We start from the raw sequence: 57,671 nt of genomic DNA on the forward strand, positions 1-57,671 counted from the left end.
AAAGCAGAATGGTACGGTAAAAAATTCATACAAATAGACCGATTTTACCCATCAAGCCAAAAATGCAGCAACTGCGAATACCAATACACAGACCTAACATTAGAAATGCGCAACTGGATTTGCCAAAATGCAAAACAACACACCACAGAGACATAAACGCCGAAAATAACATCCTAAACGAAGGAAAAAGAATAATCAAAAAATAATGAACCCGTAAGTCAACGGGGGATAGCTTGACCAACCTTATAAACATCAAGTTTTATAACTGCCCAAGAATAAAATTACAAAAATGGTAAAAACATTAAGTAATAGACTATACTGCAGATTCCATGAAAAACTGGTTAAAATGGATGATGGGTGCGATGAATGGAGAGAATAATCCAATTAACTCCATCCTGTTGAAAAAAAATATTCCGGTTTCAGCACCACCCCTATGGCGCCCAACTAAAATTGAATGCAAACTCCTATCCTATTCAACATCAAAACCCTTTTCCATCATGCTGTTTTTAAGAATCTCCATAGCTTTTATCGTATCAGGCCCTGAAACCCTCTTAATCATCCGGTTGTTTTCATTGAACCTTCCGACAAAATAATCCTGCTGCTTTTTGCTGACAAGGTCAAGCCGAGTGTAGTTTGTAAGGCATTCGAGAAGCGCAAAGACCCCCCGGTTTAAAGCCTTTGCACATGGATGGTTCTTGACGATTTCCACAACATCGCTGCTTATGATGTAAGCCTCACCATTTGATGTTACATGGTCTTTGATTGGATCCATTTTTCTAATGTCTGTGACATCACAAATGATATATGCCTCTGCATTTTTCAAAATTGCAATGTCCTCATCATCTGTAAACTCTTCAACGTCCAGGTTTCCGATTGTTGAATTTACAAAGTTTATAGGGTCAAAGGTAATGTTTACAACGTATTTACCTGTTTCCATAATGTTTTTCAGGGTTTGGGTGCCGACAAACAGCCTGCATCCGAGTTTGTCCTTGCCTTTGCATACTATTCCTATTGGAGCTGCATTTTTTACGCCGTCCTTGCTCATGGTAGTGTAAATCCCTTCATATTTCTGTCCTTCTTCAATTCCAATATCTGTCAAATCCATAGCCATTTTATCATCCATATCAATTTACATCTTCAATATTACTATCTGTTCCCAACATAATTAAAAATTATTGTGAAAAATTCAATGCCTTGAAAAACTGATATTGTATCTATCGAGCGACAGCTTAAAATCAAAAACATTCCAATCCCAAATTTTATATAATTTTAACTTGAAAATTATTATCAAAGGTGATAATTATGCCAGAAACAGATTATTTGAAAATACCTCAAAACAGAGTGGGGGCTTTAATCGGAAGCAATGGTAACGTCAAGAAATCCATTGAAAAAGCGACTGGAACCATCCTCGACATTGACAGTGACGAAGGCACAGTTTACATTACACCTAGAGACGACATGGAAGACCCATTAGGAGTCTGGAATGCCAATCACATCGTGAAGGCAGTTGCACGAGGATTCAATCCGGAAGTTGCGCTCAAGCTCGTCAGCGACGACATTTACCTTGAAGTGATAAGCTTGCCATTATACATCGGCAAGTCCAAGAAGGCCCTTGCAAGACATAAAGGTAGAATTATCGGAAAAGACGGTAAAACACGTGAAATAATCATGGAAATGGCTGAAGTCGACATGGCAATCTACGGCAAGACCGTTTCACTCATCGGAGAGATGGACAACATCATGGTTGCCAAGGAAGCCATTGAAATGATACTCAACGGATCAAGGCACAAATCCGTTTACGGATTTTTAGAACACAAGAAGGAAGACTTGAAAATGAGAGAGTTCAAGGACCTTGTTGGAATTGAAGACGATAAAATCGAGTTCAAGGACGGCATTGAGTTTGATGAAAATGATTTTTAGGAGTTGAACACTCCTAAACCTATTTTTTGAATTATACCGATATCCAAATTTTTTCATAGCCACATCAATATTTCATGGCCATACAACTTTTTATCCATTAATTAAATGAAACATTAAACAGTCAAAAAATAGATATCAAAGAAATATTACACAGTTAAATCGATTTTAATGGAACTTAACTGTAAAAATAATATTAATACTTAAAAAGTTTTATATACTTTAACCAACTTATATGTATAGTGTAGTTAAAATACCATATTTTTTACATGTTTTTTAATTTTTATTTTACCATATATTTAAGCGAGCTAGATAGGGTAGGGTATGAATATTACTAATCAAATGCTCTCTCACTTCATTTAAATATGGCAAGTATGATAAATTAAAACATATCAATTTCACAAGGAGGAAAAATTTTGGCTGAACAGCAACAGTTAGGATTGGACTGGGAAGAGGACTTTCAAAGGCTGACCCCATCCCAATTCTTTAGAAAAAACAAGCAGATGTTAGGATTCACCGGTAAAATCCGTTCCCTAACCATTGTATTCCACGAACTGATTACAAACAGTTTCGACGCAGCGGAAGAAGCGGGAATATTGCCGGACATCGACATCGAATTGAAACGTGTCGACAAGGTACATTACATCCTAAGACACAAGGACAACGGTCCGGGAATCCCTGAAGACTACGTCATGCAAGTGTATTGTATGATGTTTGCAGGATCCAAATTCAGGAACATCCAATCCAGAGGACAACAGGGTCTGGGTTGTAGTGGATGCGTTCTCCTATCCCAAATGACCACAGGTAAGCCTGCCCGCGTAATCTCATGCTACAAGGACGGGGATGAAATAAAAGGAGTCAAAATGAAGTTCCAGATGGATGTTGAAAACAACCGTGGAATCCTGATGGAAAGGGAAGACTACCCTGCAGAAAGCACCGGAGTGTGCATTGAACTTCAATTCAAGGAAGTATCCTACTCCCTTGCAGAACAAGGAGCATTCGAATACATCAGAAGAACAATGATCGGAAACCCTCATGCAAAAATCACATTCAGAGACCCATCCGGCCATAAGTACATCTTCAAAAGAGCCGCAGACGTAGTGCCAGTGCAGCCTAAAGAAGTGCTCCCTCACCCTAAAGGAGTGAGCGCAGACGACCTGATGACCATGGCGAAAAACACTGACAGCAGAAGATACAAAAGCATGCTGACCTCTTCCATGTCAAGAATGTCTGCAAAAAGGGTTGATGAAATCGCGGAAATCACTGGAATCGACATGAACAAACGTCCGAAAGCAATGACATTCCAGGAAGCCGAAGCAATCGTCCACTGCTTTAAAAAGATGAAATTCATGGCCCCACCAACAGACGGACTCATACCAATCGGATCAGAGCAAATCGAAAAGGGTATGAAACAAATCCTCAAGCCGGAATTTGTAACCACAATCACAAGAAAACCGGTCACTTACGCAGGCGGTGTGTCATTCATCATCGAAGCAGGACTCGCATACGGTGGAGATGCTGGAAGAGTGGTTAATGAGAAAAGAAAATCTGAAATCATGAGATTCGCTAACAGAGTACCACTAACATTCGATGCAGGAAGCTGTGCAATCACAGAAGCACTTAAAAGTATCGATTGGAAACGTTACGGATTAAAAGACATGGACAACACTCCATTGACCCTGTTCGTGAACATCATTTCCACCCAGGTACCATACCTCTCAACAGGTAAGCAGAGCGTATCCCCTGAACCTGAAATCGTACATGAAATCAGACAGGCAACCATGAAATTAGCTCGCCAATTGCAAAAACACTTAAGGGCAAAAAGAGCAGCAAAAGAAAAAGAAAAACGTTCCAAAGTATTCGAGGAATATGTTCCAGTCATCATTGAAGAAGCCGCAAAGCTCGGTGAAACAGGAGTTCCAGAATACCATGAAGTGCTGGCGAAAGTAACCAAAAGGGCTCTTGCAGAATTGCTTGGTGAAAAGGTTGAAGAAGAAGAGGAAGAAGAAGAACTTGACGCACTCATCATGGAAGAAGTTGACGAGTACGGTCATGCAGTTGAAGAAGGCCAATCCGCATTAGACAACTTTGAAGAAGATGATGTGGAAGACGGTTTTGAAGATTAGGTGATTTGAATGGCTGATGATGTTAAAGATAGCAGACCTCATAAAGAGCAAAGAAAAGAATACACCTTCAATAAGTTAAAAGGTTTAGGTCAAGAAATCATTGAAGAAATTGAGAAAAACAAAGTTCCTAGTGTTAGAGTCCCATCCAGAGGTACAGGAAACATTGTTTACGATGAAGCAAAAAGATACTATGTGCTTGGTGACAGATTTGGTAGAAGATCATTAGGTAACGTGAAACAAATCAGGAAACTGGGACAAATGGTTTATGTTGCTAACTTCTGTAAGGATCTTGTTGCACGTGAAAAAACCGCAACCATCAGGGAAATGTACTATGTTTCCGAAGGTTGGGGAATCAGTTTCAAGTCACAGCAGGAATCAAACATTGTTGGAGAAGACCTTGAAGTAACCCTCGGAACCACTCGTGAAGACTTAGGTTTAATGCCTGAGGAAGACGGTGCATCAGTTTACGGAAACATTACCCTTTTGGATGAAGTGGAAGTCAACGCTGCAAAAATGGGAAAATCCGGTTACACCATATCACCTACAATCGACCAGGTGGAATTCCTTGACCATAAAGTGGACAAGGTACTGGCAGTGGAAACCATGGGAATGTTCCACAGGCTTGTGCAGGAAAACGCTCATGAAAGATTCAACTGCTTGATTGTCGGGCTTAAGGGACAGGCCGCACGTGCTACTAGAAGGTTCATCAAAAGGGTTAACACTGAACTCAAATTGCCAGTATATATCTGTAACGACGGAGACCCTTGGGGATTCCACATTGCACAGGTAATCATTTCCGGAAGTGCAAAATTGGCTCACGTTAACCATGACCTTGCAACTCCTGACGCCAAATTCATAGGAGTGACCGCATCAGACATTATCAATTACGATTTGCCAACCGATAAATTGAAAGATGTGGATGTCATGAGGCTTAAAGAGCTTTCCAAAGACCCAAGGTATAAAACAGACTTCTGGCAAACTGAAATTAAGAAGATGCTTAAAATCGGTAAAAAAGCAGAACAGCAATCTTTCTCCAAATATGGTCTTGAATACGTAGTAGACGAATACTTCCCGGCCAAATTTGAAGAAATGGAAAATCAAGCATAAGCTTGATATTTTCCTCCTTATTTTTTTATTTTTAATCAATTAATCAAAACGACTCATTTTTTAAAGTTAATCATTTTTTTACAATGAACATATTTAATGATTCATGACCCGTGGCAACATTTATATACTACAACATAGTATATACCCTAGTAGGTATAGGTAGTGTTATTTATGAAAGAATGTATGGATAGCGAAAACTTACACAGGAGAATCAAAAAAATCATCGGACAGTTGAATGCCATTGATCGCATGATTGATGAGGATATCCCTTGCGAGCAGATACTGATGCAGGTCAATGCGTCAAAATCAGCATTACATAAGGTTGGACACATCATTGTCGAAGGCCATCTTGAACATTGCGTCAAACAGGCCATTGAAGAGAATGATGCTGACGAAGCCATAGGAGACATTTCATCAATTTTGGAATATTACTCAAGACTTTAATTTTTTTTAAAATAACATTATACCCTATGGGGTATACCTATACTTTTGGGGCTGTTTAAAATGAAATTCACAAGAGACGAAAAAAGAGACATAATCCTAATAATAATTTCTGCAATAAGTTTAATCATAAGTTTCACATTATCTCTCGACTACATTGCAGCAATTGCAGTCATACTATGTGGAATACCAATATTCAAGGAATGCATAGAGGGATTAGTCACAGAATTCGACATCAAGGCAGATTTGCTGGTGACAATAGCAATCATAGCATCAATAATAATCGGCGAGGTATTCGCCGCAGGAGAAATCGCAACAATCATGGCAATCGGAGGATTCCTTGAAGAATACACCGTGTCAAAAACACAGGGAAGAATCAAGGAACTAGTAAAAATGTCACCGCAATTCGCCACCAGAATCAAAAACGGAATAGACGAGAAAATACCAGTAGAAGAAGTGAAAATCGGAGATATACTGAAAGTGCTTCCAGGCGAAAGCATACCAACAGACGGAAAAATAATTGCAGGAGAAACCTCAATCGACCAATCCACACTAACAGGAGAATCCCTACCGGTCGACAAGCAAACAAACGATGAAGTGTACAGTGGAACAATAAACCTTTACGGCTCATTCACCATGCAGACAACCAAAATCAGCCAGGAAAGTTCCCTTCAAAAGCTAATCAGACTGGTGGAATCATCATCTCCTGAAAACGCAAAGATAGTCCGGACCGCAGACAAATGGGCTACACTTATAGTGGTGATTGCATTCACCGCCGCCGTGCTCACATACCTATTCACATTCGAGATAATCAGGTCAGTCACAATACTGGTGGTGTTCTGCCCATGCGCATTGGTGCTTGCAACACCAACAGCAATAATGGCAGCAATAGGAAACCTAACCAAATACGGAATACTCGTCAAGGATGGGGAGTCAATCGAAGAGCTGGCGAAGGTGGATGAACTGGTGTTTGACAAAACCGGAACATTAACCTATGGAAAACCAGAAGTCATCGAAGTAATTTCAGACAATCCTGAAGAGATGATGCATCTACTCGCATCCTTGGAGTCCAAATCAGAGCATCCCTTAGCAAAGGCAATAGTCAGGCATTACAATAATGATGACCTGTCAGAAGTTGAGAGTTTCAATATGGAAATCGGAAAGGGAGTGACCGGATACGTTGACGGAGAAAGGATAATCGCCGGAAACAGGAAACTCCTCGAATCGGAAAACATAAAAATCGATGATGAAAAACCGCAGAACGGTGAAATCGAGATATTCCTCGCAAGGGACCGTGAAATCCTCGGAAAGGTGCTTCTTGCCGACACCCTGCGCGAAAACTCAAAGCAGACAATCCATAAATTGAAACGCTTAAGAGTAAAAACAACCCTTCTTACCGGAGACAATGAGAAAACCGCAAATCTAATAGCAAGAGAAGTCAAGGTCAGAAATGTCAAGGCGAACTGTCTTCCCGAAGACAAGACAGACTACATCAAAGATGAGCAGATTCTTGGCCATAAGGTTGCAATGATTGGTGACGGCATCAATGATGCCCCTTCACTCAGAAAGGCGAATGTCGGAATTGCAATGGGTGAAATCGGAAGCGACATAAGTGTCGAAGCCGCAAACATAGCACTGGTCAATGACAATATCGAGGACATCCCCCATCTGATAGGAATCTCCAGAAAAACAATAAGAACAATCAGCATCAGCATAGGATTTGCACTTGGCTTAAACATCATTGCAATGGCATTGGCCGTTCTGGGATTATTGAACCCTATTGAAGGGGCATTGATACATAATATCGGGTCAGTGATTGTCATAATCTACTCATACACCCTTACCGGATACAGATTATCATCAAGGGACTATCGAAAATCCAAAAAATTAGGCATGACTAAAAGTTTAAATAAACCGACAACATAAATATTACTATCGACATTAAGGTGATTTATTATGGCTGAAAAAGAAATTAAAGTAGTGGGCATGCACTGCCCATCATGTGTAAATGCTGTAGAATTATGTTTAAAAGACGTTGACGGAATTGATGATGCAAAAGCAGACCTTGATTCTGGAATAACAAAAATAACAATGTCTGCAGATGTAAGTGATGCTGACATCAACGAAGCCGTTGAAGAAGCAGGATTTAAAGTAGAATGAATTCTACTTTCAACTTATTTTTTTATAGAATTTTTTCAATATATCAACTATTTTTGCATTATTTTTACCCACAAGCAGATTATGCTTCAAACCGTCAAGAACAACCAACTGCGAGTTTTCAATTTTTTCATGAAGCCTTTCGGCACAATACAAGGGGAATATCTCATCATGCCTTCCCGCCAAAACCAAAGTAGGAGCCTTTATTTCGGATAAAGCATCATCCACATCAAAAGCCAAACCGGCATCAGCGGCCTTAATGTAAGCTTCGACATTGGCATTGATTGAAGCAAACTCCTTAATGGCCTGAAGCTCCTCCCTATTGTTCTCAATGACATCAGGATACAATACCTTTGGAATCATGTAGTCATAGAAATCTCCAAAGCCTCTTGAGAGATGACGCTTAAACTCGCTGAAAACCTGATTGACATGATCATCGCATCTTGAACAGGTGGACATCAGCACGAGCGAAGACACCATATCCGGATACTTGATTGCAAAGTCAAGTGCAACAGACCCTCCCAGTGAAAAACCGATTAAATTAACCTTTGCGATGTCCAATTCGTCCAATAGGCTTTTCAAATCATGACTATAAACATCAACCGTTATCTCGTCACTGCCCAATGGGGATTCGCCATGGCCCCTCAAATCAACGCGTAAAATCCGATAATCCTTTTTAAGGAAACTTGCCAGAACTTCCCAGTAGAGCAGATTGTCGGAAAGCCCATGAATGAAAAGCAATGTTTCACCTTCACCTTCAATAACATAATTTAATTTTAACTCATTCATACTCACATAGTATATTTAAATAACTATAAATAAATTATCAATTAGTGATACAATGAAACTCAAAAGCATTATAATTCTAATTGCAATTGGAACAATGCTGCTTTTAAATGCAGGATTTGCAGCGGAAAACATTACGTTAAAGGAGCATGATTTCGACTCCCATTTCAAGATGAGCATTCCCGAAAACCTCACACTGGAAAACATTAGCGGAAGAGTAATCGGCAACACCACATTATCAGTCAACTACCTGAACGAGGATGCTAAAATCAGCATCATCTACGCCGAGTCAAACGGCACCAAAGCCAAATTGGTTGAAAGCTACGAGAAAATGTGCGCCAACGACACAACCGCCAACCTGACCACAATCAACAATACCACAGTCGTGCATTTCAGTGATAATCGGACAATCGGAGAGGTGAACTACCATGACCTGGCCATTGCAGGGGATGATGAGAAATACCTGCTGATACAGTGCGACAACGAGACCCTAATGAACATGATGGTAAAATCGATTAAATTCAGCTAAACACTTTCAAATCTGAAAATATCAAATTATATATAATTTGAAAAACAGAATTAAGTTCATATAATATTCAATTATTATAATGAAAAAGGGATTAAAATGAAAACTGTTGCAATTAATGGTTATGGAACCATCGGTAAAAGAGTGGCTGATGCAGTAGCTGCTCAAGATGACATGAAAGTAATTGGTGTAAGTAAAACTAGACCAAACTATGAGGCAAGAACCGCTGTTGAAGAAAAAGGCTACCCCTTATACATTGGAATTCCAGAAAGAGAACAATTATTCAAGGATGCGGGAATCGAAATAGCAGGTACCGTTGAAGACATGATACAGGAAGCAGATGTTGTTGTTGACTGTACCCCTGGAAGCATCGGACCACAAAACCTTGAAATGTACAAGAAAGCAGGAGTTAAAGCAATCTATCAAGGTGGAGAAGACCATGAACTAACTGGCCTATCATTCAACGCTATTTCAAACTATGACGATTCATATGGTGCAGACTACACTCGTGTAGTGTCCTGTAACACTACCGGATTAACCCGTACCTTATCCACCATCGATCCGATAGCAGACATCAAGAAAGTGCGTGCAGTAATGGTGAGAAGAGGATCAGACCCATCTGAAGTCAAGAAAGGACCAATCAACGCTATTGTTCCAAATCCTCCAAAAGTACCCTCCCACCACGGACCTGACGTTAAAACCGTAATGAAAGGAATCGACGTCACCACCATGGCATTGCTCGTGCCGACCACACTGATGCACCAGCACAACATCATGGTTGAAATCAACAATGACGTTGAAACTGAGGAAATCGTTGAAGCACTTGAAAAACGTTCAAGAGTCATTGTAGTGTCTGCTGAAGAAGGATTAGGTTCAACCGCAGAGCTAATGGAATACGCTAAGGAGCTCGGCAGAAACAGAAACGACCTGTATGAGATTCCAGTCTGGAGAGAATCCATTAACGTTGTAGGCAACGAACTGTTCTACATGCAGGCAGTGCATCAGGAATCCGATGTTATTCCGGAAAACATTGATGCTATTCGTGCACTTCTTGAAATGGAAAGTGACAACGAAAAATCAATCGCTAAAACCAATAAAGCTATGGGAATATTATAAATTCCCTCTTTTTTTACTATTTTTCACTGATTTTAATGAAGCATAAAGTACTTTTTGGACCAGCGGGAAGTCCAGTCAAATATAAGGGAGCAGCATACAAGGCACCAAAATACATCCAAGAGGAAGGATTAGACTCATATGAATACCAATCCCCCTACGGCGTGAGGATTGGCGAGAAGGCTGCAACCACACTTAAAAAGGAATCCGAAAAGCATGACATCAGAGTTTCCATGCACGCACCATACTATATCAACCTGTGCGCAAAGGAGGAATCAAAGCTTGAAAAGAGCATAGGTCACCTCATAGCAGCCGCACGTGCAGGGGAATGGATGGGAGCGTATCGTTTGGTATTTCACCCTGGAGCATATCTGAACCGCAAGCCTGAAAAGGCAATGGAAATCTCCAAGAATACAGTCAACAGACTATTCGAGGAGCTTGAAGCTGAAGGCATTGAAGAGTTCACCTTTGCACCTGAAACAACAGGTAAGAGAACACAATTGGGTAATGTCGGTGAGGTCGTTGAGTTGTGCGCCACATTCGATCACTTTGAGCCTACAATAGATTTCGCCCATGTCCATGCCCGTGGAAGAGGATTTTTAAACAAGAAGGAAGATTACAATTGCATATTTTCAACCATTGAGGAGCATCTGGACATTGACATCCTGCACTGTCATTTCACAACCATAGAGTACGGCCGTGGCGGGGAGGTCAAGCATCATACCCTGGCCGAAAGCGATGAGTACGGACCGAATATTGAAGATTTGCTTAGTGTCCTGATTGATAATGGCTGGAATGCAAACATAATTTGTGAAACCCCATTGCGCGATGAGGATTCACTTAGAATGAAAAAAATATACGAGGAAATGATTTAATAGTCCTTTACGGAATCTATTAAATTATCCAATTCACTGAAAAGGTTATTTATATCAGCATCATCATCCTTGTTGGAGCTTAACTGGATGACCAGCTCGTTTATCAAATCCTCCATCTTATCGATGAAGGTGTTTAATGTCTTGATTTTGATTTCAAGTTCCCTTCTGACAACCTCATTATTGCCATCATCCAATTCAATCATCTTGCGCGCTACAGCCAACTGATTGTCAAAAAGACCATTGGACCGATTGATTGCGTCAGTGAATTTCTGATAGGACATGTGTGAGGGGTCGAAGAGTTTTTCAAGCAGTTCACGAGCCCTACTCTGCTTAACATTGTATTCCTGAGCGATTTTTTCAACTTCCGCTTCGTATTGTGATGGTTTTGGGATTGTTTGCTCTTCAAAGTCATGTGAAACCTGTTTTCCGCATTGTGTGCAGAAGTGCTGGTTTGGAACTAGTTTCGCCCCGCAGTAAATACAAAAATGATTACGATTATCAGTTACCATATACAATTATTTAAACCTTCATGATTAAATAAGTTAATCTTTTCCCCTAAGCTTGAGGACAACTATCTCGGAATCAGTCCCCCATCTCATCGGAGTGTCCATAGAACCGACACCGGTTGTCACATGAATATAGTTTCCCCTATTGTCCTTGAACAAACCCTTATTGTACTTAAACAATAAGTCTGAGATGAATGTCACCGGATGGAACTGTCCACCATGAGTATGGCCTGACAGTTGCAGATTAAAGCCCATCCTTGAGAACTCCTTGAAATAATAGGGCACATGATAGTTCAGAATATTCACCTTATCGCCCATCACCATAGACTCATCTATTTTTGGAATGTCCTTGTCATCAAGGCTGTAGGATGCTCCGTAGATGTTCAGGCAATCAAACTCGAGAGAGTCATTGTCAAGAACTATGACTCCTGCATTCTCGCAGGCACATACAACATTATTGATTCCTATATAGTAATCATGATTTCCCGGAGTGAATATTATCGGCATTTCAACATCCTTGAATGCCATGAAATCATCAGCTTCAACCATGGCAGAGCCGTCCGCCAAGTCTCCGGAGATTATTGCAATATCACAAGTGTCTTTCAGCCCGTTTAACCTGGATGCTATTTGGCTTATGATTTGCCTGTGGCGCACTGAACCGAAATGCACATCTGACAATTGTGCAATGTTGATGTCATGTTCAAGATTATCCAGAACAATTTTCCTTTCATTGACAACCAGTTTATGGGCCTTCCAATAGTTGTACAGGCCCAATGCCGGCACGATGGCCAACAGTATCAGATTAATTTCGAATGAGAGCTTTGCGAATGAACCGAGGAGGTAAATTATAAGGATATCTATCAAGAACATCACTGATGCCCACATCCACACGCCATCGACTGTTGAGAGGAACCTTGTAACCTTTCGGGACTTTCGCTCTTCAAAAAGGGTGGGCATGAATCGAATCAAACCTATAATAACTGTTAAAATTAAAATATAGCTATCATCCACACCACCCAACAGCAAAAAGACATATTTAAGCAGGAAAAAACTCATACAACATATAGAATGGAGTGCTGAACAGCACCCTTCTTGTTCTGAAGCTCATGCTTGAAATATATATTCCATCAAATATTTAAATAATTAAAACTAATGTTGAAATGTAACGGAAAAAAATATTTTGGAGGTGATTATTTTTGAAAAGCGACAATAAGAAAATTGAACAGAAGACCACCAATCCCAAACAGGCCAAAGTGGAAAGCGAAAATCAGGAATATGCCGAATTGGTAGTTGTAAAACCGGTAGGTTACCCATTCGATTTCAACATGATGGATGAGGATATTGAAATCAAGAACACAAGACTGTTCGAGGAATATGCCCGTGACCAGTGGTCCGGATTGGTTGTGCGTGAAAATTCTCACTTGTTTGACCAGAAAATAATCCCTGATTACGGTTTTGAGGTTGTAATTGCAAAACCCAACAATTCAATGATATCAGAGAACACTAAAATCAAGATTATCACTGACGACATCAAGAACACCTTTGAAAATAAAATAAAGACTGACATTCATCTCAATGACATTGTCGGTCAGAAAAATGCCAAAAGCAAGGTCAAGGTCATTACAAAATACCTAGAGGATCCTGAAAGATTCGGACCTTGGGCTCCGAAAAACATCCTCTTTTACGGGCTTCCAGGCACAGGCAAAACAATGCTTGTCAAGGCACTGGCCAACGAGCTTGAAGTGCCATTGTATCTAATCAAGGCAACATCACTGATTGGCGAACATGTCGGCGATGCCTCATCCAAAATACATGACCTGTTCAAGAGGGCATCTGAAAATGCACCATCAATAATATTCATCGACGAGATTGATGCAATAGCGCTCCACAGGTCATTCCAGTCACTGAGGGGAGACGTCTCAGAGATTGTAAATGCACTGCTGACCGAAATGGATGGGATAACTGAAAACAAGTCCGTGATAACAATCGGTGCAACCAACAATGCAGGCAGTCTCGATTATGCCGTGAGAAGTCGTTTCGAAGAGGAGATTGAATTCAAGCTGCCTGACGACAATGAGAGGTTGGAAATCATTGAAAACAATCTGAAAACCATGCCCCTGGAATATGATTTGGATTTGGAAAAAATAGTCAGACTCACCAAGGGACTATCCGGCAGGGACCTGAAGGAAAAGATTTTGAAAACCGCACTGCACAATGCAATATCCAATGACAGTGAAACAATCACCATGGCCAATATTGATTATGCTTTAAAATCAAGTAAAATTAAAAATTTAGATGTTAAGGGAATGTTTGAATAAATTATTCTACTTAACATTAAATATATATTCAGCTGCTTCGATAATATCCTTATTTTCTTCTTTTGCAGCTTTCTTAAGATTTTTTGAAATATCGTAAAAGATCTTGTTGACAATGGAATTTGTCAAATTATCCAAAACTTTAGCACTGCCATCTATATCAGACAACTTCACGCTTGCTTTTTGAGTTTCACGTTCTCTTATATCTTCCATAGATGCTCTTAAATTACCAAGAATATTGTCAACTTCCATTATTTTGAACGATTCTTTGAGTAAAATGAACTCATCATTGATGATGTTTTCAGCTTCACCGAACTCCTTAATACGAAGCTTAGTGTTTTCATCAGCAATCTCCCTCAAATCATCAATGTTGAATAGCTTAACCCCCAAATCATCAACATCATCGGAAATGTCACGAGGATTGGCAATGTCAACCATCATGACATTCTCATAATCCATGTCAATGCCTAAAAGACGTTCCTTATTGATAATCGGGTGAGGGGCACTGGTGGCGCTGATGACCAAATCGGCAGTCGCCAGGTACTTCTCCAGCTCATTGAAAAGAATTGCTTCACCGCCCAGATCCTCAGCCAATTGGACTGCAACATAATATGTCCTGTTGGCAACGAAAATGGCATTCAAGTCCTTTTCCGCAAGGGCCTTGGCAACCAGCTTGCCCATCTTGCCTGCACCTATCACAAGAACGGACTTGTCATCAAGACTGCCCATGTGCTTTTCGGCCAGGTCAATGGCCGCCGAACCGATGGAAACGGAACCCTTATTGATGTTGGTCTTGTTCCTAACCACCTGGCCGACATGAATGGCCTTTGTAAAGATGGCATCTAGAGACCTTCCGCAATGACGATTCTTGGAGGCCTTGTGCTTGGCATCCTTCACCTGGCCCAGAATCTGGTCTTCGCCAACAATCATTGACTCCAAGCCTGAGGTCATCCTAAGAAGATGCATGATGGCTGATTGACCATAATCGATGATTATGCTTTGATTCTCATGGGACAACAGCTCATCATCCTCTGAAATGTAGTCATTGTTAATGTAGTACTCCTTCCTGTTGCAGGTGGAAATCTCAATATACTCACCGATGGAGTATTTCTCCTGCAGTTCCAGGAACAGTTCATCCATATCCTTTGCAATGTTTTCCATTGACTGGATATCCGCTATCTTATGGTCAACTCTTAAGTTAAGTATCAATTTAATCCCCTTATCAAATCATCAATGTATCTTTTAGCCTCATCAACTTCGTTCAGCCTAATGTAATCGTTAATACGCTCATTCTCAAAAATTTCATAAAGGCAATCCCTGCGCTCCTTCTGGTCGGGAATGATTTCCTTCAGCTGCACCCTCGCATAATCCTGAAGCTCGATTTCCAGAATGTCCTCGTCAGTGATTATTGACTGGATCTTCTTTCTCAATTGCCTTGCCATCAACGGACTCTTTCCATTGGTAAAAATAGATATTTCAACATCCCCAATGCTGAAGCTTGTGGGGACAATGACATTGCCCTCATAGGGATAGTCCGCACGGTTTATTAGCTTATCCCCAGCAATACGTGAAACATGATCGGACAGCTCCTCATCGCCACTGGCCACAACAGCAAGGTCGCACCATTCCACCAAATCATCGACATCGTCGGTGGAATATAATTCAGCACCCTTTTCAAACAATTCCTCGGACAATCCATTGCCCGCCAGCCTAACATTGGCGCCATGGTCGAGGAATCTGTTGGCCCTTCTGGTTGCGACTTCGCCAGTGCCTAAAATAAAAACATTCAAATCGGATGTTTTCAGATATAGAGAAGTCCAATCCATTTTAATCAGAAGTTTCTAATGATTTGGCATGCAACACTTTAACGGCAGCCCTCAAATCATTATTGCATTCGGTCAAAACATTCATTGCCTCAAGCTTTGATATATTGAATGTTTCAGCCAATGCTTCCGCCCTTTCATCAGGGTCAGGCTTGTTAACGCCGACCAATCTTTCGGACAGTTCCTTTTTCAAGTCCAAATACTCGTCATGGCTCATGCCCATGTTCCTTAATGTCATGTCTCTTAACGGGCATGGCTTGGACGGTTTACAACACCATACAAGTGAACCGAAGCAGGTTCCCGCTCCTTCGCCTAATCTGGTTTCCTTTGCAAATTGAGTTTTGATTTCAATGTATTCTCTAGGAGTTAAATTAACTTCCTGTAATGCGTTTAAAACTGGGCATGGTTTTACTGGAGGACAGCAAAAAGCAAGTCCTCTTACATCTCCCCCTCTACAAATATGAGACGGTGCATCTTCCCAAGTCATGATAAGCCTCCAAAATAATTTTCAATTCTATAATTAAGTAAATATAAAATAATAATATAATTTATTTTAACTTTGAATATATAATCTTTTTTATGGAACACAATTTTAATCAAAAACCGATAAGGTTTAAAAAGATTACCCGCCTATCTTAAAACATGGTTAAGGAAAAAATTCTAGTCGAGGACATACCCATCACGCTATACCGAAAAAACATCAAAAACGTTTATCTTCGCATAACCCCACCCGAAGGGGAAGTCAAGCTGTCAGTGCCCCACATAATGTCCAACAATGACATCATCAACTTCATAAAAACAAACAAGGACTGGATTTTACTGAAGCAGAAAGAGATTCTCGAAAACAACATCAAAGCCCCATTGAAATACAGAAACGGCGAAACACACACAATATGGGGAAAGGAATACACCCTGCAGCTAATCAAGAACAATGTCAAAAGGGTTTTGGTCGACGAGGAAAAATCAATCATCTACCTCCCGGTCCCCAAAAGAAGCACCATCGAGAAAAGGAAAAGCATTCTTGACGAGCATTACCGCCAGGAGCTTAAAAATGCAATACCTCCAGTATTGGAGAAGTGCACAGGAATAGTCGGCAGAACCCCAAAAAGCGTTAGCGTTCGAAAGATGAAGAACTGGGGAAACTGCAAGCAGGACGGCAGAATAACGTTAAACCTGAACCTGGCAAAAAAAGACCCAATCTGCTTGGAGTACGTGATGATACATGAGCTATGTCACCTGATAGAGTTCAATCACGGAAAAAAATTTAAAAAATTGATGGACACTTACTGTCCAAACTGGAAAGAAATAAAAAAAAGATTGAATGAATAAAGAAGATCTATCTTTTATCCTTAAGCATGTCTTCTTTTTCATCTGGAGTCAATTGTTCAACAATATCCTCTGGAGTGCCTATGTCAAGGAGTTTTCCTCCCCTCATTAAAGCTGCCCTGTCACATACATCCAATACGAAATCCATATCGTGGGAAATGATAATGAATGTTTGCTCCAATTCAGTACGTGCCTTAAGGATGGAGTCGGTTACGATAACTCTTGTTACAGGATCCATTGTACCTGTTGGCTCGTCTAGAACGATGAGCTTAGGTTCCTTGATTAAAACCTGTGCAAGAGCAACCCTGTGCCTTTCCCCTACACTCAATTGGTCAGGATACTTGTCCAAAATGTTGACAGCAACATCGCCTGTGAAACCTACAGTGGTCAATGCGTCGATAGCCTTGATTTTACCGAACTCAGCAGGGAGGTTTAAACTGATAGCATCAGTCAAGTTACCCAGGATTGTCCTGTGAGGATATAGGGAGTATTCCTGGTGCAATAATCCGATGTAAGGCATGATACGTCCACGGTTGAGAGGCCCTACCTTAGTCATGTCGATCCATTCGTCACCGAGCTTGATTTCAATGTCTCCGCTACTTGGATCAGTCAATCCCATAAGCATTCTAGTGGTTGTTGTCTTACCAGAACCGCTTAAACCGACAATACCGAATATTTCTTCCTTGTTAATGGTTAAGCTGATTCCGTCAACCGCCTTAACCACACCACGTTCGATTGAATAGTAATGCTTTTTAACGTCTTCCAAGACAACTTCAGGTTCTCCGAATTCAGGAATTTCCGGTTTTTTAGGAACAGGAACGGTTTCCATGAATTTATCAACAACAACTTGTGGTTCACCTTCTTCCTTGATTTGACCGTTTTCCAACCATATCACATTGTCTGCAAGTTCTGTCATTACTTCCGGCCAGTGAGAAGTGATTAACATGGTGATTCCTTCATCTTTCACACCTTCCTTCAAGGTATTGTGAAGTTTTACAGCAGTTTGAGGGTCTAATGTACCGGTCGGTTCATCTGCTAAAAACATCATTGGGCCTTTAGCCAATTGCCTTGCGAGAACTACCCTTTGCTTTTCTCCCCCACTCAAGTCACGAGCGATATGGGTAATCCTATGGTTCATCTGAACCATTTCCAACAATTCCAAAGCGAAGTACAATCCTTCTTCATAATCCTTATCGTCAGGCATTGCCCTCATTACGTTTTCAATCACTGTTTCTTCATCATATAATGCGAAGTTACGTTGAAGCATAATGGAAATTCTTCTTTTGATACTTGCAAATAATTTCCTTTCAGCATTGAAGAAATCCACTTCCTTAGCTTCGTATGTTCCGCCACAGTGACATTTTTCACCTACATGTGATGGGGATTCAACAGCCAAACAGTCCGGACAAACGGCCAGATTCATTATGATACTGCCTTCATCCGGCGCATAATCCTTTGTTCCCCTAAGCATGTTGATTAAAACTGATTTTCCACTTCCACTACGTCCTAATATACCTAATGTCTCTCCTTCACTAATATTCAAATTAATATCTTTAAGAACATCAACACCGTCGAAAGTTTTTGTAATATTCTTAAGTGTTATAAAATCCATGAAATCACCTATTAAAATAATTTTTATTTTAAACTATTAATAAGATTTACTAATAACAATTGTTTTAAAAAATTAAAAATTAGAAATATCAAAATCCAAATTCCCTGAAATAACTGAACGGGCTATTGAAAAACCATCAACTCCGGTTTCAATCATCTTTTCAAGATTTGACCGTGAGTTCACTGAGTTATTTCCAATAACCTTAATATTAACATTATTGCATATTTCAGTCAAAAGTTCCCAATCTGCATCAGCGCCCTTTTTCATTGCATCAATGTGCAAATAATCCGCACCTGCATCTTCAATCAATGATGCAGTTTTCAGAGTGTCAATCCCCTCTACATTTGCACGAATCTTCACTGAAACCTCGCTTTCAACATTGTCAACAACTTGAGAAATGAAATCAGATAAATCATCACGATTCAACATTTCCTGACCGCAGCCAATAGCTAAAATCTCTTCTTGGCGACAATGACAATTAATTTCTACAATATCCAAATTTGGAATATTCCCCACTTCAACAATCGGCTGTGGAGTTGTTGCACGCACATTGGCGGAAACTTTTACATCATCATGAAGATTCTTAATTGAGTTAACCTCATCTTCAATATGGGTGAAAATCTCATTTACGGGGAAATCAAATTCCTTTCTTCCCCTTTCAATGATTTTCCGGCTTGCATCGATTGTAGGCTGGTCCAGACTGTACCCACCTAAAGTAGCTACATTAAAACCATATGGAATAACTTTATTCAGGAAACTGGCATCGGTTATTCCGGCCATCGGTGCAACTACCTTATACATAGTATTTTATCCTCAGTATTCTTTTTCAATTACCCATGTCCACATTTCATTGTTGTGTGCACGGATTTCCTCAAGGCCAATATCTGCCATATAAGCTGCATCTTCAGCGTTTTTGCCTCTGCCGATACCTGCTTTAAGTTTAATGCCTATTTCCTCATCGATTTCAACCATGATTTCCTCGATTTCCTTTTCGCTTAGGCCATTGCATGGTGACATGAAATTGTCTCCCCCGATGAAGAACAGCAATGCTCCCTTCTTGATCAGTTTGGTCATCAGATAATGTTGAGCCTTATTGACCATGAAACTGGTGTCGAATGCTGATTCAATGTCAGTTAATGTTTCAGTCACACTGTTAATGTCAATGTGAGCTGCCTGAACATAACTGTCCTCTTCTGAAACCAAACTGTCGATAGCTAAAATTTCTTTCCTCTCGCCGGATTGTGCACTTCCTGCCTTTTGAAGAGCAATGGTAGCTAATCTTTGTGCTTCATGAGGAGTTTCAGCCGCTCCCACACCCATACTTACGGTTATAGGATACCTGTTTCTGATTGACCTTTGAATTCTTAAATGGTCTTCCTCATTCAAACCATTGGAAATGGCAAGCAGATTATCAAATCTGGTGAAGAAAACTAATCCTTTTTTATTTCCAAAATGATTATTCAAATCAGCAAATAAGCTTGCTTGAAGCATTTGTAAGTCAGATTCGGTTCTAGGTCTTGGAGTAACTGTCCAAGGACCGTAATTGTCAATTTGTATTAATGTCATTTGTATCATATGATATTCGCCTCTTTCCATTAAGGAATACAATCTATAATTATCTGTGCTAAATTTTTCTTAGCATCTAAACTATTCATTATTGTATTTGTAATTGTTACCTTATTAACTATTTGCTTTAATTGCGAATTTAAACTTGAATCTTTATCATCAATTACTATATTATCTAAAAAATCTTTGTACAATTGTGCAACACCAACTGATGAAACTTCAACATTCAATGCCTCCATGAACTTGCTGGCAGGACCGGAAACAGCATTGGAACCGATGATTGGAGAAACTGCAACAACATAAGTGTCTTTAAGCGCTTCACGAACTCCTTCAAGGGAGAGTATCGGTGAAATTGAAGTGATAGGATTGGATGGGCCAATGATGACTGCACGGGAATTCCGGATTGTTTCAATTATCCCCTCTGTCGGGCTCACTTTTGAAAACTTGACATCAAGCACCTTAGGTTGGGACTGATGCTTGATTAGAAAGTCATGAAACTCCAACTCCCCAATGTCAGTGACTATCTTAATGTCTGAATACTCCTCGCTCATAGGAATGACCTTGGATTCAATCCCCATATTCTTGGCCTGGATTTCACATGCCCTTTTAAGTCCATGCCTCTCCATCAGCTGAGTCTTTTGAATCTTTGTGGCACGGTCAATGTCTCCAATCCTGAGCAGTTCCGGACATCCTATTTCCTCAAGGCGCTCATGGGTGATGAATGTGTCATCCTTAACCCCATACCACAACTCATCATTGATCATGTCAGCCATAGTGTACAATACAGTGTCAATGTCAGCGGAGACGTAAACGCCGGAGAAGTAATCATTTTCCAATGATTTTGGAGTACCCGTTCCTCCAGATAATACTGTAATCATATGAATCACTCATTTTCTAAATACATCAGCAGTCTTCGGCATCAAGACTGACTTGATGTTAGAGTCAACATTCCTTAAAGTGTCGAAGCTGTCGAATCCCCTTACAACAACAACCGGAAGGCCCTCATCAGCCTGGCCCATGATAAGAGACGCAGCAGCTGACAATTCATCGCATGTTGCAATTTCAGTTGTTTCCAATTCACGGCCGTACAAGTCCTTCTCCCCGACACGCCTCCATATAGGGGAGATTCCGGAACATCCTATGGCAGTTCCTATTGCGCCGAACCTGAATGCTCTTCCCTGAGTGTCTGTGATTATGACTGCAATCTCCTCATCAAATTCACCTTCCAAGAATTCGCGAATTTCAGCAGCGGATTTATCCGCATCCCTTGGCATAGGTGTTGCAAGACCGTCACCAACATTGGACTCGTCAATTCCTGCATTGGCACAGACAAAACCATGCTTGGTTTCGGTGATTATGAAATTAGGCCCCACGCGAACGACCTCATTCGATTCGTCCAGTATCGCCTGAACCAGCTTAGGGTCCTTTCCGGACTTTTCAGCCAATTCAATTGCCTGATCGGAAGGTGTCAATTCCTCAAGTTCAATGAAATTCTCCTCGCTTTTGGAGATTAAAGTCTCAGCAATTAGTATGATGTCTCCATGATGAAGACCACAACCCTGCTTCTCAATAGCTTCCTTGATAATCAGTGAAATATCACTATTACCGTCAATAATTGGAATATCCTCTAAACCAAATAATTCAATACTCATAATAATCATCTGAAAAAATACTAAAAAAAAGAAAAATTATGGATTATAGACATCTATGGTCCATTCTCCATCAAAAACAGCAGCACAAGAAGTCACTGGTTTTTCATAATTTGCAAAAACACCCTCATCGAAAATATATTTTGCTGCCTCGGTGGATGTTTTAGCCTCGAAATCAACCTTGTCATGCACTTGGCTTCCATAAGTTGAAATGAATACCGCGTCGCCGAAAGGCACCTGCTCAACCAGCAGTTTCTTATCGTTGGCGATGCCGACATAACAGCCGTATTCCTCTTTCTTATTAGTTGATGTTACCACAGCCGCAATCCTTGGAGTGTTGTAATCGTCTTTCTCATAATCCATGGTCAGCAATGAATAGGCAATTGCGTCCTTGATATTCATTCCCAATGCGATTTTATCTGCAATAACGTCAGTATGAGAACCGTTGGATACAATAGCCATATCCCTTACGATACGGATACTGTTATATGTAATATAAGTGTTCTCATAAATATCCTTTTCAAAACCTTCCTTAGGCACTACAGCTGCACGGTTATCGAATTTCAAACATCTCCTATTTGGAAATGACCTACTTGATACCCTGTAAGCCACGAAAGGTTTACCATCACAATTCATCCCAGTCGATAAAATTCTCCCTGTATACATCATCATCCCTCAATATTCTAAACTTCTGGACGTTGGACAGCTTGATCTACAGAAATTCCTGGAGGTGTTTGAATTACAATTTCACCAGGCTTGATAGTAACTTGTCCTTCATCAATAACTCTTGCTTGAACGCCCACGGCACTGCCGGCTATCGAGTCTGACCTGTCCTGACCGTTGACGGTAACCTTATGCAGGTTGGCAACAGGCATGACATAATATTCCTGGTCCCCGGAAACATCAGTGACATTCGGTTTTCCGCTGCCCTGGTCAACATCTTCCGCAGTGTCCGCTTGGACATCAGTAGCTGAAAAGTTACTTGTCACAACTAAAAAGATCATTATAGTGAATAGGATATCAATGAAAGGAACCAGATTGATACTTGGTTTTTGGTCTAAAAACTTCTTCTTATGTTTTTTGACATCAATCGCCATCTAATCACCTATTGTTTCAGTTTGCTTTCAGTAATTTCAGCATTAACATTACATTTCTCTAAAATAATATTCGCTATACTCTTATCCAACATGCTCGGCTTGAACGAAACCTTGATGTTGGCGTACGGATCGGAAATCAGCCTTGTGTTGACGACTCCCTCAGCCTCCTGGAGCGCTTCAAGGGCGCACTCCACATTGGAGTCGACCCTGACCTTAACCACTGCATAACCCCAGTTGGTCATTTTTGTGGCAAGCTCAATCTTGTCCATTTCAGCCTCGATGAGTCCTTGAATATAAGTGTACAATGGCAATAATACGATAGCGACCAAAAGACCCATGATTGTTGTGGTCAATGCAACATAGATACCTTCAGCCATTGCGGCGGTATCCGGATGAACACCTAATGACTTGAAAGTCATCCAGATACCGATAACTGTACCGATCAAACCTAAGAACGGAGCAAGTTCGGTGAGTGTCTTGATGGTGCTTAATCCTTTAGTCATCTTTGCCATCTCAACAATGAAAATCTGCTCCATACTTTCCTCAACCTCGGTCTTGTTCTTATAACCAATCTTTAAGGTTTCTGAAATAATTCTAGAAATAGGATTTTTAAAACCGTTGATTTGTTTTAAAGCCTCAACAGCACCGCCCCTTTCCATAGAAGCGGTGACAATACCGAATATTTCGGTTGTGTCAACTCTACTAATTTTTCTAAGATATGCTATTTTTCTCAATGCGATAATGAGCCCATAAATACCAACGAAAAGAATTATGTAAGTGATAATTCCCCCCTGAGTAAAAATATCCATTATCCCATTAAAAATAGGCGTAATATACTCAATAATCATTTTTATCCTCTTAAAGTATTATCTTGAAAATCATTTATAAGTATACTTATATTAATTCATATACTTAAAATTAATCAAAAAAAAGTTGCGGATTACTTCATTTTAGCCACGGTATTCCATGACCTTCTCACAAAGTCCGGCATTTCATCATAGGTATAGTTGGTTAGGAATTTCTTGGTGGTCGGGTCTGAAGGATAACCTGAGCCTATTCCTCCCTGCTTGATGAATTCCTTATTGATTTCAGCAATATGGGCATCCCTTTCAGCCTTAGCGATAATGGATGCGGCGCTTACCTGAATGTAATTGTCATCGGCCTTGTGCTCTGCAATAATGTCGAATCCTGTGTCATTGTGCAGATTGTTCTGGAACCTTTCGGCCTTAACATCCACGGCATCGACAATTGCCTTTTCAGGTTTTAATCTTAAAATAAGTTCCTCCATGGCATTTTTTTCTATTTCATTGAGATTAATGCCATCCGCCCTCATCTCATCAATCTCGCGAGCGGAAATAACTATCATATCATATTCAAACATTTTCCTTAACTTGCGTGACAGTATTGTGCGGCGATGGGGAGCTAATCTTTTGGAATCCTTAACGCCCATTCTTTCAAGAACCTTCTCCATCTTTTCGGGAACAATTACTCCAGCAACAACCAGCGGTCCCAAAACAGAACCTCTGCCCGCTTCATCAACGCCTAAAATATCCATAGCAATCAAAAGAAAAATAAAAAAAGAAGTGAAATAAAATGAATTTATTTCATAGCTCTTAAACGAACTTCAGGTTCTAACGCTAAAGGTTCAGCAGCAACGATTGCGGTACCTTTTGCAACAACGGTCATAGGGTCTTCTGAAATTGTGATTGGTATACCAATCTCATCGAAAATCCTTTCTTTTAATCCACGGAGTCTGGAACTTCCTCCAACAGCAACTGCATTATTGTAAACTCCCATCATCAATTCAGGAGATAATCTTTCAAGAATCACATTCAAGCCGTCAACAATTTGCTGCATGTATGGCTCCACCGCATCTGCAACGAGCATTGAATCGATGACCACTTTCTTTGGCCTGTTGGTTTCTAGAGATTTACCGATTATTTCAACACTTAAGTTTTCAAGCTGTTCGGAACAGTGAACCATTCCGACTTCGATTTTAGCAGATTCCGCATCATGAATACCAATAGCTACATCGTATTTTTCTGCAACGATTTCCACAATCTTATTATCAATGTCGTCTCCACCACATCTAACGGTTTCAATATCATTAATACCTCCAAGGGAAATGATCACAATATCAGTTGAACCAGCACCGATATCCACAACCATAGTACCATTAGGTTCTGCAATAGGCAATCCTGCACCGATTGCAGCGGCTAATCCTTCACTGATCACTAAAATGTTTTGTGCACCGGCTTTCCTTCCTATCTCTTCAGCAGCATTCTTTTCCACTTCAGATGCATCACCAGGAATACCGATAACGATTCTTCCTACGGTTTCACCTTCATTTATGCCTATCTGCATGGCCTTTATCAATAATGCCTGTGCTTGCACAACATTTTCAATAACACCCTTCTTCAAAGGCCTTACTGCAAGAATATCTTCAGGAGTCCTTCCCAACATCTTTTTAGCTTCTTCCCCAACAGCCAATACTTCTGAAGGGTCATCTTTCTTAACTGCAACAACTGATGGAATTTGATATAAATCGAATTTGTCACCAGACGGCTTTGCAATTACAGTGTTTAAAGTTCCTAAATCAATTCCTAAACTATTACTAATAACTTTAGTGTCTTCAGTTACTGGTACTTCCTCATCCTTTCCAAAAATATTCATGATTAATCCTCCGTTACAATATCTCTAAAATCTATAACGAATATCCTATTAGATGTAGCTATACTTTGGACTTTTCCAACGTCCTCATCTTTTTCAACCGAAATTAAAATTGCAGATAATACTATTTCATTTGCATTATAAAATGGTTTTAAAGCAGACTTTATGAAATTAGGCAATTTCATCTCATTATTTATATCAATATCTATGAACCCGGTGGTTTGAGATTCCTTGATGATTGCAAAAGACACTTTCGATTTCTCCAATACGGATACGGTATTCCTGATTACATCATCAGGAGCAACGAGCACCATTAGGTTAGGTTCCTTTGACAAGTAATCCCTTGCAACTTGGATATATGCTCCACCCTGTTTTTGAGCAGCGTTTTTAAAGTCATTTAGAATCAAAGCGTTACCATAAAGCATGATAAAATCGAACTTTTTATCTAATTTTCCTTCTTTAAGAATTACATGCTCCCTGAACAGTATTTTAACCTTATGATTTGATGCAATAGCCTTATATGCCATGGCATCCACCAAATCAACATTTCCTGCAACAATACACCAATCCTTCTGTATTTTATGAGAACCGTCAGAGGTTATTCTTGCAGCTTGCCTGAGAACACGTATATTATCTTCTATCATTGAACTACTCACAATATATTAATATAAGTTAATTACCCCGATAAACAACCATTATTATTCGAAAACATTGGATTTAAAACATTTACTAGAATAATTTTACGGCAGTCTATTAAAGTCTAACAATTAATATTTATTAAAAATATTATTATATATATTTTATCTTTTAAAGGAGTTTTTTTAAAAAAATTGAAAAAACACCACATTATAACCTTATTAAAGTAAATTACGCTTATTGAACCATAAAAATACATTAAAATCCTTTTAAAAAATTAAAAAACATTAAAATTATATTTACTAGAATACAAAATTACATGTACAACACAATAGATAAATTAAATTGATGAATTGCAACGGAAAGCAAGATAAGATTAATAAAGAATGAAAGAAAAAGTAATACTGGAGTTAAAAATATGAGTCACATAAACACCAATATCAGGAGTTTCATAGCAATATCAGACATCATATCACTATTGAATATGAGTTCAGGGTTCTTAGCAATAATCAGTTCAATAAACCATAACTTTGAACTGTCCGCAATCCTGATGATAATTGCAATCATATTTGACTCAATAGATGGTTGGGTAGCACGAAAAACAAACAGGCAAGACAGTTTAGGCTTCGGGAAAAATATTGATTCATTATCGGATATAGTTTCATTCGGAGTTGCACCGGCAGCGTTCATCTGCACCTGCATTAACACCACCCCAAGCATTCTGCAAGCAATAGCAATTCTTGCCGGCCTAATGATAGTCATCTGCGGAGTCTTAAGACTGGCCCGCTACAACGTCATAGCCGGAAAGATTGACACCAAGGATTTCATAGGATTCCCAATTCCAGGAATTTCATTCATACTGGCAACATATTATCTGAGCGGATTGTTCAACCCATACGTCACATTGGCGCTGAGCGCCATCGTTTCGCTGCTTATGGTCAGCAACATCAGATATCCGAAATTCGACAACATGCCACTGATCGGAATATCCGCAGTGCTGATTGTCCTGTTGATACTGCCAGTCAACATTGCAATATACAATGTGAACATTCCGGCAATTATCCTTTTGATTTTCTGTTTGTACTACCTGATAATTAATTTAATTAAAAGATAAGACACACCGTACTCCTAATAATTAAATTAACCATCATTTCACACCAAAAAAATATAGGAGTAATCTAAAATGAACGACATACCACGTGATCCATTACACCCTAGAGGATTTGAGGAAGCCCATGAACTGAAAAACCAGATAGCTCAGGAATTCCCCAAACCAAACAAGAAAGAAGATGAGGATGACCTGTCCCCATTGAAAAAACTAAACCATAAATTAGGAGTGTACCTGTCTCCGAAAACAACCCGCATAAGCGATGATGAGCAAAAAAGGAAAATCGGAGTCATCATAACCACAATAATCATATTGACCCTGGTTATTTCCGCATACTACTTCATAATTTATGAGCCTGCACAGGAGCAGCTGTCAATAGCAAAAACAACCAAACTCAACGAACTGCACGACATGTACTCCGGAGGCCTGGCCTCATCCCCCAACGCATTGATGCTGGAAAACAAAATCAACGATGCCAGAAGCCCTGAGGAAATCAATGCGATAAACATACTGATGCCCGCCACAAAGGACTGGCAATCATTCCACAAGAAATCGATCAACGCGAATCAGGACAAGTACAATCGGACAATGGCCGTTTATGAAAATGAAAGCAAAAACACCATAATGCCAACCTCAGAGGCCCTGAAGATTGTCAATGAAAACGATGCAACAGCACTTTCGAAAATCAAGTTTGAAACCCCAGACACAGTATCAGTGCCAATACTCGTTTCAAGGCTGCAGGCCGGTGCCGGACTGGTGAGGGTAGGAAGCATAGTGGACATCTACACCAACAACAATTCAACAGACGGCAACACAACCTCAAACAGCACAAATCCCGAGATAAGCGGATGCACCGTCCTGTCAATCATGAGATATGAGGAGAACGGAGAAATCGATTCCGAGTACTCAAAATCCAAAATGACAGTCAAGGGGAACGCAACCAACCCCCGTGAAAACACTAAGGCATTCTCCTCTGACGTTTTGGAGATGATCAAGGGAGCGATCGTTGAGGGATATGATGAAAATGAGACTTATGAAATGCTTAAAAGCTATGGGGTGAAACTGTCCAACTACGAAAGGCAAATCAACCTGGGGGATTTGGATGCACAATACATGCTTTTAATCGAAGCCCCGCAGGACAAGGTCAACTACATCCTGAACAATATGGACAATATCGTACTGACCATTCCAACATCAGAGGCTCCGGACTGGATGGTATCGCAAATCAGCTCAACATATCAAAATTGAAGAAATAATTATTATAGTAGATATGACAAAACTGATACTATGAACAAGCCTAGCATATCAACCCTAGTCGTGATAATTTGCCTATTGATAATCGGATTATATGCAATGGGAGAGGTCAACTACTTCTCGACAAAAAGCGTCGTTGAGAAAAACATTGAATCTCCCAAAATCATCATCCCATCAATAGGGGTTGATGAGAAAATCAATAATGAATCATTGAATTATGGTGTTTTAAGTGACCCTGGAGAAAACATTCCAACAAAGGAAGCCTTACTTCTTTTCGGTCACAGAACCCTTCAGGGCTCGCCGTTCTTAAGGCTGAATGAACTGTCCCATGGAGATTCGTTTCTGGTTGAATGGCCCGGAATTGGGGAGTTGAACTACACTGTCGTCAACACCACCATAGTGCCGGCGGCATATGAAATACCAGCAAGCAATGCCGATGAAGTCTATCTAATAACCTGCGACCCGATTGGATCAACCGAAAACAGGTTAATAGTGCAGGGAGACTTGAATGAAATAGCTTCCCTCAATGAAGAAATCATCAATAGAAATCCACAGGAATCACATGCACTGATCATCACTGCAATATTCCTGATAATAGGATTGGCGTTCAGCTATTTCTATCCAAAGGAAAACAGAATATACATTCTGGCAACAGTGCTGATAATCTCTGCAGTATTGTTCTATTGCTGCATCAACCCGATTCCATCAGAACTGATATATGACAAGATAATATTTTTAAATGGAGGAATGTGAATGGATGTTGACAAGGAATACTTTTCAAACATAACACAGCGTGAAAGAGCAATATTTGAAGGTGCAATAAGCATGGGAGCACTTTTCCACCAATTCGTGGGAACACCCGTAAATAAGCATACAAAGGAAAGTCTTGAAAAGGCAATGGAAGAATCATTGAGCCTGCAGCCTGCAATCGAAAAGGTTGAAGTTGAAATCAGATTCGACAAGCTTGAAAAGTCAATGACCGAATTCGACTACACTTCACTTACAGGAGACATGCTGGACGTTAGAATCCATACAAGAGTGAGTGACGTTCTGGCAATAATCAGAATCGAATTCATTGAAGAGTTAAACTACCCTCTAATGTATGTTGAGGACATTGAGGATTAAAATATATCCTCCAAATCTTTCAGCAACTCTTCCAAATGATTTCTTTTAATGTGGTTCATAAGGACTATCCTTATGGCAACGGGGCATTTGGCAACGGAAACCTTCCATCCCCTTTCTTCTAATTTTTGCGCCAAATCATTGGCATCCATTTGAGGATGGTTAAATGCCACTATGTTCAATTCAGGCTCGCAGACAATCTCATAACCCAGTTTCTTCAGATTACCTGATAGGAATCTTGTATTCGCCATCATGCTTTGAGCGAGCTTGACATAACCTTCTTTTCCAAAATATTTCATGACGGCATAAGTTGCGGCTGATGAGGCGCCAAGGCGAGTTCCAACAATTGTTGATTGTGTCTTAACCGTCAGGTATGGTGAATCCACAGCCATGACGTCAAGGTACTCCTCTTTTCTGAAAATGATTCCACCTGCTGGTATCGGGGCAAGCCCCATCTTATGAGGGTCAACTGTTATGGAGCAAACGCCCTCAAGTGAAAAGTCAAAAACGGGCAAGTCATATCCGGCCTGCCTTAGAAATGGAATTGAAAAACCCCCGAATGCAGCGTCGACATGGAAATAAATATTGTTTTCATGGGCAATCTTGGAGATTTCCCCAATCGGGTCGATCAGTCCCAATTCAGTGGTTCCTGCAATCGCCACAATTGCAACTGTTTTATCCGTGATTGCCTCTCTAACAGAGTCGACATCTATTTTGTAGTTCTCATCCAGTTTGGCTTCAACTATCCTTAAGTTAAGCATGTCGGCTGCTTTTTTAAATGAAAAATGAGCTGAATCTGGAATTATTATTTCACCGTCAACTATTCCCTTGTATTTCCTTGCATGATTCCTTGCGGCTCGGATTGCCATGAGATTGGCTTCTGTTCCGCCAGTGACAATATTACCATAAGCATTATCCAGAGACAATAATTCACCAATGGACTTAATGACCATGTTTTCTATTTGCTTGGTTCCCTTGAAAAGACCCGGATCGCCTAAATTGGTGTCCAGGAACTTGCAGAAAACCTCTTTTGCAAAGGGATGCGCTTCAGTGCACATGGAGCCTAAAATCCTACCGTCACTATAATCATGGTCAAGGGCATGAAGCTCCTCAAGCTCATTTAAAATATCCTGCTTATCCATTGGTTTATCATCCATAAAATAACCTGTCCAATATTAAAAATTAATAAAAATAAAAAAAAGAAAGAATAAAATTATTCTAAACGTTTACGAGCAGCGTCGAGAATAATTTTTTGCTCAGCACGAGCAACAGTTTTTCTAACATCAGCGATAGCATCAGTGTTTGATGACACACTGGTGATTCCGAACTCTACAAGCTTTTCAACAATGTGAGGCACACTGCCTGCTTGACCGCAGATACTGCATGTAACTCCTGCTTCAGCACATTTCCTGATTGTTCTTTCAATCAGTTTCATTACTGCAGGGTGTTCTTCTGAGTAGTGTTTTGCCACAAACTCATTGTTCCTGTCCACTGCAAGAGTGTATTGGGTCAAGTCATTGGTTCCTAAACTTACGAAGTCCAAACCGATTTTAATGTACTCATCAATCATGATTGCGGCCGCTGGAATTTCAACCATCATACCGAAGTCAACGTCCTTGTGAGGTTCAAAACCGATTGAAGAGCATAATGCTTTTGCTTGTTTGAGTTCTTCAGGGTTTTGTGACAATGGGATCATGATTCCAATGTTTGTGTATCCTTTTTCGTGTAATTTTTTAATTGCCTTGAATTCACATTTAAGGATTTCCGGTTGATCGAGCTCTCTTCTGATTCCTCTCCAACCGAGCATTGGGTTGTGTTCCCTAGGTTCGTTTTCCCCACCTTCGAGTGTGATGAATTCATCAGTTGGCGCATCCAGGGTCCTGTACCATACAGGTTTTGGATAGAATGCGTCTGCCACAATCTGCACGTTGTCTGCGATTGTGTCGATCAGTTCATCTTCTCTTCCGTCAGCGATGAATTTGCCTGGGTGAATACCGGATGTCAACATCAGGTGTTCTGTTCTTAAAAGTCCAACACCGTCTGCACCGGTTGCAGCTGCTCTTTCTGCTGCTTCAGGCATACTTACGTTAGCTTTAACTTCAGTTACTGTGATAATTGGAGCTGCTTCAACGGTTCCGGCCACTGCCACTGCTTCTTCTTTGGTTTCAGAAATTCCATCGAACACTAAACCTTTTTTACCGTCCAGTGTGACTCCTGAGTTTTCCTCCAATGTGGAGGTAGCGTCACCTGTACCGACAACACATGGAATTCCAAGTTCACGGGAAATGATTGAAGCGTGACATGTCACTCCACCCTCATCGGTTACGATACCGCTTGCTCTTCTCATAGCAGGCACCATATCAGGTGTGGTCATTGTTGTAACCATGATGTCTCCGTCTTTGATCTTGTCAAGCTCATCGATGTCGAGGATGATTTTGACTTTACCTGCTGCCATTCCTGGACTTGCACCGAGACCTCTTACTAAAACATCACCAAGGTCTGCTGCTTCATCGTCATCGTCAGCCTGTGCTCCGCCCAATGTTGTGATTGGCCTTGCTTGGAGCAAGAAGAGCATGTCCTTTTCAAATGCCCATTCAGTGTCCATAGGTTCGCCGTAGTGAGCTTGGACCCTTTTACCCATTTCGGTAAGTTCAATGAGTTCATCATCAGACAGTACCCTTTCTTTCCTCTTATCTTCAGGAACTTCCACCTTGACACTGGTACCGCTTTCATCGTTGGTGTACATGACCTTCTTGTCACTGATTGTCACGTTGATGATTTCATTGTTCTTCTTGTCAACCTGATAGTTGTCAGGGGTCACGTCACCGGACACTACTGATTCGCCGAGTCCCCATGACCCTTCGATTAATGCGATTTCCTCACCTGTTGATGGGTTTACGGTGAACATTACACCTGCCTTGTCTGCAATTGCCATTTTCTGAACAACCACTGCAATGTAGACTTTAGAGTGTTCGAAGTTGTTTTCTTCACGGTAAAAGATTGCTCTTGCTTCGAAGAGTGATGCCCAACATTTCCTGATGTATTCGATTACTTCATCGTCGCCGGATACGTGAAGGAAAGTGTCTTGCTGGCCTGCGAATGATGCTTCAGGCAAGTCTTCTGCAGTAGCTGATGACCTGATTGCAACATCAGTGTCGTCTTCCTTAACCCTTTGGCAAAGCTCATTATAGTATTCTCTAATGAACATGGTTAAATCATTTGGAATAGGAGAGTCAATGATTATCTTTTTGATTTCTTCAGCAGCAGCTTGAAGAGCCTTGGTGTCGTTAATGTCGATTTCATCAAGGATGCTCATGACCTTATCGTTAATTCCTGCCTCTTCCATGAAGTATTCGTAAGCTTGTGCAGTTACTACAAAACCTGGTGGTACTGGAATGCCCGCTTGAGTCAATTCACCCAAATTTGCACCTTTTCCACCTGCAATCCCAATATCGGACTTGCTTAATTCCTCAAATTTTTTTACATACATGAAATATAACCTCTTGGCTTTGAAAATATATTACATTGACATACAAAAATTAAGTCAATATTATATTTTAATTTATTTTTTAAAGTTTAAATATTTAATGAAAAAATAGTTTTTGGAAAAAAATCAGGAATTAATTAAATTTGAAATATAAAAAAAATAGGCAGGATGGGACATGAAATTTTTTAATTTTTTATAGAATTTTTTTATTTTAAAATTTTTTGTGATGATTTTATTTTTTTCAGTTGTTTTTATTGTTTATTTCGTTGTATATTCTTTTTAAGTTGTGTCCTATTGTGTATAGTTTGAATTCTGTGTTTACTTGTTTTAATCCTGTTGTTGTGAATTCTGTTAGGTGCATGTTTTGTTTTATGTGTGCGAATGGTAGTTCTGCTGTTTTTGAGCGTATTTTGTAGATTTTTTGTGCTTCTGTGGTTTCCATTTTTCTTTGCATTTTTATTTTGGAAATGTTTCCGTAGTCGCTGATTGTTCTATATCTTTGTGTTTTGCTGCAGTATTCTTGTACTGGGCAGTTTTTGCATTCTTTGGTCCAGTGTGTGATTCTTGTTTTGTTTTTGTATTGGTATTCGCTTTTTTTGTATAGTGGTTGGCCAAGTGGACATATGTATGTCATCATTTCGTAATTGTAGTTGAAATTGTCTTTGGAAAATGGTTTTTCGGATAGATTTCTGTTTTTTTCTTTTCTTGAGAGTTTTCGTGATGCTATGTAGCCATCAAGACCGTGTTTGTCAAGATAGTCTGTGTTTTCATCTGTTGAATATCCGTTATCTGCACTTACTTGGTAATTAACGGGCATTTCATCATAAATTCCGGCTAAATTGGATTGTACTTGTTCCATTAATGGAACAAGCTCATAATGGTCTGTTGGATTGTTTGTTATGTATGATGCGACGATTATTCCTTTGTGTGAGTCTACAGCGATTTGTCCATTGTAATCGTACTCCCATTTACCTTTTTTATTGACCATTAACCTTGAATCTGGGTCATTTATGCTAATTACGTCTTTTTCGGTTTCATTGAGTTTTTCTTCGATTGTTTCGATCTTTTTGTAAATTTTTTCAGGATTTTCTTCAGCTTGTTTTAAGAGGTTTTTGCTGGAAGCTCTCAATTTATCTTGGTCAATATCATTTTCTGAGGAATTATTTATTTTTTCTACTGTTTTTTGGAATTTTTCTTTATTTGTCAATGATTCTGGAACACTGTTTCCAGATTCTTCTCCTAATTCCGAATCTTCTTCTTGATCTAATTTGATACTTTCTTCCAAGTGTTCTTTCATTATTTTTAATTGTTGTTCATTTGTTATATTTTTCATTGATGTTTTTGCTTTTATTTTTGTTCCATCTAAACTTAAATGATGGATTTTTATTAGATCTTCTTCTTTTGCAATCTTTAATGTTGTTTTGAAGGCTTCATCGATTAAATCAGGATAATCCAATTTGAATCTTAAAATTGTCCTATAAACTGGCTTTTGCATGCCTGCCAAGTACATATAAGCAATGTCAGTTCTTGTTCTACGTTCTATTTCACGTGAAGATAATCCTCCATCAAAAACACTCATTAAAACTAGTCTAAGCAACATTTCACGAGGATAAGCAGGTTCACCAGGCTTATCACGAAACTCCTTGTTCGCTTCAGAACAATCGATTTGATCGACCACATTTTTAATAAAATAACATGGATGGTCTCCAGGAATCAAATTCCTCAAGTCCATAGGTACCAACATGGTCTGATTAATAGTATCATCTTTTAAAACCATAAATAAAACAACCATAAAGATTAATCTCTATAATAAAAGATTGTACTTCATAGTATATAAAATTAAAGGAAAAATAAGCGAAAAAAAATTTAAAAATTAATGAGAATCATGTCCCATCCTGATAGGTTAAAAAAAAGAGTGAAAAAAGATTATTAAATAGAAATCTATTTAATTAACTCTTCGCCTTTGTCGACTACGATTTTACATGGAACCGGTAATTTCATACCTGCTCTTTTGAGTGCGACTTTAGCTTCTTCAAAGTTTTTAGCGTTACAGTCAATGGTGATTATCCTTTGACCTTTTTTAACGATAGCTTCAACGGAAATTGGTTTACCGAAAGCGTTTCTCATACCGCTTTGAACCCTATCCGCACCTGCACCGGTTGCCATTGGGTTTTCCCTTACGATTTGGTGAGGGTATACTCTTAATTTCAAGTGGTATCCCATTCTTCCTGCAGCCCTTTGCATCAACCTGTTAGAAGCGATCCTTGCAGCTTCTAAGGAGTTGTGTCTGATTTGAGCTGGTTTTTTAACAGCTAAACTGAGTTGAACTGGGAATTCATCTTTCAAGTTACCCATGTCGTATTGCACGATTCTTGAATTTGGGGTTTTTCTAATATAATCTCTTCTAGTATAAGCACGAACCATTATTATTCCTCCGAAACAAACATAAAATGTTTTTAATTAGATAATAGCTAAAAATAGTGAATTTTCCAATATAGCTATATAAAAATTATATCGTAATATAATAGAATACTTAAATATATTGATTAAGTTATTAATAAAGGTTACCATATTTTTGATATTTCACTGCAAAATTATATTATGATAATGGAACATAATATACCTTATGAAAATCACAGGAGAGATCACTTTCACATATGAAAGTGAAGATGATGCGAAAGTAGTTTACGATTCCCTGGAAGTGGACAATGAAAACTACCTTAAATCACAATTGGACAACAATAAAATCAATTATAACATCAACAGTGAAAAACTGGGAAGTTTTCTTGCAACAGTGGATGATTTGATTGCATCAGAAATAGTTGTTGAAAAAATTCTTGACAAAACTAAACGATGAAAAGTTTTATATAAATAAAAAGAACATATATAACATTAATATATATTAATTCGTTATGAGAGTGTAATTTATGGAATGTTATTATCATCCTGAAAGAGAAAGTACAGACACATGTGCGATATGTGGAAAATCAATATGTAAAGAATGCGGCTTAGAAATTGCCGGAAAAGTATACTGTAAGGAATGTTTAGAAAAAATTGTAGGACTTGGAATTGAAAACAAGGCTCCTGAACAACCAAAACAAGCTGTTGCTCCAGAACCTGTCAGAACCGAACCTGCAAGACTCAACAAACAGGAACCTGCAGAAAGCATTTACCAACCACAGGAAGAAGCTGCACCGGTCGCGCAGGAAATCAAACAGATCAGTGATGATTCCCCATATAATATTAAGGACAATATTGAATATTCAGGAGGACTCGAATCATCCTACATCAGTGAAAACGAGCCTGCACCACAAGTGCAAGTCAAAGAAGAACCACGTCCTCAGCCACAGGCAGCTCCAAACGAATATGAATTATATCCTGAACAGCAAATTGCACAAAAACCTGTAAGCAATGCACAGGAATTCATCTACCCAGACCATTCCTATGAACCTGAACCAACCAGTGCAAGAATGGAACTGGAAGACAAGTATGAAAAATACCTTGATGACCTCTACTTCGATGACAAGGATGTTCCTTTAAACGAACAGTTAGCTAAGGATGAAGAAGAATTCGGCTCACTGACCAGACGCCCTTACCAGCCAAGGTCAGAAGAGGCAATCCTTAAAGACAAGACCCCTAAAAGGCCTGAAACTCCTGAGGAAATGGAAGCAAGAATCAGGGCTGAAATCTTAGCTGAAAAAGAAGGAAAAGGAAAAGCAAAAGACAAAGATTCCGAAAACATCCATAACCTGAATTATCAGGAAGAAAAAGAGCCAATGAATGTAGTGGACATTCTCTTAACAATCCTATTGATTATAGTGATTTTAGTTGTAATATACTACATCATATACGTATTAGTATTGCATGCAACCTATCCAACATTCATGGATGCGATTTATGCAATGTCAAACCCTCAAAACGTAATTAATAACGTATTAACTCCACAACCACAAGTATAAGTTTAATAATGAATATTTTCATTATTTACTTTTTCTTTAAATTTTTCAAGACCGTCACTGTCCTTATAACCCAGCACCCTGATTGTTGAAGGGTACCTGTCAATATATTCAGACACTGTTTTTTTAGGAATGGGGTTTTCCAGAATGCTCAATACCCTTTGACGGAAATGTGATGAGAATCCATGAAGTATTGACCCCTCCAATGTTTCCAGGTCATCATATGGTCCGTTTTCAATTATGTTTTCGGCCAGCTTCTCATTGAAGAGGTTCAGGCAGGCCAATTCCTTAAGGGAATAATTGTTTGCAGTGTTCAGGATTCTTTCCTCATCCCTGATTCCATATATTATCCCATCGTTTTTAATTTCCCTTTTTAAAACCTCAATCGTTTTTGGAGGCATCATCCCTGTGACCTCGTCGAAATTGTCCTTCTGGATGCTTTCCCGGATGAGGGTTCCGCTCACCCCCTCGATTCTTTCAACGAATATGAACTTGCCGGCATAGTCAAAGCCAATCTTGCTCAATGAATTCGAAAATGAGGTTATCACGTAATTGTCCTCCTCAAGCTTCCCCTTGAGAAGTGTTTCATGGGCGGTCTTGTCAACGACCTTGTATGGCTTTGAGGCTATGTGATGGCCCTGGTTAATCCGATCCAATATCTCACCGATTCCTTCGACAGGCTTGTATCCCCTTGGAATGTAGTCTGTGTTGAGGGCCTGGAACATCCTGCACAGGCACAGGGAGTACTGGCCTGATCCCATTATCCCCATTGGAGGGCCTTCAACCACAATGTCGGCACCGACAGAAACTGCGATTTCGGCTCGAACTTCCCTTGGCAGTATATATGGTATGCCCCTTCCGCTTCGCTCAAAGAGTCCTGGCACCACAGCCACGAACAATGAGTCGGGAAACATGTCCTTGGCAGTTTTCATGCAATGAAAATGGCCATTGTGCAAAGGATTGTACTCAGTGAAATCGGCCACCAGGAGATTATCAGATGATGAAGATGAAACTTCGCGGTCACTATTCAAATCATCATAAAACAAATCCATATCTCTTTTAAGAATATCGGAAACTTTAAACATGATTAAGAATATGTTTTCAAGTTAAAAAAAACTTATGATTTAAAAATATGAAACAACAAATAATCAATCAAGTACAAATAGGAGATTAATCATGGATTTAGTTTTGAAAAACTGCAAGCTGATAGGTGAAATCGGAGACTACCACATTAAGGTTGATGACGGGAAAATAGCTGACATTTCAAAAAGCCCACTCAAGGCCGATGAGGTCATTGACATCAAAGGCAATTACGTGCTTCCAGGCTTCATCGACCCCCACATCCATTTCAGGGATCCGGGACTGACCCAAAAGGAAGACTTCAGGACAGGCAGCGAAGCGGCCGCCAACGGCGGTTTCACAACAGTAATCGACATGCCCAACACCCTTCCGAAAACAAACACCTACAATGCGCTGAAAGAGAAAATCGAAATCGCAAGGAAAAAGTCCATCGTCAACTTTGAGCTTCAGGTGGGACATAACGAACTTGATGAAATGGAGAGGATGATGGAGCTGAACCCGATTTCAGTCAAGGTGTTCATGGATTTGGAAAGCGATGAAAGTTTGGAGAAAATATTCCATGACCTATCCGTTTTAAAGAAAACCACCAACTATAACGGACTTGTTGCAACACATTGTGAGAAAAAATCAATCGTTGAAGCTGAAACCACCAGGTTAAAGGAAAAGGATGAAAATCCCGCAATTGACTATACCTATGCCAGACCAAGCGAGTCTGAAGATGAATCCGTAAGCCAAGCCATAGAGCTTGCAAGGGCCAATGACTTGCGATTGCATATCTGCCATTTAAGCTCAAGGAAATCATTAAGTATGGTGAAAAGTGCAAGTAAAAGCATGCCTGTAAGCTGGGAATTTACACCACACCATTTGCTTCTCGACAATTCAGCATACAATATATATGACACATTCATAAAAACAAATCCTCCGCTAAGACCAAAAGATGAAAGTGTAACAGTGAGCGACCTGGATGAAACATCAATCATCGGAACCGACCATGCTCCCCACACGCTTGAGGATAAAACCAAGGACACATGGGCCTCCTCACCAGGAATACCAAACCTAGAAACCGTGGTGCCATTACTTTTAACCGAAGTAAACAATGGAAACATCGATTTGAGGATAATACCGAAGATCCTAAGCCAAAACGCAGCAAGAGTATACGGACTTGAAAACAAGGGAGAAATAGCAATAGGCAAGGATGCAGACTTCACAGTCATAGACATGAAGAGAACCGGAAAATTCAACATTGAAGAATTCAAGACAAAAGCAGAATACTCCCCATTCGACGGTTGGGAATATCAGGGAACACCCGTAATGACAATAGTCAACGGAAAAGTAGTAATGAATAAAATATAACTAGTTTTTAAAAAAAATAAGAAATAAATAGGTGTGTGTTTCCACCTATTTATAGCATAAAGCGTCTTCAGGACATGCTTCCATACATTGACCACATAAAGTACAGAATCCTGCAATTGGTAATTTAGGATTTTCTGACTTGTGGAGCATATCGTATGGACATGCTTCGATACAGTCACCACATTCGTCACATTTAGATGGGTTGAATTCGATTCTGTCTCTAGTTACGGTTTCACCGTCGATTTCTAATTCAATAGAACCAACGTTTAAAGCGTCATTAGAACATACTGAAGCACAAGCTCCACATCTAATACAACTAGTGAATGATGGATCTCCACCAACTTCTTCTAAAGCAGGGCATAGCATACCGGTTTTGGTAACTACACGGATAGCTTCAGTAGGACATTTGTTAGCACATGCACCGATGAAATCACATTTTTCAACGTCTCTGCCGATACCTTCAGCATCAACAGGTGAACCTTCACCCCATTCGACATTAATGTCTAATGCGTCAACAGGACAAAGTTTTACACATAATCCACATGCAGCACAAACGCTAGGAATTGCAACGGTTAAGCTTGCACTGTTAGCAGCAATGAAGTCTCCAGGACATGCTTCTACACAAGTGTTACAACCGATACATTTAGCTGAATCGAAAGTGAATGATTCAATTTCTTTAGTACGTTTGACAGGTACTTTTTCAGAAATGTAAATTGCATTCCAAGGACAAGTTTGTGAACATAATCCACATCTAATACAGTCATCGTTGACGGTAATAGGGCTTCCAACTTCTTCAAGAGTGATTGCGTTTACAGGACAAGGATCTACACAGGTTCCACATCCAACACAGTCTTTGATGTATACAGGGCCTTTTCCTTTGAGGTCGAGCTCATATTCTTTAGGTTCGCATACACCAGGAATTCCAATTACGTCTACTGGGCAAATGTCAACACATTTTTGACACATTACACAGAAACCTTCAACTTCTTTTAATTTAGCACCAGTGACTTCGATAGTTTCTTGTGGGCAAACTTCAGCACATTTACCGCAGGAGTCACATAAGATTGAGTTGAATACTAATCTTGCTTGTTCAATACCTTCAGCAATTTCGTACATTTCAACTTTTAATGCTCCGTTAGGACAAGCATCTGCACATTTTGGTTCTCCGCCACAAGTGTCACAGTGAATGATAGTGCTAGGTGTTACATCAATAGCTGAGGTTGGGCATGCACCTTCACATGCACCACATTTGATACAGCCATCTTCGTTAAATACAATCATCTATAAAAACCCCCTTAAACTTAGAATTTTTTAATGAGGTTTCCTTCACTGTCTACAATATCTACTTCAGCTAATCTCATTTGGCTATCCATTGTGTGGGTAGCACAAGATAAACATGGGTCGTAAGCTCTGATAACCATTTCCATTAAGTTGAAAATGCTGTCATCTACTTCTACACCAGGTTTGATGTAATCTTTAGCTACTTGGTGAATACCCATTTCCATAGCTGGGTTGTTTTGGATAGTAGCAACAACAATGTTTGCGTAGTTACATAATCCGTTATCATCGGATTCGTAATGGTGGATTAAAGTACCACGAGGTGCTTCAACAATACCTACACCTTTACCTTCGGTTCTTTCTAATTCATCAGGGAATTTTTGACCGGATAAATCTTCTTCTAATGCTGCAGCAGCACATTCAGCGGATGCTAATAATTCAATGAGTCTAGCATAGTTGAATAATAATGGTGCTTGAGCATATCCGAAAGCGTCACGGAAAGCTTTGAGTGCTTCTTGTGCGAGAGGTGCTTCTTTAGGCATTTGGTCACAGACATTGATCCTGGATAATGGTGCTACTCTGTAGATACCTTCTGGGTATCCCATTTCTTTAATGTATGGGAATTTTAACCAGGAGTAAGGTTTTACGTGTTCAGCAACATAGTCAGTGTATTCTTCGTTTCTGTATTCGAACATGTCACTGCCGTCTTTGTCTCTGAATCTGATGTTACCGTTATATACATCCCAGGTTCCGTCAGGTTTTACAGTACCACAGTGTCTGGTGTCACCGAAGTTTCCTAATGAAGAGATTAAGTCAATGTTTTCTTCAAATACTGGAATAGCTAAGTCTAAAGTAGCTTGTGCTAATTCAACGTTTTGTTTAGCTCTTTCGAGTAAATCTTTTTGAGTGTCAGCGTCTAATTCGGTTGAGATACCACCAGGAGTGGATGAGGTAGGGTGAATAGGACGACCGCCTATTTTTCTAACCATTTCTAAACCGTTTCTTCTGATGTTAATAGCTTGAAGTGCGACTTCAGGCATGTCTTTAATAATTTGGAAAACGTTTCTGGTTTTTCTGGTTCCGTTAGGAATGATTAAGTCTGGTGCAGCTAAGAAGTAGAAGTGAAGAGCGTGGGAGTGCATGTATGATCCCCAGTTCATGATTTCTCTCATTCTGTATGCAGCAGGTAAGATTTCGTAATCGTCGAAACCGAAGATTTGGTCAACTGCTTTTGCAGCTGCTAAGTGGTGTTGTACGTCACAAATACCACAAATCCTTGGTACGATTCTTGCTAATTCTTCAACAGGACGACCAGTTAAGAATTTTTCGAAACCTCTGAATTCCATAACGTGTAATCTTGTTTCTTCTACGTTTCCAGCATCGTCGAGATGCACAGTAATTTTTGCGTGTCCTTCAATACGAGTGACAGGCTCCATAGTAAGTTTAACCATTTTATTCTCCTCCTTTCTGCATTTTCATTGGCACGAGAGCAGATGCTAATGTGTAAGTGTAGAAAGTACCTACGATATCATCTAATTGATCTGCAACTGTTTCTGGGTCTACAGTCTTATCTTCTTGTACACCGTAGTCAGATGCAATCGCACTGATCATTTTTGCTCCTTGGTCTAATACTTTAGCGGTAGGACCGTAACATCCTCTACATTGGATACCAATGGAAGGACATTCTGCACCACATAATGATACGGTTGCAGGACCCATACATACTAATCCTTGAGTAATTAAACATAAATCAGGTTCAGGTGCACCTAATTCAAATTGTCTTTTAATGAAGTCCATAGCTAAACCTGCAGGTGGTTTTTCTCTTGGACATACTTCACATAAGTTAGTTGAAGGTAATTCGATTGTTTCTCCTCTTAATAATGTTAAGATAGCTTCTGCTACAACATCGGAACGAGGTGGGCAACCTGGAATCATTAAGTCAATATCCATACATTCGCTTAAAGGTCTTACTCTGCTTTCGAGATGTGGTACATCTTCGTGAGGAATAATTCCTTCAGGGTTTACTGTGGATACAGAGTTAATGTAAGCTTCTTCTTCTAATTCTTCAACGGTCCATAAGTTACCGAGTCCTGGAATACCTCCGTAACAGGAGCAGGTACCGTAACAAATAACCATTTTAGATTTTTCGTTTAGCATTTCAGCTAATTCTCTGTTTTCGTCGTTTCTGATTCCGCCTTCTACGATAATAATATCTAACTCAGGTACTTCGTCGTATTTAGTATCCATGAGCACAGGGGAAAATTCGAAATCCGCAAATTCCATAACGTCAATTAAGGATTCGTGGAAATCCGCAATGGATAAGTGGCAACCGGAACATCCGCCTAACCACATAGTTCCTATTTTAACTTTATCTGCCATATTAAACTCCTCCAATTTATCTTTCAGCATCTAATTGTTGTTTTAATGGAGCTGGACCTAATTCTTTGATTCTGTTAACCATCATTTTAACAGATGAAGAGAATTTTTCACCTTCGGATGCGGAAATCCAATCGTGGTGAACTCTTTCTTTTCCAATTCCCATATCTTCTACTAATTTGTAGATTAATCTCATTCTACGATCTAATTTGTAGTTACCAGCATCATAGTGGCAGTCACCCATGTGACATCCAGCTACGAATACACCGTCAGCACCTTCTTGGAATGCTTTTAAAACAAATTGTGGGTCAATTCTTCCAGAACACATTACACGAATAACTCTAATATTCGGTGGGTATTGCATACGTGCAGTACCTGCTGTGTCTGCTCCTCCATAGGAACACCAGTTGCAACAAAACATTACAATTTTTACATCATCAGCCATAGAGTTTCTCCTCCTCTATAAATATTTTTTTCGTGTTTTGAAAAACTTTTGTCTTTCAAAAACCCAATTTTAAACTTTTTTAAAAAATTTTAAAATCTTTTTTTCAAGGAATACCAGTTTAGGCATACCTTAAAACACAATTTTATGTACATAATGAGCTAGCTCAGCATTACATTAAGTACTGATTAATATATATCATTAATAATTAATATAAAGGTTACTTAGAAAAATAAGCCAAAAAGTTTATATACTATGAAACAAATTTTGAAAAAAAAGAAAATTAAAGGGAAACTACATTCCCTCAACACTCATATCAATCATATTTTGAGTTTGCTCAGCCAATTCATCAGGAAGGCCAGTAATATCCATGTTTAAAAATCCTCTAACAATCATGGACTCAGCATCCTCTTCTGAAATACCACGGGAAGTCAAGTAGTTAATCTCATCTTCAGAGATTTTACCGACAGCAGCCTCGTGAGACATTTCAAGATTAGCGGAACTAGCCTCTAATTCAGGAACAGCGTAAATGAAACTGTCATCATCCAAAACAAGACCATGACATTCCAAATGGCCTTTAACCTCCGGAACAGTACCGGCCAAGTGACCTCTTGAATAGATCTTGGACTCATCCTGTGAAACTGCCCTGGAAATGACTTCTCCACGAGCTCCCTTAGCATTCAGCAACACTCTTGATCCAACATCAATGATTGAATCCTTCTTACCGCCCTGAATACTTTGGAAAATGGCCCTTGAGTTTTCGCCGTCACAGTAAGCGGTAGGATAAGACTGCAAAGTACTTACAGGACTGGTTAAAATATAATTGTTGATGTAAGTGGAATTATCCATCAGCTTCACACCAGTCCTTGGACGAACCTCAACCTGCTCGGCCCAATTGTGAACCATGGTGAAAGTGATCTTTGCTCCAGGCTTCAAATACATTTCAGACACTCCGACATGCATTGCGGATGAGATGTCGTCACCAGTAGCGCAACCGGTAATCAAGTGCAATTCAGAGTTTTCCTCAGCTATGATTACATTGTGAGCGGTCTGCATGATTCCTTCCTCGCCGATGAACATGCAAGCCTGAACAGGCATCACTTCGCGAGTACCCGGAAGAGACCTTACAAAGTAACCGCTGTTGATCCCATCCTTCTGTTCACGCAAAGCGGTTTTGGCAGTGTACTTGTCAGCGTCAGGCTTAACAACATTCCAAATGTAGTCTTCCAGCCATTTGTACTTGTCCAATGCAACGCCAATGTTCATTACCTCAACTGAATTGGACATTGCATTGTTGGTGAAAATATTACTCTGGTCCACCTGCAGGAATGATCCGGAACGGTTTTTCTCATCGGTATCCACACCGACCTTAAGCAGGTCCTTTTTGGTTTGCCTGTTCAAGTCATCCAAATCATCAATCATGTCTATAGCATTAAGAGTTTCATCTGTGAAATTTTCAATGGTTACATCTGCACCGATAGGTGCTTTCTTATCTTTTGCCCTTTCAGCATCCTCATAAACATTGCGCACACTCAACACATCCATTAAAACCGTTTTTTCTAATATCTTCAAGAATTTCAGTAGGATTTCCAGAACAGGAAATCACTCCGTCGATTAAAACATGAGCCTTGTCGGCACTCACGAAGTTTAAGATATAACCCAAGTGAGTAATCAAAAGGCCGCTTCTCTTACGTGAACCTTGCGGCTTGTCCTTATCAAGAAGGGTTCCAATTTCTGAAGCAATCAATTCAACATTCTCAATGTCCACACCGGAATCCGGCTCGTCGAACATTGTGAAATCAGGCATTTGAGCAAGCAACTGTAAAATTTCGGAACGTTTAACTTCCCCGCCTGAAAAACCGTAGTTGACATCCCTGTCGAGGAACTCGTCACTGAACTTGAGCTGGTCAGCCAATTCCTTCATCCTTGGATTTAAATCCTCATCCATATCCTGATGGGATTCGATTTTAAGCAAGTCCCTTACGGAAACTCCCCTGATTGATGGAGGAGTTTGGAAACTTACGCCTATTCCTAACTGAACTCTTTCAGCAGTTGTTAATTCTGTAATATCTTGACCTTTGAATTTGATAGAACCTTGAACTACTTTGTATTGTGGAAAACCTAAAATAGTTAAAAATAAAGTACTCTTACCAGCACCGTTAGGTCCTAAAAGAACATGAGTTTCTCCTTCGCCAATGGAAAGATTAATGTTCTTTAAAACTTTTTTTCCGGCTACTTCAACAGCCAAATTTTCTATTTCAAGCAACATATAATCACCTTTTTATGAATAAATATGAATTTGTTATACTAATATAAGTTTAATTTTATCAATATAAATAGTTAACACTATATATAAAAAATTTAAGTTTAATTAAAAAATATAAAAAAAGAGCATAACTGAAATTATTCAGTTACGATAATGAATTCGCCGACTTTCTCGACTTTAGCGAAAGGAACCAACAACAAGTCACCATTTCTTTTAGCGCCTTTCACGTGAATATTACGATCGCTTTCTATCCTAATAGCAATATCAACAATTTTACCGGTCTTTTCATTAATGATCAATTCATCCAATACCCCAAGGATACGCGCATTGTTGGTAGCTACTTGATAGTTTTTGATTTCACTCCATAATTTTTCTTCTCTTTTAGGAATTTGTTTATTATCCATTAAATCACCAATAAAAATAATTTAGTTATATATATTTATAATACCTCATTATATTTAAATATAATATTCATAATATAATTTTTCCGCAATTTCACTGTCGGGAATGGTATTAATATTCAATGCCAACTCAACCTTATCGAGAACCAGCTGGTTTTCATCCTGAATGATGTTTTCACTTCTGAGAATGTTCAATCCGGAAGGCACATTGCCCTCATACTCATATGAGTAATCCAATCCCAAATCCTCGAAAACCTCAACCGGAACCACTACTGACAATGCGTCCTTGTCCGAATCCAAATAATATTCAATGACATCATCTATAGTTTCAGATGAGATGAACGGCAAATCGGCATTGATAAAAATCAGAATGTCTTTTTTAGATTTCCTCTCAAAATAATCTAGGATAAATGACAGGTCCTTGAGATAATCGTCACCTGAAGTGTCAAGTATCCTGAACCCACCGTCCAGTGACTTCAGGTATTCGGTTGTTTCGCAGGTGTTCGGACTCACCGCAATAATTATTTCATCGACCAATCTAGATGAATTCAAATTGTCAATCACAAATTTAATCAATGGCTTATCATGTAATTTGAAAAGAGGTTTTTCGCAAGGAACCTTGAGCCTGGTTCCCCTACCTCCTGCCATCAAGATAGCATAAATCATGACAAACCACTCATGAACTTAAGCGAACTTGCCGCCTGCCATCTTCATACGATCCTTAAGGATACATCTGCCACCCTGCTTACCACCAATAGGAACCTTAGGAGTACCCATTGAATTCATACAACGAGCCATGATAGCAGAACCTAAAGCAAGACCATCCTCAACAAAGACAACATTCTCGAACTTGTCCTGAACAGCCTCCAAGATAAGCTCAGGCTTGCGACCAGTGATTCCAGCCCTACCAGTAATTCCTAAAGCAGAACCTGGAACAATAACGTTTTCAGCAAAAGCAACATCCAAAACACGCTTAACGATATTGGTACTTACATAATCAAGAGTGGACAGCAATGTTGGAAGACCATCCGCATCATAGAACTGAGCACCCAATTCCATGAGTTCAGGAAGCTTGTCACCATTGAAACCGACATCACAACCAATCAGGGTGGTTCCCGCATTAGCGGCAGCTTCAGGATTGACCGGAACGGTACCGAACCTGTCAACATCCATAGGAACCTTGGTAATGTTGATCAGCTTATGAGCCTCAAGAGCATTGGCTTCAGCCTTTTTCTTATCGGCCTTCTTGATGGCCTTTTCATCATATAAATCCAATGCCGCACCGTTTTTCTTATCAATCTTACCAGAACCACGAGCAAGAGAGTCGCTGACTACCCCAGCGAGACCTAAAAAGTTACCGACAGTATTGGCGTAAGGCTCATTGTCATTAACTATACGGCCAGCAAGTGTGGAACCGAAATCCAGTGATACACAAGGGTTTCTGTAATCAACGTCAGTCCATTTTGCACCTAACTTAATACCTGCTGTAACAAGTTCCCCCTCCATTTCATTCGCAACGGTTTCCTTACCTTCAGGAGGAACCACACTAACAACAGCACCGTCAAACATGATATTTTCCAAAAGGGAATGTCTTTGCAATCTTTCAGGAAGCTGGGAAATACTCATTGCAGGAGACATTTTCCTAGGAGGAATATCAGCTTCAAGACAACCGTCAGCAAGAGCAATGATCAATTGGCCAGCCTCTTCAGCGGTGGCAAAACCTGCAGTTACACCAGTTGACCTAACAACAAAATCCAAATCCTCATCCTTGTCAACCTGGCATTTCCTAAGTGACTCCAATACAGTATCCCTAATCAGTTCGGTTACAGCCTCCTTGGAAAGCTCAATACCCCAAACAGTCTTACCGAAAACCTCCTCATTAGGCTTAGGCGGACGGATGTCACGAGTCATCTTAACTGTTTTGTTCAATAAATAGGATTCGCTTGTGTTCAAGTTGGTAGCCATCACAATGGATTTAGTGGTGGTGTTACCCAATTCAACAGAAGCAGTTACATAAAAAGTGTCTGGCTTTTGAACAGCACCAGGACTTGCAGGACCAGCCCTTTGAGCTCTTAAAGTTGCTAAATTGCCTTCTTTAGAATGAGCGATAATAGGCTTAGGACCTTTCTTGAAAATTTTACTTAAAAAAGACATTATCTTAACCTCTCCAATATATAAAGTTAAATAATAATCTCTTTTTAAAATAATATAAATTTTATTAAAAAATTCTTGAAAAAAAAGCAGTGAAAAAAATTTAAAAAAAAAGATTAGATGAAATTAATCATCTAATCGGGACCCTTCTTGTTTATAATAATTTGTTAATTGGGTGGTCTTCTACAGGTTCGGTACCGATATCTTTTGCTGCTTCAGCAATCATGATATCAGCCATACCACATGCAGGGAAAGCAAGTTTTGCGTTTTCGATAGGTCCAAAGAGAACGAAGTCTCCTCCAGCCATTTGTTGAACAATGTTGGAACCTATGTCACAAACAGGCCATGCTTCTTTGTGTTCTTTTTTGTATCCTCTTAACCAGTCCCATGCGGATGGAACGTTGTGAATACCAGATCCTACAGGGTATCCCCATTTAGCTTTTACTGCGTAAGAAGTCCTTACAGCAGGTCCTGCACCTTGACCTAATGGAGTAACTGCTACGTCCATCCAAGGTTTGGTAATACCACATTCGTCTGCCATTTCGAGAATACCTTGATCAATTACAGATCCACCAGTTTCCCAAATTTCGATTTTTCCTTCTACACCAGGAGTCATTGGGTTGAAACCTAAGAGAATGGATGCGTCGATGTCTGAGTTTTTAACAGCTTCGATTTCTGCAGGTTCTGCAGCCATACTTATGGAGTTGTAAACAGCTCTTTCACATAATCCGACATCTTGTACGTATTCTACACCTGCAATTTTTGCAGCAGCTGCAGTTGAGTCGATAAGGAAAGGTTTGTCACAGATGTCTCCTACAAATTCTAAGTATTTTACCATAGCTTCTGGAGTAGCACCGAAAGTTTGTACAACACATGGGTTTCCGGTTACGTCAGACATTTCTTCCATTGTTTTAATTCTTTCTTCAGCAGCATCTTTATCAAAGATACCTTCTTTTTCATCACTAATAATGTTGTGACCGCCGTAAAAGATAGTTCCTGCTAAAACGGTTGGGTATTCACCAGGTTGTCCTCCCATTTTTACTCCAGCAATATCTACGACGAGTTGTTCTTTGTCAAATCTTAACATAAGTATAATCCTCCTCTATAATAAGGTAGATAGCATTGTAGTTACACCGAATTTTATAGCTACAATTAATATCATTAATCCAAGTATAATACCATATAAAATACCAACATCTCTACCAGTTTGTTGGCCTAAACGTTGATAGTATTCCCCTACAGTGAAATCAACTTTTTCTTCTGCATCATCTAATTTAGCCATCATGCTGTTGAAATCATCTGAGGAAACCATTACTTGAGGTACTGATTCTTCACTCATAAATAACACCTCTTAGAATCCTAATGCTTTTGCAATAAAAGGAATAATTACGATTAAAAGCACTGCAATGCAAGCACCATAAGCAAATCCTTTAAATCTTGTTGCAAGTAAACCTGCAAAAAGTTTACCTTCTCTTGCAAGGAGCTTTGAACTGTATTCAGCATCGTCTGCTGCAGTTTTCATACTATTAACATTTGGTTTGTTTGAAATTTGTACCATAATTATTACCCCCTTAGAACATTAAGAATAAAACTCCAATGATTAAAGTAAAAGCTAAACCGATCATTATACCTTGTACTTTACCGGAATAATTACCAGCCATATTTCTTTGGACAGCTCCGACCATATCGATTTTAGTGTTTATATCCCTAATTCTTGCTTCGATAAGACCAGTTTCAGCAGAAACAACTTTCATTGCTTCTCCTTCTTCTTCTTCGCCGTCATCATCATCAACAGAAATAACCATAGCTTCTTCTTCAAAAGCACCTGGATCTTTTTCTACACATTCATTGATTTTAGATTGAATAGCTCCGATATCTTCAGTATCAATTAAATCTACAATTTCTAATTGTTGTTGGAATCTTTCAACACCGTCGAGTGGAACATTTTCTACGAAAGGAATAGCACCAGTTGCGCCAATGATTTTCTTTTTGTCAGGGTCAGCACCATTTTCGTGTAAAGCTTTAAAACTTTGACCGGTAATGTGACCTTGCACTTCAGCACCAGCTAATATTAAGAAACGAATATTAGGGTTTGAAATGATGTTTGCGACAACTTTTTCGATTCCTAAGTTTTCTGTTTTACATGGGCCTGCAATAGCTGCTCCAGAAAGTTCAGCTTCAATGTGAGAAGCTAAAGTAGTAACTGCAACAGGGCTTTCAGGATCACCTACAATGTAATCCCCACTGATAACCGGCCAGCCATCTGCAGGAGCTTTTTTGTCAGCCATCTATAATACCCCCAATACTTGTAAGATTGGTAATGCAGCAAATATAATGAATGTTGCTAATAAGAAACCATATACCATGTTAGTTAATAATCCTGCAGTAACGTAGGATCCTTCCCTACCAGGATAAGAACCAACAGGGCTTGTGTATGGGTCTAATGAAGCCATTAATTCATCAGCAGCTAATTCAACTTTTGCTACTTGTTCTTCTACTTCATCCATAGTTAGGAGAACAACTCCTGAACCTAAAGATGATCCGATAACCCCTGTTACAGGGTCATATGCGAAATTCATTTCAGGTACAATTTGTACCATAGGTAACATTTGAGCCATATTCAATTCCTCCTAATCTATTGTTCTACTTTAGGCCATAATCCAGCCCATTTGGTTGAAGCAGCATCATTACATGAAGCTAATACAAATGCTCTGAATGATACAATCCATCCAATTAAACCAACGATGAATACAACAAACCAACCGAGTCCACCAGTAGTGACAGACATGAGACCTACAAGAGTCATTGATAAGAATGCAGTAGATGCTGCACATTTGAGAGTTCTTAATTGGTCTTCGTTTGGTCCTAAACATGCGTTGAATGGGTGTTGAATAGCCATAGTACACATAATAAATAATACAGCAATAAAACCAGTTGCAACAACGTGTTCGTATACTACCATCATGTCGTAACTACCTGCAATAGCAACAGCAAATCCTAAGATGGATAAGGTAGCTGCACCTGCAATTTCGATAGTACATTGGAGCATGATAGGGATTTTCATACCTACAATTTTAGTTGCTACGATAGCAATGATTGCTCCGATAATTACAGCAACGACAAAACCTGCAATTGGTCCTAACATATGAATGTTTAATTTGGTTGCTAAACTGAGACCAGCTAATGCGGAAATTACACCTACGGAAAGTGACATATATCCTATAGATGGTACACCAGTACCTAAACCGTAACTAGCTACTCTACGGATAGCATCTGCTCCCCAAATGATAGCTAATACTGCACCGATACCAGCAATAACTGGGCCAACAACATCTCCTAAAAATCCGGATACATATATACAAAGTAATCCTCCGACGATACCTAAAGCTAATAACATAGTTGAGCTTACTGCACCTGCAGCTGCACCGTCAGCACTTCCACCAGCAGACATTTAGAAACCTCCAGTTAAAATAACACAAAATATTCCGACAACGATAGATGCGATAGCACATGCAAGAGCTCCAGTACCAATTCTTTTGAATTTTGGATCGTGCATACCTTCAATGGTACCACCGATGTTATAAGAAGCAATTACAGAGTTAATAAAGAACACACCTACACCTAAAATAGCAGCTAAACCAATACTGATAGCAGGATCGGTTACAAAGGTACTTTCATTAACAGCAGTGTTAATTCCGTAGTAGACTAATCCACCACCGAAACCACCAAGGAGTCCTCCAATAAGACCACTTACAAATGAAGTTACTGGTACACCGTGACCTTCGGTACCAGGAGTTTTATAAGCTTCTTGGTTACGTTTGGTAATCCAGTCTACAGGCACTTTAGATGCAGCAGGAACAATACCTACACCGAAGATGTAGATTAAGTTTGCAATGAGCATGGTAATACCCATCATGATCATAGCACCTATAGCACCACCAATTCCGATTATATAGAATGGTTCACCTGTCATAGTTGCAGCAGTAATAAGACCTGTTAAACCTGCACCAGCAGCTAACATAGCAGTACCAGTACCTACACCAGTAGCTGTTGACATTGCTGCAGGAGCTCCTCCTACAGGAATAAAGTGCACACCTGCACCAATCATAATACCGCCTATTGCGATGAATAAAATTAAAGTAATTGGATCCATAATCGAAACCTCCTTATTCTTCCTCATATGGTCCATATTTGTTTCTTGCAAATACTTCTAAATAGTTATCCATGATGATTAATAAGATAACAATTATAATACCTACAATAATACCACCATATACTCCAAATACTACTGTATTCCAGAAACTAAAGAATACAACGAGACCGAAACAGAAACCAGTTAATGGTCCACCGAATTTAGCACAGAAGTTTACTACATCCATTGAGTTTTTAGCACCTAATGGAGCTTTAGTAACGATATCCCCTTGAATAGCTACAGGAGTACCTCCACCAAATTCGAATTTTTGATACTCACTTTCTGAACCATAGTGAACGTCCCCGGTTGAAGATCCGATAGCACCTAAAGCAATACCCCAGAGCATTGCTAAGAGCGGTAATGGGAATACGTGTAATGGGGTACCATTCAATGGAATGGTCATTAAGTAAGAAATTCCAACTATACAAAAACTAGTTATAAATCCGTGACCTACGATAGGTCCTAAAGATTGAGTTAATACATCCATAAATAATGGTTGTTCAAATTGGGATTGTCCAACAATCCTTCCCATGTGGGATGTAACAGTATAAATAGCGTGAACAAAAGCAGCGACACAAGCACCCATTGCAATAGCTATGAGAGGCATCATACCTAATGACATAACTAAGTATGCAATAGCACCAGCTACACCACACCAAACACCATAAGCGACTGGTTCACCAGAAGCCGCCTTGTTTATCATACGGTGTAAATGTCCCATTTGTGGAGCAAGTTGAACCTGGGAGTTTGGGTTACTTTGAGAACCGATGTCAGATTCTAAGTCCTCTGCAGCCCCTCCGATGGTTGCAACTGCACCCATTAATGCAACTACACCTAATGTTACAGGGTCCATAATTTTTTTCCTCCATATTTTTTATTAAATTGATCATTTAATAAACGTGAAATGAATTGATTCTTGTTCCATACAAAAATCATTTGTACTTGAATTATCTCAAGATTTTATCTTTTAATATATAATATTTTATGTTCTAGTAATATAAATGTTTTGGATTTTTTCAAGTAAACTTGAATTTATAAAAGTATAGATAGGTGAAAAATATCACCTATCCACGTGTTTAAATCTATCTATTTTGCTGGGGTGATAGCAGTTCTTTCACCTGCAGGTTCGAACTCTCTTAATGCACCTTTAGCAAATTCTTCACGTACTTTACTGAAGTCGAAGCATAAGTTCTTATCAGCAAATGCGATTTTAACTAATGGGTTGAAAGCCCAAGCGTCTCCACGAGCTGCGTGAGGAGCTTGTGCGATACCAGCGTATTCACCTTGGTGTCCTACGTTCATTGCGTAGTTAGGGTAGTTAGGTCCTCTCATTTCGAGTGGTAAACCTTCATCGTTTCTGATGGAGAATACGTTAGCAGCACCACATTGGTCTTGTAAATCGAAACCGTAGAATCCGAGTCTGGAGTGTTGTTCTTTGTGTAAGTACATGGATAAGTACCATGCGCTTAAACCAGTTTGTGCATTACCGGTAGCGAATGCAGTGGAACAACCAGCAGCTGCGGAAACAACGGAAGCTCTTTGAGATCCACCGAAGTGAGTTTCAAGTAAAGCTGGGTATTCTTCGTATTGTTCTAATGCGTAGAATGCAACTTCAGTACCTACATCAAGAACAGTGTCCATGTTGTTAGGTGCTTCAGTTAATCCACCGTATTTGTCTTCGACGTAGTCTTTACCGTAGTAGGTGAAGTCGTCTAATACGTTATCGGTGTATGCTGCGGTAGCATATTGGGTGAATCCTACACCACCAGACATGTAAGAACCTAACCAGATTTGGTCGTATAAAGCAGCACCTAAAGCTACTACTTCTAATGTTGCTCTTACAGGGTCGTCAGGGTAAGCTCTGGAACCTTGACAGATATCTGCCATGAATCCGAATGGAACTCCACCAAGTTCGTTTTCTGCTCTTGCTCTTCTTACAGGTAAGTAAGTACCCATGTGGATAACTTCTGCGTGTTTGGATGCGTAAGCAAAGTCACCAGTAGCTCCTTCACCAGCACATTGGTTGTATGCAGAAATCATGGACATACCAATTTGCATAGCAGACCATCTGGAGGTGTTACCACCGTCACAGACTCTTCCTACGATGGATGGAATCCTTACAGCTTGCCAAATAGCTCCGCCAACTTCAGCTTTTAAAGCTTCAGCTTGTTCTTCAGGGAACTCTTTGTTGATGTCTAATACGAATGCAGAGTCAATTTCGTCTGCTAATTCGTCGTCACCAGTGAAAACTTTTACGTAAGAATCTTGTACGATTAATGGGTCGGTTTCTACCATGTGTTCTTGAACTACTGCTGCACCAGGCATAGCGTGGTTTACAGTTTCTAAGTAGTGAGTAATTGTTTCAGGAGTTACTTCAATACCTAACCTTTTTTCGAGAACGTTGTGAGCAGTGTTTAACCCTACGATTACAGTTCTTCTAATGTCGTCCCAAGCTTGTTGGATAGCTGCGTTGTTAACATAGTGTAAATCGTCACCTTCTACAAAAGTATCGGTAGTAGATAATTGGTAAGACATTAATGCTCTTTGACCTAAAGGAGTACCAATGTCTGGGTTGTACATTGGGATTCCCCTTTTCTTAGCGATTTCTTTACCTTCATTTACAAATGCAGTTTTCTTTTCAGATTGAGTCCAACCACCCATGTTATAGAATTGGGTTCTTTTTTCAGTTGGGTCTTCACTGAATTTCTTTTTCATTGCATCTAAGAATTTTTTATCAGCCATATTAATCTACCATCCTGTTACTGGATTGAATGCACCAAAGGATCTGGAAACGTGTATTCTTTGACATACTTTTACAGCTTCTACATCGTCTTTGTATGCTTCACCATCTATTCTGTAAATAGTGGTTTTTGCTCTTAAAGTTTCTTCGTCTAATGGTTCACCTAAGACTACAGGTTCGTCTAATTCCCTACCAACTTGGTCTTTTACCATTTCGACTTTACCGGTTTCTTTGTTGAATACTTGTCTTCTGAGCATATCGAACATTAAACCGTTTTCATCTAATCTTAATGAGTGACCGTGTACACCTGCACCTCTGATACCGGTTCTTGCGGTATCGAAGTATTCGGTTTCTAAGAGTGTTTTTGAGAGTTTTTCTAAGTCTCTTTCTCTTGCTTCAACTACTTGTCTTCCGGATAATGTACCGGTATCGATTCCTCTGAATCTGGATAAGTAAGATCTAGCTCTTAAGAAAGGTTGAGCTGGAGCGAAGTACATGGAGTCTACGAATTGGATGTATCTGATCCTGTCTCCTGCTTTTGCACCGTCGATTGGTGCTACTAATTCTCTTACACTGTCATCTGGCTCGTCCATTTCATCTAATGGTGGGTGAACTGATTTGTATTCTTCACCTGGAGCTTTGTGGCCTAATATTTTTACTACGTCTTCATCAGAAATTTCTCTTAGCTTTTCTAACTCGTGTTCAGGGTTAGTAAAGTTTCTTCTGTTTTGAGCAACCTGAGAAGTACCTGGATAAATTTGTACCATAATTATGCATCTCCTAATGCTAACTTAACTTTTCTAATTATTTCATCTAATTTTTCCTGTGAAATTGTTTCACCACGGATAACCCCTGTAACAATATCATCGATAGTTCCTGCAGTTTTAATATTGCCCTCATCAGGCATGACCTTTGAAGTTTTGACGCCTATTTTAGCGAAATCCTCACAGTCTACTGGTGATTCGCAAATAATTATACAGTGTTTGTTGACGTTCCTAAGTATTAATCTTGCTTTGTAAGTAATATGATTTGCAACACCTCCAAGGTGGACTACAAGCAACTTGAAGTTTTTCATCTGTTCGACTTCCTTGTCGGTAAGCCCGAACAATGTTCCACCTGAAGCTGGAGAATCATGAGGAACACCAGCACCAGCATTTAAAACCATAGTACTTGTTAAAACATTAGCTTCACGCAATCCGAATGTGATTTCACAAACCGGTTTTGTAATGTGCCTACGTCCTGGGGACATAGCTACTGCACATACGTCAGTACCACATTCGGCGAATGTGCCTCTTTGAGCAAGGCTTCCGCCTTTACCCATACCGCTTGCTTCCCTACAATCTACCACGTGAGTGCAACGTCCTATCATTCTAGTCATCCTTTTTAATTATTTTCACATGATCTTCAAATGTTGAATATTGATCTGTCATTCCCACTAATTCATCTGGCAACTCTTTATCACCATACTTGATCCTATCAGTAACGGTTTTCTGTTTTCTGATATAGTTTGACCTGTCTTGATTGATATCAAAACCATATGGTATGTGTTTTTTGCAGATTTCCTCAACGTCATCAATTGTTGATTCCATTGATATCTCAAGGAAAATCCTTGCGGTTTTCACTTGTAAAACAACGTCCTCCCCATTGATATTGATAACTCTACGTTCCTGGTATTTGGCAGGTAGAGTTGCCTCACCTTTTGGAAATCTAGGGCCATGAATTACTGTTCTTTTAACGTCTTCGAGTGATTCCAGGTCATTTAATAAACTTTCTGTGGTGTCACTTCCAAGAATCCTGTGGGGAAATATTTCAATATCCATTATAAGACCTTCAAATTAGATTTAATCAAAGTAATTAGATGTCACCTTTAATTTCATCAGCTGCAATAGCAACTGCTTTAATAGGTTCTCTGAATTCGTCAATTTGACTGTATACTTCTTTAATTAAACCAGAAGTTGCTTCTGGTGAAAAGAGTTGTGTTCCTGCATCTAATGACATAGCAGCAGCTACACAAGGAATACAGAATCCTTTACTGTGTCTGGTTACAACGTGGTTACCGTTGAATAAACCAGGACCTCCACCACCGTAGATGGAGTGACTGAAGAAGGAGAATCCTACAGCTACACCTTCTGCTCTACCATAGTCGAGACCAGGTAAACCAGTAGCGAATTCAAGGTTGTCGTTGAAGTATAATAAAGTAGATGGAATACCTTGAGC

General features: G+C 39.6%; 64 protein-coding genes (1 of these 64 running past the window's edge). 19 read left to right on the plus strand and 45 right to left on the minus strand.

What is annotated here, in order from left to right:
• A partial coding sequence (locus QZU77_RS10810; protein ID WP_366208849.1) for a zinc ribbon domain-containing protein occupies positions 1-156 on the plus strand: 156 nt, incomplete at its 5' end.
• Between the two features lie 313 nt (positions 157-469).
• Here the strand turns inward: QZU77_RS10810 and QZU77_RS00390 are convergent.
• Positions 470-1,123 (minus strand): DUF447 domain-containing protein, encoded by a 654-nt coding sequence (locus QZU77_RS00390; RefSeq protein WP_295598329.1) that lies wholly within the window; start codon positions 1,121-1,123, stop codon positions 470-472.
• A gap of 179 nt (positions 1,124-1,302) precedes the next feature.
• Between QZU77_RS00390 and QZU77_RS00395 the strand changes: the two genes are divergently transcribed.
• From QZU77_RS00395 to QZU77_RS00420, 6 genes are all read left to right on the plus strand, one after another.
• The gene (locus QZU77_RS00395) at positions 1,303-1,920 is read left to right on the plus strand and encodes a KH domain-containing protein (RefSeq protein WP_295598332.1); all 618 of its coding nucleotides are present in this window, start codon (positions 1,303-1,305) and stop codon (positions 1,918-1,920) included.
• Between the two features lie 413 nt (positions 1,921-2,333).
• The gene (gene top6B, locus QZU77_RS00400) at positions 2,334-4,043 is read left to right on the plus strand and encodes a DNA topoisomerase VI subunit B (RefSeq protein ID WP_295598335.1); all 1,710 of its coding nucleotides are present in this window, start codon (positions 2,334-2,336) and stop codon (positions 4,041-4,043) included.
• A gap of 9 nt (positions 4,044-4,052) precedes the next feature.
• On the plus strand, positions 4,053-5,150 hold the full coding sequence (locus QZU77_RS00405) for a DNA topoisomerase IV subunit A (RefSeq protein ID WP_295598338.1): 1,098 nt from the start codon (positions 4,053-4,055) through the stop codon (positions 5,148-5,150).
• 171 nt (positions 5,151-5,321) lie between these two features.
• Positions 5,322-5,594: a metal-sensing transcriptional repressor gene (locus tag QZU77_RS00410; protein WP_295598341.1), complete on the plus strand. Its 273-nt coding sequence runs from the start codon at positions 5,322-5,324 to the stop codon at positions 5,592-5,594.
• Positions 5,595-5,654: 60 nt separating this feature from the next.
• A complete protein-coding gene (locus QZU77_RS00415; RefSeq protein ID WP_295598343.1) occupies positions 5,655-7,517 on the plus strand; it encodes a cation-translocating P-type ATPase in 1,863 nt (620 codons plus the stop codon).
• Between the two features lie 30 nt (positions 7,518-7,547).
• On the plus strand, positions 7,548-7,751 hold the full coding sequence (locus QZU77_RS00420; protein ID WP_295001698.1) for a heavy-metal-associated domain-containing protein: 204 nt from the start codon (positions 7,548-7,550) through the stop codon (positions 7,749-7,751).
• A 9-nt stretch (positions 7,752-7,760) separates the two neighbouring features.
• Here QZU77_RS00420 and QZU77_RS00425 read toward each other — a convergent pair whose 3' ends face one another.
• Positions 7,761-8,537 (minus strand): alpha/beta fold hydrolase, encoded by a 777-nt coding sequence (locus QZU77_RS00425; protein ID WP_295598345.1) that lies wholly within the window; start codon positions 8,535-8,537, stop codon positions 7,761-7,763.
• Positions 8,538-8,589: 52 nt separating this feature from the next.
• On the opposite strand from QZU77_RS00425, the gene QZU77_RS00430 reads away from it, so the two are divergent.
• The 3 genes from QZU77_RS00430 to QZU77_RS00440 all read left to right on the plus strand — a co-directional run bounded on the left by QZU77_RS00430 (position 8,590) and on the right by QZU77_RS00440 (position 11,048).
• Positions 8,590-9,063, plus strand: a complete 474-nt coding sequence (locus tag QZU77_RS00430) for a hypothetical protein (protein WP_295598349.1) — start codon at positions 8,590-8,592, stop codon at positions 9,061-9,063.
• Positions 9,064-9,159: 96 nt separating this feature from the next.
• Positions 9,160-10,176: a phosphorylating glyceraldehyde-3-phosphate dehydrogenase gene (locus tag QZU77_RS00435; protein WP_295598352.1), complete on the plus strand. Its 1,017-nt coding sequence runs from the start codon at positions 9,160-9,162 to the stop codon at positions 10,174-10,176.
• 35 nt (positions 10,177-10,211) lie between these two features.
• Positions 10,212-11,048 (plus strand): TIM barrel protein, encoded by an 837-nt coding sequence (locus QZU77_RS00440; protein WP_295598355.1) that lies wholly within the window; start codon positions 10,212-10,214, stop codon positions 11,046-11,048.
• On the opposite strand, the gene QZU77_RS00445 is transcribed toward QZU77_RS00440, so the two are convergent.
• Both QZU77_RS00445 and QZU77_RS00450 read right to left on the minus strand, forming a co-directional pair.
• A complete protein-coding gene (locus QZU77_RS00445; protein ID WP_295598358.1) occupies positions 11,045-11,557 on the minus strand; it encodes a zinc ribbon domain-containing protein in 513 nt (170 codons plus the stop codon). The genes QZU77_RS00440 and QZU77_RS00445 overlap by 4 nt on opposite strands.
• 33 nt (positions 11,558-11,590) lie before the next feature.
• Entirely contained in the window at positions 11,591-12,511 is a 921-nt protein-coding gene (locus QZU77_RS00450; protein ID WP_295598361.1) for a metallophosphoesterase, read from the minus strand.
• Positions 12,512-12,750: 239 nt separating this feature from the next.
• On the opposite strand from QZU77_RS00450, the gene QZU77_RS00455 reads away from it, so the two are divergent.
• Positions 12,751-13,872, plus strand: coding sequence for an AAA family ATPase (locus QZU77_RS00455; protein ID WP_295598364.1), 1,122 nt, complete (start codon positions 12,751-12,753; stop codon positions 13,870-13,872).
• Between the two features lie 6 nt (positions 13,873-13,878).
• On the opposite strand, the gene hemA is transcribed toward QZU77_RS00455, so the two are convergent.
• From hemA to QZU77_RS00470, 3 genes are read right to left on the minus strand one after another with little or no spacing between them, the layout of a single operon-like run.
• Entirely contained in the window at positions 13,879-15,078 is a 1,200-nt protein-coding gene (hemA, locus tag QZU77_RS00460; RefSeq protein ID WP_295598367.1) for a glutamyl-tRNA reductase, read from the minus strand.
• Positions 15,075-15,695, minus strand: a complete 621-nt coding sequence (locus tag QZU77_RS00465; protein WP_295598370.1) for a bifunctional precorrin-2 dehydrogenase/sirohydrochlorin ferrochelatase — start codon at positions 15,693-15,695, stop codon at positions 15,075-15,077. The genes hemA and QZU77_RS00465 overlap by 4 nt, the downstream gene beginning before the upstream one ends.
• Position 15,696: 1 nt before the next feature.
• Complete coding sequence (locus tag QZU77_RS00470) at positions 15,697-16,179, minus strand: methanogenesis marker 9 domain-containing protein (RefSeq protein WP_295598372.1); 483 nt, start codon at positions 16,177-16,179, stop codon at positions 15,697-15,699.
• A gap of 155 nt (positions 16,180-16,334) precedes the next feature.
• Between QZU77_RS00470 and QZU77_RS00475 the strand changes: the two genes are divergently transcribed.
• The gene (locus QZU77_RS00475) at positions 16,335-17,021 is read left to right on the plus strand and encodes a M48 family metallopeptidase (protein WP_295598375.1); all 687 of its coding nucleotides are present in this window, start codon (positions 16,335-16,337) and stop codon (positions 17,019-17,021) included.
• A gap of 7 nt (positions 17,022-17,028) precedes the next feature.
• Here QZU77_RS00475 and atwA read toward each other — a convergent pair whose 3' ends face one another.
• The 11 genes from atwA to QZU77_RS00530 form a co-directional block, all read right to left on the minus strand.
• Positions 17,029-18,630 (minus strand): methyl coenzyme M reductase system, component A2, encoded by a 1,602-nt coding sequence (gene atwA / locus QZU77_RS00480; protein ID WP_295598378.1) that lies wholly within the window; start codon positions 18,628-18,630, stop codon positions 17,029-17,031.
• A 72-nt stretch (positions 18,631-18,702) separates the two neighbouring features.
• Positions 18,703-19,410, minus strand: a complete 708-nt coding sequence (locus QZU77_RS00485; RefSeq protein WP_366208850.1) for an MJ0144 family RNA dihydrouridine synthase-like protein — start codon at positions 19,408-19,410, stop codon at positions 18,703-18,705.
• A gap of 33 nt (positions 19,411-19,443) precedes the next feature.
• A complete protein-coding gene (locus tag QZU77_RS00490; protein WP_295598384.1) occupies positions 19,444-20,205 on the minus strand; it encodes a GTP cyclohydrolase III in 762 nt (253 codons plus the stop codon).
• 20 nt (positions 20,206-20,225) lie between these two features.
• On the minus strand, positions 20,226-21,074 hold the full coding sequence (cofD, locus tag QZU77_RS00495) for a 2-phospho-L-lactate transferase (protein WP_295598387.1): 849 nt from the start codon (positions 21,072-21,074) through the stop codon (positions 20,226-20,228).
• Positions 21,075-21,083: 9 nt separating this feature from the next.
• On the minus strand, positions 21,084-21,857 hold the full coding sequence (locus QZU77_RS00500; RefSeq protein ID WP_295598390.1) for a coenzyme F420-0:L-glutamate ligase: 774 nt from the start codon (positions 21,855-21,857) through the stop codon (positions 21,084-21,086).
• A 27-nt stretch (positions 21,858-21,884) separates the two neighbouring features.
• Entirely contained in the window at positions 21,885-22,511 is a 627-nt protein-coding gene (locus tag QZU77_RS00505) for an IMP cyclohydrolase (RefSeq protein WP_295598393.1), read from the minus strand.
• Positions 22,512-22,528: 17 nt separating this feature from the next.
• Positions 22,529-22,942, minus strand: coding sequence for a biopolymer transporter ExbD (locus tag QZU77_RS00510; protein ID WP_295598396.1), 414 nt, complete (start codon positions 22,940-22,942; stop codon positions 22,529-22,531).
• An 8-nt stretch (positions 22,943-22,950) separates the two neighbouring features.
• Positions 22,951-23,790: a MotA/TolQ/ExbB proton channel family protein gene (locus QZU77_RS00515; RefSeq protein WP_295598398.1), complete on the minus strand. Its 840-nt coding sequence runs from the start codon at positions 23,788-23,790 to the stop codon at positions 22,951-22,953.
• 92 nt (positions 23,791-23,882) lie between these two features.
• Positions 23,883-24,497, minus strand: a complete 615-nt coding sequence (rnhB, locus tag QZU77_RS00520) for a ribonuclease HII (RefSeq protein ID WP_295598636.1) — start codon at positions 24,495-24,497, stop codon at positions 23,883-23,885.
• Positions 24,498-24,541: 44 nt separating this feature from the next.
• A complete protein-coding gene (locus QZU77_RS00525; RefSeq protein ID WP_295598401.1) occupies positions 24,542-25,615 on the minus strand; it encodes a rod shape-determining protein in 1,074 nt (357 codons plus the stop codon).
• Between the two features lie 2 nt (positions 25,616-25,617).
• The gene (locus QZU77_RS00530; protein ID WP_295598404.1) at positions 25,618-26,268 is read right to left on the minus strand and encodes a hypothetical protein; all 651 of its coding nucleotides are present in this window, start codon (positions 26,266-26,268) and stop codon (positions 25,618-25,620) included.
• Between the two features lie 398 nt (positions 26,269-26,666).
• On the opposite strand from QZU77_RS00530, the gene QZU77_RS00535 reads away from it, so the two are divergent.
• The 4 genes from QZU77_RS00535 to QZU77_RS00550 all read left to right on the plus strand — a co-directional run bounded on the left by QZU77_RS00535 (position 26,667) and on the right by QZU77_RS00550 (position 29,735).
• Positions 26,667-27,362 (plus strand): archaetidylserine synthase, encoded by a 696-nt coding sequence (locus QZU77_RS00535; RefSeq protein WP_295598407.1) that lies wholly within the window; start codon positions 26,667-26,669, stop codon positions 27,360-27,362.
• Between the two features lie 69 nt (positions 27,363-27,431).
• Complete coding sequence (locus QZU77_RS00540) at positions 27,432-28,604, plus strand: DUF515 domain-containing protein (RefSeq protein ID WP_295598410.1); 1,173 nt, start codon at positions 27,432-27,434, stop codon at positions 28,602-28,604.
• Between the two features lie 39 nt (positions 28,605-28,643).
• Positions 28,644-29,363: a sortase gene (locus tag QZU77_RS00545; RefSeq protein WP_295598413.1), complete on the plus strand. Its 720-nt coding sequence runs from the start codon at positions 28,644-28,646 to the stop codon at positions 29,361-29,363.
• Positions 29,364-29,735: a dihydroneopterin aldolase family protein gene (locus QZU77_RS00550; protein ID WP_295598416.1), complete on the plus strand. Its 372-nt coding sequence runs from the start codon at positions 29,364-29,366 to the stop codon at positions 29,733-29,735.
• Here the strand turns inward: QZU77_RS00550 and mfnA are convergent.
• From mfnA to rplJ, 4 genes are all read right to left on the minus strand, one after another.
• Positions 29,732-30,889 carry a tyrosine decarboxylase MfnA gene (gene mfnA / locus QZU77_RS00555; protein ID WP_295598419.1) on the minus strand — a complete coding sequence of 386 codons (1,158 nt, stop codon included), beginning with the start codon at positions 30,887-30,889 and terminating at the stop codon, positions 29,732-29,734. The two genes, QZU77_RS00550 and mfnA, sit on opposite strands and share 4 nt — an antisense overlap.
• A 56-nt stretch (positions 30,890-30,945) precedes the next feature.
• Complete coding sequence (gene ppsA, locus QZU77_RS00560; RefSeq protein WP_295598422.1) at positions 30,946-33,222, minus strand: phosphoenolpyruvate synthase; 2,277 nt, start codon at positions 33,220-33,222, stop codon at positions 30,946-30,948.
• A 238-nt stretch (positions 33,223-33,460) separates the two neighbouring features.
• Positions 33,461-34,996 (minus strand): IS1182 family transposase, encoded by a 1,536-nt coding sequence (locus QZU77_RS00565; protein ID WP_295598425.1) that lies wholly within the window; start codon positions 34,994-34,996, stop codon positions 33,461-33,463.
• Positions 34,997-35,160: 164 nt separating this feature from the next.
• Positions 35,161-35,643, minus strand: a complete 483-nt coding sequence (gene rplJ / locus QZU77_RS00570; protein ID WP_295598428.1) for a 50S ribosomal protein L16 — start codon at positions 35,641-35,643, stop codon at positions 35,161-35,163.
• A gap of 202 nt (positions 35,644-35,845) precedes the next feature.
• Between rplJ and QZU77_RS00575 the strand changes: the two genes are divergently transcribed.
• Both QZU77_RS00575 and QZU77_RS00580 read left to right on the plus strand, forming a co-directional pair.
• A complete protein-coding gene (locus QZU77_RS00575) occupies positions 35,846-36,076 on the plus strand; it encodes a KEOPS complex subunit Pcc1 (protein WP_295598431.1) in 231 nt (76 codons plus the stop codon).
• Positions 36,077-36,146: 70 nt separating this feature from the next.
• Positions 36,147-37,178, plus strand: coding sequence for a hypothetical protein (locus QZU77_RS00580; protein WP_295598434.1), 1,032 nt, complete (start codon positions 36,147-36,149; stop codon positions 37,176-37,178).
• A 2-nt stretch (positions 37,179-37,180) separates the two neighbouring features.
• Here QZU77_RS00580 and QZU77_RS00585 read toward each other — a convergent pair whose 3' ends face one another.
• The gene (locus tag QZU77_RS00585) at positions 37,181-38,260 is read right to left on the minus strand and encodes a nucleotidyltransferase family protein (RefSeq protein WP_295598437.1); all 1,080 of its coding nucleotides are present in this window, start codon (positions 38,258-38,260) and stop codon (positions 37,181-37,183) included.
• Positions 38,261-38,351: 91 nt separating this feature from the next.
• On the opposite strand from QZU77_RS00585, the gene QZU77_RS00590 reads away from it, so the two are divergent.
• A complete protein-coding gene (locus QZU77_RS00590) occupies positions 38,352-39,608 on the plus strand; it encodes a dihydroorotase family protein (RefSeq protein ID WP_295598440.1) in 1,257 nt (418 codons plus the stop codon).
• A 45-nt stretch (positions 39,609-39,653) separates the two neighbouring features.
• Here QZU77_RS00590 and QZU77_RS00595 read toward each other — a convergent pair whose 3' ends face one another.
• The 22 genes from QZU77_RS00595 to mcrB form a co-directional block, all read right to left on the minus strand.
• Complete coding sequence (locus QZU77_RS00595) at positions 39,654-40,889, minus strand: 4Fe-4S binding protein (RefSeq protein WP_295598443.1); 1,236 nt, start codon at positions 40,887-40,889, stop codon at positions 39,654-39,656.
• Positions 40,890-40,909: 20 nt separating this feature from the next.
• A complete protein-coding gene (locus tag QZU77_RS00600) occupies positions 40,910-42,337 on the minus strand; it encodes a Ni/Fe hydrogenase subunit alpha (protein ID WP_295598446.1) in 1,428 nt (475 codons plus the stop codon).
• 1 nt (position 42,338) lies between these two features.
• Complete coding sequence (locus tag QZU77_RS00605) at positions 42,339-43,265, minus strand: F420-nonreducing hydrogenase (RefSeq protein ID WP_295598449.1); 927 nt, start codon at positions 43,263-43,265, stop codon at positions 42,339-42,341.
• A gap of 16 nt (positions 43,266-43,281) precedes the next feature.
• Positions 43,282-43,707, minus strand: coding sequence for a hydrogenase iron-sulfur subunit (locus QZU77_RS00610; protein WP_295598452.1), 426 nt, complete (start codon positions 43,705-43,707; stop codon positions 43,282-43,284).
• 291 nt (positions 43,708-43,998) lie between these two features.
• Positions 43,999-45,249 carry a SufD family Fe-S cluster assembly protein gene (locus tag QZU77_RS00615; RefSeq protein ID WP_295598639.1) on the minus strand — a complete coding sequence of 417 codons (1,251 nt, stop codon included), beginning with the start codon at positions 45,247-45,249 and terminating at the stop codon, positions 43,999-44,001.
• Positions 45,218-45,973, minus strand: coding sequence for an ABC transporter ATP-binding protein (locus tag QZU77_RS00620; protein ID WP_295598456.1), 756 nt, complete (start codon positions 45,971-45,973; stop codon positions 45,218-45,220). The genes QZU77_RS00615 and QZU77_RS00620 overlap by 32 nt, the downstream gene beginning before the upstream one ends.
• A 134-nt stretch (positions 45,974-46,107) precedes the next feature.
• Positions 46,108-46,374 (minus strand): PRC-barrel domain-containing protein, encoded by a 267-nt coding sequence (locus QZU77_RS00625; protein WP_295598459.1) that lies wholly within the window; start codon positions 46,372-46,374, stop codon positions 46,108-46,110.
• Between the two features lie 54 nt (positions 46,375-46,428).
• Positions 46,429-47,037 carry an NTP transferase domain-containing protein gene (locus QZU77_RS00630; protein WP_295598461.1) on the minus strand — a complete coding sequence of 203 codons (609 nt, stop codon included), beginning with the start codon at positions 47,035-47,037 and terminating at the stop codon, positions 46,429-46,431.
• Positions 47,038-47,055: 18 nt separating this feature from the next.
• Positions 47,056-48,525, minus strand: a complete 1,470-nt coding sequence (locus tag QZU77_RS00635) for a methanogenesis marker 14 protein (RefSeq protein ID WP_295598464.1) — start codon at positions 48,523-48,525, stop codon at positions 47,056-47,058.
• Between the two features lie 151 nt (positions 48,526-48,676).
• Positions 48,677-49,609 carry a tetrahydromethanopterin S-methyltransferase subunit H gene (gene mtrH, locus QZU77_RS00640; RefSeq protein WP_295598467.1) on the minus strand — a complete coding sequence of 311 codons (933 nt, stop codon included), beginning with the start codon at positions 49,607-49,609 and terminating at the stop codon, positions 48,677-48,679.
• Between the two features lie 15 nt (positions 49,610-49,624).
• Positions 49,625-49,861: a tetrahydromethanopterin S-methyltransferase subunit MtrG gene (gene mtrG / locus QZU77_RS00645; RefSeq protein ID WP_295598470.1), complete on the minus strand. Its 237-nt coding sequence runs from the start codon at positions 49,859-49,861 to the stop codon at positions 49,625-49,627.
• A 12-nt stretch (positions 49,862-49,873) separates the two neighbouring features.
• Positions 49,874-50,080, minus strand: coding sequence for a tetrahydromethanopterin S-methyltransferase subunit F (locus QZU77_RS00650; RefSeq protein WP_295598473.1), 207 nt, complete (start codon positions 50,078-50,080; stop codon positions 49,874-49,876).
• Positions 50,081-50,093: 13 nt separating this feature from the next.
• The gene (gene mtrA, locus QZU77_RS00655) at positions 50,094-50,810 is read right to left on the minus strand and encodes a tetrahydromethanopterin S-methyltransferase subunit A (protein ID WP_295598476.1); all 717 of its coding nucleotides are present in this window, start codon (positions 50,808-50,810) and stop codon (positions 50,094-50,096) included.
• A complete protein-coding gene (locus QZU77_RS00660) occupies positions 50,811-51,140 on the minus strand; it encodes a tetrahydromethanopterin S-methyltransferase subunit B (protein ID WP_295598480.1) in 330 nt (109 codons plus the stop codon).
• A 17-nt stretch (positions 51,141-51,157) separates the two neighbouring features.
• Positions 51,158-51,973, minus strand: coding sequence for a tetrahydromethanopterin S-methyltransferase subunit MtrC (gene mtrC, locus QZU77_RS00665; RefSeq protein ID WP_295598483.1), 816 nt, complete (start codon positions 51,971-51,973; stop codon positions 51,158-51,160).
• Complete coding sequence (mtrD, locus tag QZU77_RS00670; RefSeq protein WP_295598486.1) at positions 51,974-52,675, minus strand: tetrahydromethanopterin S-methyltransferase subunit D; 702 nt, start codon at positions 52,673-52,675, stop codon at positions 51,974-51,976.
• Positions 52,676-52,688: 13 nt separating this feature from the next.
• Positions 52,689-53,567: a tetrahydromethanopterin S-methyltransferase subunit E gene (mtrE, locus tag QZU77_RS00675; RefSeq protein WP_295598489.1), complete on the minus strand. Its 879-nt coding sequence runs from the start codon at positions 53,565-53,567 to the stop codon at positions 52,689-52,691.
• 233 nt (positions 53,568-53,800) lie between these two features.
• Complete coding sequence (mcrA, locus tag QZU77_RS00680; protein ID WP_295598492.1) at positions 53,801-55,456, minus strand: coenzyme-B sulfoethylthiotransferase subunit alpha; 1,656 nt, start codon at positions 55,454-55,456, stop codon at positions 53,801-53,803.
• A 6-nt stretch (positions 55,457-55,462) separates the two neighbouring features.
• Complete coding sequence (gene mcrG, locus QZU77_RS00685) at positions 55,463-56,221, minus strand: coenzyme-B sulfoethylthiotransferase subunit gamma (protein WP_295598495.1); 759 nt, start codon at positions 56,219-56,221, stop codon at positions 55,463-55,465.
• 2 nt (positions 56,222-56,223) lie between these two features.
• Positions 56,224-56,823 (minus strand): methyl-coenzyme M reductase I operon protein C, encoded by a 600-nt coding sequence (gene mcrC / locus QZU77_RS00690; RefSeq protein WP_394350515.1) that lies wholly within the window; start codon positions 56,821-56,823, stop codon positions 56,224-56,226.
• Position 56,824: 1 nt separating this feature from the next.
• Complete coding sequence (mcrD, locus tag QZU77_RS00695) at positions 56,825-57,274, minus strand: methyl-coenzyme M reductase operon protein D (protein ID WP_295598502.1); 450 nt, start codon at positions 57,272-57,274, stop codon at positions 56,825-56,827.
• A 34-nt stretch (positions 57,275-57,308) separates the two neighbouring features.
• Positions 57,309-57,671, minus strand: partial view of a coenzyme-B sulfoethylthiotransferase subunit beta gene (gene mcrB, locus QZU77_RS00700; RefSeq protein ID WP_295598505.1) — the 3' portion only. Its footprint extends 966 nt past the window's final position; the window shows 363 of its 1,329 coding nt (coding positions 967-1,329); its start codon lies beyond the right edge, outside the window; it ends in the stop codon at positions 57,309-57,311.

This window comes from uncultured Methanobrevibacter sp., from assembly GCF_902774605.1.
Classification (GTDB): Archaea; Methanobacteriota; Methanobacteria; order Methanobacteriales; family Methanobacteriaceae; genus Methanocatella.

What these genes read in the sequence shown, in the direction of transcription:
- QZU77_RS00550 (WP_295598416.1), top strand. Translation starts at nt 29,364, where the DNA reads ATGGATGTTGACAAGGAATACTTTTCAAACATAACACAGCGTGAAAGA.
- QZU77_RS00625 (WP_295598459.1), bottom strand. Translation starts at nt 46,374, where the DNA reads ATGGATAATAAACAAATTCCTAAAAGAGAAGAAAAATTATGGAGTGAA.
- QZU77_RS00390 (WP_295598329.1), bottom strand. Translation starts at nt 1,123, where the DNA reads ATGGATGATAAAATGGCTATGGATTTGACAGATATTGGAATTGAAGAA.
- QZU77_RS00615 (WP_295598639.1), bottom strand. Translation starts at nt 45,249, where the DNA reads ATGGATGTGTTGAGTGTGCGCAATGTTTATGAGGATGCTGAAAGGGCA.
- cofD (WP_295598387.1), bottom strand. Translation starts at nt 21,074, where the DNA reads ATGATTACAGTATTATCTGGAGGAACGGGTACTCCAAAATCATTGGAA.
- QZU77_RS00435 (WP_295598352.1), top strand. Translation starts at nt 9,160, where the DNA reads ATGAAAACTGTTGCAATTAATGGTTATGGAACCATCGGTAAAAGAGTG.
- QZU77_RS00440 (WP_295598355.1), top strand. Translation starts at nt 10,212, where the DNA reads ATGAAGCATAAAGTACTTTTTGGACCAGCGGGAAGTCCAGTCAAATAT.
- QZU77_RS00450 (WP_295598361.1), bottom strand. Translation starts at nt 12,511, where the DNA reads ATGCCCACCCTTTTTGAAGAGCGAAAGTCCCGAAAGGTTACAAGGTTC.
- mtrD (WP_295598486.1), bottom strand. Translation starts at nt 52,675, where the DNA reads ATGGATCCAATTACTTTAATTTTATTCATCGCAATAGGCGGTATTATG.
- QZU77_RS00600 (WP_295598446.1), bottom strand. Translation starts at nt 42,337, where the DNA reads ATGGTTAAACTTACTATGGAGCCTGTCACTCGTATTGAAGGACACGCA.
- QZU77_RS00470 (WP_295598372.1), bottom strand. Translation starts at nt 16,179, where the DNA reads ATGACTTGGGAAGATGCACCGTCTCATATTTGTAGAGGGGGAGATGTA.
- QZU77_RS00485 (WP_366208850.1), bottom strand. Translation starts at nt 19,410, where the DNA reads ATGGCCGGAATAACCGATGCCAGTTTCCTGAATAAAGTTATTCCATAT.
- QZU77_RS00590 (WP_295598440.1), top strand. Translation starts at nt 38,352, where the DNA reads ATGGATTTAGTTTTGAAAAACTGCAAGCTGATAGGTGAAATCGGAGAC.
- QZU77_RS00420 (WP_295001698.1), top strand. Translation starts at nt 7,548, where the DNA reads ATGGCTGAAAAAGAAATTAAAGTAGTGGGCATGCACTGCCCATCATGT.
- QZU77_RS00605 (WP_295598449.1), bottom strand. Translation starts at nt 43,265, where the DNA reads ATGGCAGATAAAGTTAAAATAGGAACTATGTGGTTAGGCGGATGTTCC.
- mtrC (WP_295598483.1), bottom strand. Translation starts at nt 51,973, where the DNA reads ATGTCTGCTGGTGGAAGTGCTGACGGTGCAGCTGCAGGTGCAGTAAGC.
- QZU77_RS00620 (WP_295598456.1), bottom strand. Translation starts at nt 45,973, where the DNA reads ATGTTGCTTGAAATAGAAAATTTGGCTGTTGAAGTAGCCGGAAAAAAA.
- QZU77_RS00660 (WP_295598480.1), bottom strand. Translation starts at nt 51,140, where the DNA reads ATGGCTCAAATGTTACCTATGGTACAAATTGTACCTGAAATGAATTTC.
- QZU77_RS00465 (WP_295598370.1), bottom strand. Translation starts at nt 15,695, where the DNA reads ATGGATTGGACTTCTCTATATCTGAAAACATCCGATTTGAATGTTTTT.
- QZU77_RS00500 (WP_295598390.1), bottom strand. Translation starts at nt 21,857, where the DNA reads ATGATTATTATGAGTATTGAATTATTTGGTTTAGAGGATATTCCAATT.
- QZU77_RS00490 (WP_295598384.1), bottom strand. Translation starts at nt 20,205, where the DNA reads ATGATACAAATGACATTAATACAAATTGACAATTACGGTCCTTGGACA.
- QZU77_RS00515 (WP_295598398.1), bottom strand. Translation starts at nt 23,790, where the DNA reads ATGATTATTGAGTATATTACGCCTATTTTTAATGGGATAATGGATATT.
- QZU77_RS00630 (WP_295598461.1), bottom strand. Translation starts at nt 47,037, where the DNA reads ATGATTTATGCTATCTTGATGGCAGGAGGTAGGGGAACCAGGCTCAAG.
- QZU77_RS00580 (WP_295598434.1), top strand. Translation starts at nt 36,147, where the DNA reads ATGGAATGTTATTATCATCCTGAAAGAGAAAGTACAGACACATGTGCG.
- QZU77_RS00395 (WP_295598332.1), top strand. Translation starts at nt 1,303, where the DNA reads ATGCCAGAAACAGATTATTTGAAAATACCTCAAAACAGAGTGGGGGCT.
- QZU77_RS00595 (WP_295598443.1), bottom strand. Translation starts at nt 40,889, where the DNA reads ATGATTGTATTTAACGAAGATGGCTGTATCAAATGTGGTGCATGTGAA.
- QZU77_RS00405 (WP_295598338.1), top strand. Translation starts at nt 4,053, where the DNA reads ATGGCTGATGATGTTAAAGATAGCAGACCTCATAAAGAGCAAAGAAAA.
- ppsA (WP_295598422.1), bottom strand. Translation starts at nt 33,222, where the DNA reads ATGTATGTAAAAAAATTTGAGGAATTAAGCAAGTCCGATATTGGGATT.
- QZU77_RS00610 (WP_295598452.1), bottom strand. Translation starts at nt 43,707, where the DNA reads ATGGCTGATGATGTAAAAATTGTAATGTTTTGTTGCAACTGGTGTTCC.
- QZU77_RS00505 (WP_295598393.1), bottom strand. Translation starts at nt 22,511, where the DNA reads ATGTATACAGGGAGAATTTTATCGACTGGGATGAATTGTGATGGTAAA.
- mcrC (WP_394350515.1), bottom strand. Translation starts at nt 56,823, where the DNA reads ATGATAGGACGTTGCACTCACGTGGTAGATTGTAGGGAAGCAAGCGGT.
- rnhB (WP_295598636.1), bottom strand. Translation starts at nt 24,497, where the DNA reads ATGGATATTTTAGGCGTTGATGAAGCGGGCAGAGGTTCTGTTTTGGGA.
- atwA (WP_295598378.1), bottom strand. Translation starts at nt 18,630, where the DNA reads ATGGATTTTATAACACTTAAGAATATTACAAAAACTTTCGACGGTGTT.
- QZU77_RS00525 (WP_295598401.1), bottom strand. Translation starts at nt 25,615, where the DNA reads ATGAATATTTTTGGAAAGGATGAGGAAGTACCAGTAACTGAAGACACT.
- rplJ (WP_295598428.1), bottom strand. Translation starts at nt 35,643, where the DNA reads ATGGTTCGTGCTTATACTAGAAGAGATTATATTAGAAAAACCCCAAAT.
- QZU77_RS00545 (WP_295598413.1), top strand. Translation starts at nt 28,644, where the DNA reads ATGAACAAGCCTAGCATATCAACCCTAGTCGTGATAATTTGCCTATTG.
- QZU77_RS00410 (WP_295598341.1), top strand. Translation starts at nt 5,322, where the DNA reads ATGAAAGAATGTATGGATAGCGAAAACTTACACAGGAGAATCAAAAAA.
- mtrE (WP_295598489.1), bottom strand. Translation starts at nt 53,567, where the DNA reads ATGGACCCTGTAACATTAGGTGTAGTTGCATTAATGGGTGCAGTTGCA.
- mtrH (WP_295598467.1), bottom strand. Translation starts at nt 49,609, where the DNA reads ATGTTAAGATTTGACAAAGAACAACTCGTCGTAGATATTGCTGGAGTA.
- QZU77_RS00650 (WP_295598473.1), bottom strand. Translation starts at nt 50,080, where the DNA reads ATGGTACAAATTTCAAACAAACCAAATGTTAATAGTATGAAAACTGCA.
- mcrG (WP_295598495.1), bottom strand. Translation starts at nt 56,221, where the DNA reads ATGGTACAAATTTATCCAGGTACTTCTCAGGTTGCTCAAAACAGAAGA.
- QZU77_RS00475 (WP_295598375.1), top strand. Translation starts at nt 16,335, where the DNA reads ATGGTTAAGGAAAAAATTCTAGTCGAGGACATACCCATCACGCTATAC.
- QZU77_RS00425 (WP_295598345.1), bottom strand. Translation starts at nt 8,537, where the DNA reads ATGAATGAGTTAAAATTAAATTATGTTATTGAAGGTGAAGGTGAAACA.
- QZU77_RS00430 (WP_295598349.1), top strand. Translation starts at nt 8,590, where the DNA reads ATGAAACTCAAAAGCATTATAATTCTAATTGCAATTGGAACAATGCTG.
- QZU77_RS00415 (WP_295598343.1), top strand. Translation starts at nt 5,655, where the DNA reads ATGAAATTCACAAGAGACGAAAAAAGAGACATAATCCTAATAATAATT.
- QZU77_RS00565 (WP_295598425.1), bottom strand. Translation starts at nt 34,996, where the DNA reads ATGGTTTTAAAAGATGATACTATTAATCAGACCATGTTGGTACCTATG.
- QZU77_RS00540 (WP_295598410.1), top strand. Translation starts at nt 27,432, where the DNA reads ATGAACGACATACCACGTGATCCATTACACCCTAGAGGATTTGAGGAA.
- QZU77_RS00575 (WP_295598431.1), top strand. Translation starts at nt 35,846, where the DNA reads ATGAAAATCACAGGAGAGATCACTTTCACATATGAAAGTGAAGATGAT.
- mcrD (WP_295598502.1), bottom strand. Translation starts at nt 57,274, where the DNA reads ATGGATATTGAAATATTTCCCCACAGGATTCTTGGAAGTGACACCACA.
- QZU77_RS00535 (WP_295598407.1), top strand. Translation starts at nt 26,667, where the DNA reads ATGAGTCACATAAACACCAATATCAGGAGTTTCATAGCAATATCAGAC.
- mcrA (WP_295598492.1), bottom strand. Translation starts at nt 55,456, where the DNA reads ATGGCTGATAAAAAATTCTTAGATGCAATGAAAAAGAAATTCAGTGAA.
- QZU77_RS00585 (WP_295598437.1), bottom strand. Translation starts at nt 38,260, where the DNA reads ATGTTTAAAGTTTCCGATATTCTTAAAAGAGATATGGATTTGTTTTAT.
- mtrG (WP_295598470.1), bottom strand. Translation starts at nt 49,861, where the DNA reads ATGAGTGAAGAATCAGTACCTCAAGTAATGGTTTCCTCAGATGATTTC.
- mtrA (WP_295598476.1), bottom strand. Translation starts at nt 50,810, where the DNA reads ATGGCTGACAAAAAAGCTCCTGCAGATGGCTGGCCGGTTATCAGTGGG.
- mfnA (WP_295598419.1), bottom strand. Translation starts at nt 30,889, where the DNA reads ATGGATGATAAACCAATGGATAAGCAGGATATTTTAAATGAGCTTGAG.
- QZU77_RS00445 (WP_295598358.1), bottom strand. Translation starts at nt 11,557, where the DNA reads ATGGTAACTGATAATCGTAATCATTTTTGTATTTACTGCGGGGCGAAA.
- QZU77_RS00510 (WP_295598396.1), bottom strand. Translation starts at nt 22,942, where the DNA reads ATGGCGATTGATGTCAAAAAACATAAGAAGAAGTTTTTAGACCAAAAA.
- QZU77_RS00635 (WP_295598464.1), bottom strand. Translation starts at nt 48,525, where the DNA reads ATGTCTTTTTTAAGTAAAATTTTCAAGAAAGGTCCTAAGCCTATTATC.